Genomic DNA, 55,969 nt, shown 5'->3' with positions numbered 1-55,969 from the left:
TCCAAGATGCCATCCGCGAATGGACCCGTGCGCTACGGGACATCATAGGCAATCTTGATCCCTCACTTGATGTCTAGGGAAGGATGTGCGAGCCGCGCAAGCCCGGACGCGACACCTATTTAAGAAATTACAGCAAATCGATTGTCGCCTCGAAATTTACGGTATTGATTCCGAGTGCGCCATCGAACAACGAGACGGCAGTGGCGCTGTCGGCTGGTGGGCGCTGCAAAAGAATCTTGATAGGACCGCTATCAACTTGCCCGTACATCTCAAACGCTGGAAAAGTTCCGGTCGTTCCTTTTACGAACATCTTCTGCTTTAATGGGTCAAATTTAACATAGAAGGAGAAATCAATATCAGGTGCCAATGACAATTTTGGCAATCCAAGAAAGTCAAAATTGTAAAATGGATTGGATGAGGCGGCCTTTACAAAGAAAGTCCTGTACCAGCCATCTTTCTTTATGCCTCCGACCGTCACTTCAGAAGCTGGTGCCGTCTTTCCTTTCTCCACAAGCTCTCCCGTGCTGCAATTAACCTTTCGGCTTTCACCGATTCGAACGTTGTCGCGACTTTGGTACTTATCAATTGAAATTTCCCGAATGCTTGTTTTAACGGCCAGCTCGACAGTGACGCGAGCTGAGGCGAGTGGGGAATTATCGAAGGAACGATTGTCAGTCTCGAAGCATCTCGTCGCGAGAGCTTCTTGGAAATAGTCCGCGACGGCTTTTGAATACGCCGGCTCGCCGCCGACGCTAGGTATTATGACTGGAAGAGAAGGGGCATCTATCACGTAGCTGCCCTTGGCAGTCTTTTTTATATAGTTGGGCAGCGTTGGGTGGCTGCTAGGGATAAACGCCTTTACCCAAATGTGGACGATTCTATCTTTCGCCTCTGATGGCACTGAAATGGCCAGCAAAGCTAAAGAAATGGTGATCGCGTGGAGTTTCATATCCAGGCCACTAGCTAACAGTCAACCGCCGCTGTCGCTGCCGCCGTCATCACTACCCCCCGTATCGCCGCCCGCGTCACCGCCTCCTGCATCGCTGCCGCCAGGATCACCGCTTCCAGCGTCACTTCCGGCCCCGTTGTCAATTATGACTTCGGTTGTGTCGGGGTTCGCCTGTTCAACGGTATCCGGTACGTTGCCAAAGGTGGTTCCAGTCTGTCCCGGCGCATCCGGTCCGGGGAGTAGCACAGTCGAGTGGTCCCCCACATATGCTTCGTTCTCGGTCGTACCTGACGGCGCAGGAGAGGTTGGCCCGATATCTTCGGGCGCGGCTCCTTCCTGGGCAAAGCAGATTGTACACGTTGAAGCAAAAAAGGCGGCAATCAGTAGAGTCCGCATGTACGTCTCCTATCTAATAGCTGACGTAAGGAAAGGTAACATAGATGTGTTGGAGCGTCCATTGCAACTCACGGCTAAGTGATAACCAGGCTGGATCACAACTACCTTGGGCAGCAGCCAGGCCAAAAGGCAGGTAGGAGCATCAAAGAGATCATCTGCGGGAGAAGCCGAAATCTGACAATACACCTGTAGTCGAGTTCAAAACCCGCTCTCGCCCTACCCAGTGAGTCGACTTGCTTAAATTCGACGAGAGCTGCACTCTGTTGCTATGCCGACTCATGGGAACCGCGACCGCGCCCCACCTACCAATAGGCCCTCTTTCGTGCAACGGTAGCGGCTGGAGCGGCTTCGACGGGTCGTGGGTGTTAGGACACCGGGGAGGCCCGAACGTCTCTCCAACCGCTTATTGTCAGGCACAACGAACGTTGACATCAGACAAGGGCCATTTTTTTTGCGGATCAATCTTCTCCGCGTCTATTACGGAGTAGGATGCGCCGCTTTGGGTTTCCGAGCGCATAGCGAGCTCCTCATACAGGTAGCGAGCGAACATCGAGCCAGCGCCGAGCACGACCCATAGCGGCACACCAACAGCCCCACCAAGTGCAGCAATCCCGGCGCTTTGACCACCGAAAACTGCGACGCCAACGGCGGCAGCACTGAGGCCCAATCGCTGGGCGGCAGTGCGGTTGTCCCAGCCGAGACTTTTGGTCTGTGATGCGACGATTTTCACAATTGGCCAGATGAACTTGCTTGAGATCGTCGCAGCGATGGCATTCTTTGCCTTTTGGTGGACAGGCAGGTTTGAGTTGCGAATATCGAGAAGCTTCAGCGCCCAAACCTGGAGCGCGTCACTCTGGGCCGGCGTAGCCTGTTGGGCGATGCGAACCGCAAGTTGACGATAATTCTTCTCATTCATTTGGCGGCTCCCTCAATCTACCCTTGGGTCGTATCAGAGCCGACACGGCAATGACAGGTGTCCGGAAGGGTATGCCTTTAGCGGACCGCCTTTTGAGCCGGTACGATAATAACGTTTGACCACCTTAATCGTACCGGTCAATATAACACCAATCATATCGAACCGGGGTCGCATGTTCGTACGCGCATATCTTCGAGCCTCTACCAGAGAACAGGACGCGAACCGTGCCAAGGGCGAACTCATCGTGTTTGCCAAGGAACGTGGTCTACAAATCGCAACTACCTATGTGGAAAATGAAAGTGGCGCTTCGCTCGCGCGCCCCGAACTATTCCGGTTGCTATCGGATTGCCAGCCAGGAGACATTTTGCTCATCGAGCAAGTGGATCGGCTGAGCAGACTGAACGGAACAGATTGGAACAAACTGAAGGATGAGATCAGAGATCGGCGCATAAAAGTAGTCGCCCTCGATCTCCCGACATCTTGGGGCATGGTATCTGAAAATGGCGACGAGTTCACATCCCGGATGGCGGACGCAATCAACAACATGATGCTCGATATGATCGCGGCGATCGCCCGAAAGGATTATGACGACAGACGCCGTAGGCAGAAGCAAGGCATTGCAAACGCTAAGGATGAGGGCAAATACCGAGGCCGTCCCGAAGACAAGATACGCAACAAGGCGATTCAAAGTATGCTCACGAGTGGGCAAAGCTGGAGCACCATCATTTCGGCAACGGGATGCTCACGCTCAACACTCGCGAGATTGGCCAAGCGAGCACCGAAAACCACGGGGTTCATGGCGGGATCCGTGAATTCAGCTTCGGCTGTGCCAGACAAGGACATAACCGACGACGCGTGATTCGAGCGACCTGCGCCCGAACTTTGAGAACCTGCTGGACAATCGGAATTAGTCCCCGACGATAGCGCGTTGCCACGCCGTTCCGAGTTCCCTTTGCGAGCAGTTAATCCGCTCGCCAGTTGTCCGCTTGGCGTCCAAGATCTCAAGCACCTTCTGTTCCATGGCGTGCGCGGTAATTGCATCCGGCCATTTCTGCTGGAACTCGATCTTCCAGAAAGGAATGCCGATCTCGTACGGGATGTGTCTATTGATCTCGCCTAGCCGCCCGGACACGGACAACGCGTGCCCGATCTTCCATATGCTCGTGCTGCCGAAACGCATGGCGTAGGTCCAGCTCGTCTCCATAGCCGACTTCTCGACCTCATAAGTCGAGTTCGAGGGCGTCGGCCCTGTCGTAGGTTTCAGCGCATCGTTGACGCGACGCATTCGGTCGAATTGTTGGTTCGGTGGTGGTTCGAAGGGAGACGACGGCAGCGCTAAGATCGCGGCGATGTCAGCGGGATCGGTGAGCTCCTCTACGCCCGGAGTGGCAAGCATGGTGAGACGCTGCTTCAACAAGTCATTAGCAAGCGGCTGCGGGTTGAAAACCCATCCGCGTACGATCGGCACACCATGCGGGAACTTGAAATTGCCTTGAGCATCAAAGTCCCGCAGATCGAGCTGGTCTTTTGTGAAGTAGTCTAAAGTGCGCAGCCGCAGGCGGCCAAACTCAGCCATGCTTAGGATGCGGCCCTGAAGCTCCAGGGAAGTGCGCTCCGTCTTAGTGCCTACAAAAACCAGGCGATCACCCGGATCCGAGATCGCTAGCAATCGAGACATGTGACCTTGGCTGCCAAAGGTCGCCATGGGAATGCTCCCAACTACGGGATTGCCCCACACACGTGTCGCAAAAAGCCTCATGAACTCCCTCTCTCATGTCGGTCGCCCTTCTGCCGACGGCAGAATTTTGCAACGGGTTGCAACGTCTCTCAGCGGCAGCATCCTGGCCCGTGGCTAGGACGAGGCCAACAAGGGCTCTCGTAGTTCTTTGTCTGTCAGTCGCCCTGACCTAACCAAGCTCTGAAAACCGGTACCTTTTATAATGTGCAACGCTGGCCAGTTGTATTGCGGCTCATGATTCCCCACAAAAAGCCGCGACGGGTGCAGGCATTTTGGTGGCTTATCGATAGTCGCGACGAAGAAGCACTGACATCGCTGATGGCGGCCTGTTTCCAGAGCCTTTAATTGTCTTTGCTATATCGAATCCTTCCCGCCTAAATTGATCCAGTTTTGCCTTAGCGTCCTCGATTGCGCTCAGATTCATGTTGAATCGTAAAGCCGTTCCAGGAAACGAGGTTTGATAATTGTACTTAGTCGCGCGGGATAGGTGGATTGCCATCGATTTGCTGGCCAATACGAAGTTGCCTCCTGCATTTCGGGCAAGCCGGTTTGTCATGTAGAGGCCATAACCAGAGTTGGTCCAAGTACCGCGATCACTGGCAATATGGGTTTTTCCCGAAACGCTAGGCATTAAGCTCCATTCGATGGCCTGCTTGTCGGTGTTGAAGCGAAAATTTGGGTTGGTCCCTAAGCCTCGGCGAATGCCTATGCCGAAATCAGCTATCGCAAATTCAACTCTGTTGCTGGCTGGCCAAAATTGGGTGCAGTAGTAGACCTGCTCACATTCGCTATGCTCGAAAACGTTGCGCATCAATTCTCTAATTGAATAGGCAAGCGCGTCGAACATAGGATCGCCAGCCACAAGGCCGCGCGTGACAACGCCGGCAATCCTTTCAGCCTTGCGCTGAATCAGATCCCCTAATTCAACGTACCGGTCTCCGGGCTCTCGATAGAGCGCTGCACGATCCAAGCAGGTAATTGGGATGTAATTGTCGCTTCCCCACGCTTCACCAAGATCTCGTCCATAATCGACACCAAATAGCCGGAAGAATCCCATGTGGGCGGCGTAAGCTTGGGTGTGATGGTGACGGAGGTCGATTTTTAGATCTGGATTTCGCTCGCGTACCGACCGAAGTTTTGCACCGATGAAGAGCATGGCGAACGGAGGAAAGAATGATTCTTCTTCGAATGCTATTCTGATCTGATCTCGGTCTGCATAGTGATCAATCAGCCGTGCTATACTCAGGATTTTTTCGACATCCATCGTCCTCGGTATTTTGATGTGTTCCCAAGTCACAGAATTTTCCCCATCCCCAACTGTTCCGTCAACAGTTTCAGACGATTGCCGCACCGGAAACAGCCTGGCGATGATTTATCCCCGACTGTTTCCTCAGTTGGAGACATTGCCTCCAGTTACGGAAGACCGCAACAGCGTGTTGTGCGGGCGAAGGCGATAGCACTGACCGCGACCCTCATCGGGTCCTCGGTGCACAGGTGGTTAGAAGGTTGGCATGGGGCGGCCGGAACCGGGGACTCCTTCTTTCGCTCGAAGAAGGAAGAGCCAAGAAGAAGCTGGAAACAGGGCACCGGCCGACCGCGTTAGCGGGCGTTGCCGGTAGCTCTAAAATCTTCTTCTGAAATAGTCTCCTGTATCTTCTCCTTTAATGGGGTGTGGTTTTCGCCCCGGGGGGAGTGTTGTTTTCGCCCCGGGGGGAGTGTGATTGCCGCCCCCCGGGGAGTGTGCTTTTCGCCCCGGGGTGTGAGGTTTGCCTAGATCGCCTGTTGCGGCTGCGCCGGTTCGGCTGTTGGCACGTTGCCGCGCTGTTGCCCGGGGAGTGCTGATCGCGGGTCGACCCCAGACATGCGAGCGTCAAATTCGTAGGCTTCAATGACGCGTGTAGGCATCGACTCGGGGTTGCCGCCGAAGAGGGTATAGAGGCTGAGGCTGATCAAGAGACCTTCAGACATATCCGTCCGGTCCACGTTGATGAAGCCCTTGCTCTCCAGAGAGACGATTGCCCGGCGAATATGGCGTTGATCAATTCCAAGCCCGTGGGTTCGGGTTTCTTCTGGTCCCGTGTCCCAATCTCCATGCTCTAGGAACCGGCGTGTAAATACGCGCTCATAAACCCCGCACCATAGAGTTTGGTCTAGGACGAACATCAGCACGTCGAACTCTCGACTTGGTATACACCACATCCATCGCCGCACCACATGCCGCCAAGCGAACAATTGAACAAGGACGTGATTAAGCTCACTCGCGACGACTACGTTCGATGACATAATTTCATTCCTTATTGGTGTCGGCAGTACGGGGGTCAAGGATCAGAACCACGGTGCCGGCTAAAAACCCGCCCCCGCTCAAAGTGGATAGGTCAGCGGCCTCAATCTAGCATCCCCAACCGACGGGCTCCAGTGTCCAACAAGTATAGCCTGTAGAAAAATCTTGCAACATGTTGCAAATCTCCGCTTCTGTACGCTGTTGACAATGACTTCGTATGTTGGTCCAATTATAATTGGACCAACATCGTGCTGTTGTTGCTTTTGCGCAAACCTATTGTACGCTCCAGCCGTGATCAAAAGACAGGAGCTTTCAATGGGCTTGATTGTGTTGGCCGGCAGCCTATGGGTCGCCGGGGGTGGTCTCTTCCTTCAGGGCATTTTTGCCAATCGCAACGCCGCAGGTTCACGCGCTGTGCTGGACGATCTTGTGCGGCTCCGGCCGGCCGCATTGGTTGCGGCGGCGCTATTCTTGGCGGTCTGGCCCGCCGTCTGGATTGCCGCTCATCTCGGAAGCCGTTGAATTTCCCGCCGTTCGGGGAGTTGAAGCCTGTTGCAACCAATTATGTAATGAAATCAGTCAATGCTGCATTATTCGACCATAACCGACGATAAAGGTTCCACGCTTGGCAGGCTCAAAGCCGCCCGTGCGACGGTGGCGAAGCTTGTGGTCGAAGACGCGATCTATGCCCCGATATTCGCCCGACTCGAAGCTGAGATTGCGGCCGAAGAGGAGAGGGGAGACCCTATCGCCCGCGCACGGGCAATTGTCGCCGCTCAAAGGGCTATGGCTTGAAGTAGGTCACGCTTGTGCGCCAGCGTTGCGCCTTCGCCGTAACGCTCCCGGCCAAGCGCGTGGCCAAACAAATCGCGCCGGACGCGCTCATCAATCCCAGCCGCAAGCATGCGATCTTCAAAGGTGTGGCGCAAGCTGTAGAGCGTATGCTCCGCTGTCTCCAGCAAGCCATTCTCCCGTAGGAAGCTGTTGACGGTGGCGCTCAGACCGGCGCTTGACGCTTGATAGCGCGGGAAGCCTGCCGCGCACTGCTTGAACGCCTCCAAGCTGACCCCAACAAGCGGAATGAAGCGTTCGGAGACCTTGTTCTTAAGCTGCCGGCCTTCCGGCTCAATCGAGATGTGCGGCACGTCCACGTCAAGCCGGATATGATGTGGCAAGAGCCCAGCGGCTTCGCCGGGGCGATATCCGGTGTTGATCATGCCAAGCAGGATGCACCGCGCTTCTGTGTTCAAGCTGTCGAGCGCACCGGGAGCGAGCAGCTTGGTCTTGATCCATTCGACGGAGAAAGGCGGGCGCGTCCGCTCTTTGTCGGCCTTGAAGGAAAGGCCGTCGAGCGGCAGGACAAGCCCAAGCCGCTTCATCTTCACTACGGTGCGGAGGATGTTGCCGATGTGCTGTAGGTCTTTGTTTGCAGTGTCGGGCTGCGCATCGCCGGCCATGATCCGGTCCATCCACGTTTCGCGGAAGTCCAGCATGTCGTCCGGGGTTATGTCGGCAAGCTCCTTGTCGCCAATCTCTTCAATCAAGTTGGCGATGGCGCGTTTGCGCGGATGTTCCCAGCGGCGAAGCTGATCCTCGCTCTTGCCGATGGTGTCCTGCTTGGCGAGCGTCCAGAACAATTCGAGCGCGCGGCTGATCTTGATCCCCGGTTCGCGAGCGCCGCCAAGGACCGCACGTGCTTCGATCTGGGCAGCGTCGCCAGTCAGCTTGGTGACGGCTTCGACGCGTTCAAGCAGTTCGTCGCGGGGCAGCTTTGCGACCCGATCAGCGGACAGGTATCGATGTCCGCGCACTTGGGCCAACTCACGCGCGGCCTGAAACTGGCGCTCGGCGTCGTCGGTCGCACCGGCAAGCATCGCTTCCCAGCCCTCAATCATTTGCGCCCATGCGGTCGGCGCTTTCTGTTGGGCAACGGTCTCTGAGTCGGTGTGGAGGCTGATCCAAACCTGCTTTCGGGGTTCGATCCTTTCATACCGCTTGGGGACGCGGCGAACGAGTTGGAAGGTGCGGTTGCGACGAATGAGCTTCATGCGGTCACCATGCTCGGCTGCGTCGTGTATGGCAAGTTGTTTAGCGAAATGATTAGCAAATATCCGCATACGGATTTGCCTTCCGGCTTGTTTGGCGGGAATTAATCAGCAATTTCAAGTGCTTGGGAAGTTTGTGAGCGTGCTACGGACATAGCAATTGGCTCCCCGGGCCGGATTCGAACCAGCGACCAACCGGTTAACAGAGGTTTGCCTTAGCACCTGTACGCATCGACTTGCGACATGTTGATACAACCGAAACCGTTGCAATGCAAGGCATCCGCTGGTGCATGATGTTGCCGCGTGTCGCATGACGTATCGACAAAGCGCATGTATTGGCGTACATAACCCCGTACATAACCGAAACCGGTTGGTCGGGGTGCAGCACATGCCAAAGGTCGAACTCACTGATAGGTTTTGCCAGACAGCAAAGCCGACAAGGGGTCTGCAGGCGGAGTTTTTTGACACCGTGGTAAAGGGGCTTTCGCTGCTGGCATCTGCCGGCGGCGCGAAGACCTTCTATCTCAACTACACGCGGCCGACCGACGGCAAGCGAGCCCGAATGAAGATCGGGCGGTATGGCGAAGGCGATCCAAAACTGACGCTCGGCAAGGCGCGGGAGAAGGCCAGGGAGGGGCGCGGCGGCATCGGCGAGGGCCAAGACCCGCTCGTCGAGAAACGCGCGCTGGCGGCATCTCAGACCGTCGCCGATCTGATAGACAATTACGTCTCCCGCCACGCCTCGACCAAGCGCTCCGGCGACGAGATTGCCCGACGCCTTCGCAAGAATGTTTCCGATGTCATCGGCGACATCAAGCTGGCCGACCTCCACCGCCGCGACCTGACCCGCTGCATCGATGCCGTGAAGGACAGGGGCGCGCATGTCGAGGCCAATCGCATATTCGAGGACATGCGAGCCATGGTGCGGTGGGCACGCGGGCGAGGCGACCTCGACGAGAACCTTGTGGAAGGCATGAGGCGCCCGACAGAGACGGCCGAGCGTGACCGCGTGCTCTCGGCGGGCGAAATCAAAACCATGTGGGCAGCGATCCCCGATGCCGACATGCGGGAATCAACGCGGCGCATTCTTCGCCTCTGCCTAGTCACAGCACAGCGCGTGGGCGAGGTCGCAGGAATAGTCCGCAGCGAACTCGACCTTGAACGGAGCCTGTGGACAATCCCGGCCGCTCGCGCAAAGAACAAGCGCGAGCATGCCGTGCCGTTGTCCGACATGGCCGTGGCAATCATCCGCGAACAGATCGCAGCGGTCGACGCGCTGGACGAGCGCAAAGACCGGACGCCGACTCCTTTCATTTTCCCAGGACCTGGAAGCCGTGCCTCGGTCACCGGCGCTTCGATCCCGAAGGCTGTGAAGCGCGAGGAAGTGGTCAAGCGCGGCGTGGCAACCATCATGGGCATTGCTCCCTGGACGCCGCACGATCTCCGCAGATCGGCCGCAACTCACATGGAGGAGATAGGCATTTCGCCTTTCATCATAGGGCACGTGCTCAACCACGTCTCTGCGACGAAGGCCAGCATCACCAGCCGCGTCTATGCCCGATATGACTACGCGAAGGAGAAGCGCGAGGCGCTAGACCTTTGGGCGGCCAGGCTCGTCGGCATCCTTGCGCAGCAGCAGACTGCGAAGGTAATCGGCATGCATGGCGTACGGCGATGAAGATTGCTCAGGTGCCGGAATTTCATTTCTCGCCACCCGAACGTGTGGCACTCGCCGCCGCAGTGCCAGACGCAACTTGGCTCGATGCTCTCCCCAGTGATTGGGCGCGACTAGTCTCATTTCCTGACGCGGATCAGTTTCTGTCGGACAAGGAAGGCTACGTATCGAGGATGGTCGAATGGGCGGCGATGGAGGCGCTGAAGGAGAACAATTATAGGACCGCAACGCCTTCCGCCGAGTTGACCGTCGTTGCCGAGATCGCGAACCTGGCCCGGAAGCTGCAGCGCCTTCTTGCGTCACCAAATAGCTACCGTCGCAATTTTGCGACCGCCTTTTTCGGTATCGAGCTGCTCGGCATCCGTCATGTATCGGGCGATGCTATTTACAAGCACGATGCCCTGGAGGAGTTGCTTGGTGAGATCATCGAAGATGAGGAGCTCGTCCGCAACTGGATGAAGTCGTATCACCGCGCCGATCATCTGCGGAGGCCCAAGCAAAGAGCGCTCTCCGCTTTCGTTTCGCAACTCATGTGCTTCTGGCATATGTGGACCGGGAAACCGGCCGGCAAGGGGACAGAAGGCGGGCCGGCCGCGCGCTTCGTCCGCGATGCGACAAATCCCTTGCTGAGTTTCGCGGATAAAGAATTGGGGGAAACCCTGCGGGGCAGCGGTTTGCTTGACGAATTTGCGGCGGCTCAACTGATCAAAAGCCTTGCCTGACATGGCCTAGCGGCTGGCAAGGGGAGAATGCAGCACTAAATATTTCGGCATTCTCGCCTACACCGCACGCCGCGATTGCTTGAACTTCCTCGCATCATTTAGATGTGAGGAACGGCAAAATGATTGACCTTGTGGACGAACAGACCGCGTGCCGGATCATCGGCGGCGAGAGCAACCCGATCCACCGATCGACACTCTGGCGCGGCATCAACTCGGGCCGCTATCCGCGACCGCTCAAGATGAACCAGTCGACGAACCGCTGGCGCCGCGACGAGCTGATCGCCGTGATCGAACGGGCAGTCGCCGAGCGCGACGAGCAGGCCGCCTGATGCGCGCGCTGCCCTACGTCATTGCCGGGGCCGCCGTCCTGTTCGTGGCCGCAATCCTTCTAGGGCTGATCCCATGACTGGCGGTGCGGTTCCCATTGGCGGCACGACCGGCCTTTGCCATCAATCAAGCGCGGCAATCGACGTTGCAGCGGCCTGGTATCGCGCCAATGCTGCGACATGCGAACATCCGATCATCCCGGCGCTACGCCGCCGGTTTGGTCTAACGCCGTTGCAGGCGATCGCTGTATTGCGTGATACGCGGTCGGGGGAACGCAAATAATGCCGCGCGTTTCCCAGACGGCAAATCAGTCGCTCTTGGCGCTACCTCATCATCCGCTGGCGGAACTGTTCCCGCTTCTGCCGGAAAATGAAATGCGCGAGATGGCCGACGACATCGTCACCTATGGCCAGCGCGAGCCGATCGTGCTGCTGAACGGCATGGTGCTGGATGGCCGCAACCGGCTTGCGGCCTGTCGTTTCGCCGATATCGAGCCTCGCTTCGTCGACTATGACGGCGACGATCCGCTCGGCTTCGTGCTGTCGCTAAACCTGCACCGCCGCCACCTCACCGAAAGCCAGCGCGCCATGGTGGCGGCGCAGATCGTCGACTGGGAAGTCGGAATGAACCAGCATGCTGGGGGTGCAAATATGCCCGCCCGGAAAGCAGCAGATCGCCTCTCGATTTCCGAGCGAGCAGTGAAGGCAGCAAGGCGCATCCGCGACCACGGCGCTCCCGAGCTGGTCGAGGCGATCCGTGATGGCCGTGTCACCGTGCATGCCGGCGAAGCGCTGTCCGACCTGGCGCTCGAGGCGCAGCGCGAGGTGCTGGCGCACGAAGAAAAGCAGATTGTCGCGCGGGCGAAAGAGATCCGCGCCGCGCGGCAGAAGGTGCGCCATGCGGTTCGCCTGACCAACATGGAGCTGATCGCCGAGCGCGGCCGCGAGAGCGCGCCGCAGGCGCTGGCGCGCATCTATCCGGTCTACTACGGCGATCCCTGCTGGCAGTATGCCGTGCGCTCGGAAGTGACGGGGCGCGAGAAGAGCGCGGAAAACCACTATCCGACGATGCCGACCGACGAAATCTGCGCGTTGCTGGCCGGGCTGATCGGCGGCGACCATCCGGCGGTTTGCTTCCTGTGGGCAACGAACCCGATGCTGCTCGACGGGTTGCGGGTGCTTGAGGCTTGCGGCTTCACCTATGTGCATCACTGGATCTGGGACAAGGAGGTCGCCGGCACCGGCTACTGGGGCCGCGACCGGCACGAGATCCTGCTCATCGGCCGCCGCGGCGACATCGCAGCACCATTGCCCGGCACCCAGCCGGAGACGGTCTATCGCGAGCGCAAGGGTAAGCATTCGGCCAAGCCCGACTGGTTCGCGCATCAGATCGAGAAGCTGTTCCCCGGCCTCGCCAAGCTGGAACTATTCGCGCGCGCTGCGCGGCCTGGCTGGGATGTGTGGGGGTTCGAATCGGCGGGCGCCGTGAAGACGCGCAAGGCGCGGCGAGCATGAGCATCGACGTCATGACCAAGGTCATCCAGCGCGCGCCGGTGGCCGGCAGCAAGTTCACCTGCATGCTCGTCATGGCGAACTGGTGCAACGACGACGGTGATAGCCTCTATCCCTCGATCGACCTGCTCGCTGAAGCCATGCGGGTCAGTCGGTCCCAGGCCAAACGCATCCTGCGCTCTCTCATGCCGGTTGCACCTGCGGATGAGGCTACGGGCAATTGGTGGTTTCGGGTTGTGGGAAATGACAAGGGCGGCGCCCCCGGCATGACCAGGCGCTACGAAATGAACGTCGCTCGATTGGACACATTTCCCAAGTTGCCAGAATTCAAAAAGGCCGACGAGCGCCGACAGAAGAAGGGCGAGACGGGGCGCGCCCATGCGCCCCGTACTACCCGGCAGACGGGGCGCACCCATGCACCCCGTAGCGCCCATGAGACGGGGCGCACCCATGCGCCCCCACGGGGCGCACCCATGCGCCCCGACTCTTCAGAAGACTCATCAATAGAAAGAGAGCGCCCGATGGATGACTTTGAGAAAGCACTCAAGCGCTGGCCTGTCGTCGACAGTCCCAAGGCAGCGCGGAAGGCATGGGACGCACTGCCGATGAGGGATCGTATCGATGCGGCAAACGAGATCGATAGGTTCATCGCGGTCAATCGATCGGCGGGCAGGAACCTGATCTGCAGCTTGGCCAAGTATCTCGCCGAGCGAATGTGGCAGGCGCTGCCAGAGCGGCCGCCGCCGATCGGACCAGCGATGGCAAAGCCATCGCGGCCAGCAGCAGCAGCACCGCCGTCGCGCTTCCAGCTCAGCCGCCCAGACCTGTACCCAGAACTGTTCGGTGGTGGGGCCAAGCAACAATGAGGGCCGGGGGGTCTAAATCTCTGGGTCGAATGGGGGCTCCAACCGCTTCGGGCTCATTCAGAGGTTTTTTCTTTGGTGGGCGGATTTTGGAGTATGGCCAAGGAGCCTGAGATGGTTATCGATAAGTCACTGAAACGGTTGATGAAAAGGCAGTCGCAGCTTACGCGACCAGGATCCAACGACCATTTAATTACAACGGTCGAGCGCCGCCTGATTACCGTCACCTGCGCTGTCTGCGGCAAAGACTTCGAGGCGGTTCAGGTTGGGCGGCGGACGCCATCGACAAGATGCGACGGGGCATGCCGAAAGGAGGGCCGGCGACGCTACTCGAATGCCTACAACGCAGCTACCAAGCAGGAGCTTGCCGATTTGAGGGCACGAGCAGAGGCGGGCGAGTTCGAGGAGGCCCTGGGAGTATATTCTCGCCCGCGCGGGCCAAAGGTCGAGGGTTCTCCATACCCTAAAGCACCTCGATTTGACGGAAAGGCCTGAGATGCGCCTCAAGGGCTACTCGTCGATCGATGATATCGCCGACTGGCTCGAGCAACTCGCTCGCCAGTCCGGCGACAAGCGGTTTGAGCGCGCGCTGCGCGAGTTGCGTCGGCCGGCCGCCGCGGGCCAGCGATCGCCGGCGACGGAGAAGGCGATCAGAGGGCGCGATGACGCGATCAGAGAGGCAGCCAGCTTCTACCTCGGCTCCCGTTGGAGCCGATGCAAGCAACTGCACGAAATGCTTCTCCAGTACGAGACGACGACCTGGCGGCTGTTCGATCACCGGCTCGAGCAGATGCCCGAGGCCTACGCAAACACACCGAAAGCCGGTGCCTTCGCTGCGCTTCGATCAGGCCAACGGGTGCCTGGTCGGCGGCGTCTACAGGCGATTTTGAAGGGTGCGTAACCATCCCAATTTTGGAAATGAGCTAGGGGGTATTCGTTTCCAAGAATCATCCCCATCCTCGGGGCTCACCAAAGGAGCTGTCGATGCCGCGTGATATCCCAACCTTGCAGAGTGTGTCGCCAGAATATGCGCGCATCGCGTCGCGGCTCGCCGAGCTCTTCGATCGCGAGCACGAGCTCAACCGCCGCAAGTCCGAAATCGCAACAGCGATGTCGAATTGGGGAGCCACCGCAGACGGCGAGCACCGAAATCGGGTTGGCGACATCATCGCTGGAAAGCCCTTCGAGCCGCGTGCGTCGGTAAGCGAGCAGTTTGGCGCACAGATCGCCGACATCGAGGAAGAGCGGCGCCTCAACAAGGAAGCCATTCACCAGCTGCAGGTTCAACGGGCGGAGGAGTATACGCGAGCTTCCGGCCTGGTCTGTGCAAGCCTCGCCGACGAGCACCGCGAACTTGCGAAGACGTTTTACAGCCAGTTAGCCACGGCCGCGCAGACACGTGTCGACATCGGCCTTCTTCGGCTTGAAATCGAGCGCTCCGGCGCCTCGGCATTGTCGCTCAGCGACGTCGGCGACGATCTGCTCGACGGTTCGCTCGATCGCACTGGCGTGATTGCCCAAGAACTGCGGCGTGGCACGAGGCTGGGCTATCTGAAGGCCGAAACTGTTCCTGAGGAGCTACGCTGATGAGCGATGACGAAGGGGAAATGCATTATTTGGGCGGCGGCTTCATCACGATGTGGGACGGCAAGTCCCGCGGAAGACCGCAATATGCGATGGATGAGATGAAGCGCCGACCTCCAGCGGAGCCGCGCCCAGGACTTCGCATCACCTTGGGCGGCTACGCGAGCGTCTTCAACAAAGTACACCTCGACCATGAAGGCAAACAGATCGAGGTGTTTTCTCCGGGCTGCTTTGCTCGCGGCCTCCATGACGGACGCGCGATTCGGTTTCTCGTTCGCCATCACGAAATCAAATGCCTTGCGACAACCGCCGACAGTCTCGAATTGCTCGCCGACGACGTTGGCCTCGCCTTCCGATGTGCGCTCTCCGCGGGCGATCCCGCCGATGAAGCGATTGCGTTGGCACGCACGAATGCTGCCGGAATGTCTGTTGGTTACCGTGTCGTCCAGGACGAGGTGCGGACCATCGACGGCCACAAGGTCAGGTTCCTGCGCGATGTCAGCCTTGATGAAATTACCATCTGTCCGCCCGGGAAGGGCTGCGTGAGAGAAGCGTACTGCGTTGTCATTAACGACAATTCGCGCACGCTACGGCAGATGTGCGAGTCGAAGACGCTCGCCGATGAATGGAGTTCGGTGGCCTTTCGCCGGGCCCTTGGAAGTTTCGCCGATCAGCTCACAGGCCTGGCCACGAAATGATCGCCCTCAAATTTGTCCGGACCCTTTGGATGCGGGTCGTGCCGGACAAAAGCTCGCGCCGGCGTTTTCGGGATTTCCCGCCGGCGCGGGCGTCCAAGCGGCCCCTCTCGGCGACAATCATGCCAGGCGGGATCTCGTTGCTCTCGCGGCGACCGGAGGGCCGCTAATGTCCGCCATTTACAGCCTCGCCTTTCAGGATCGGATTGTGATCCTGTCCGATGGTGCGGTGTACGATGCCGATGGCGTCGTCTGCGAACTCGCCTCGAAGGTCTGGGTAGCCGGCCACGCGCCGTTTGCCGTAACCGGAAATGGCAACTGGGATCTCCAGCAGTGTCACGCTGAAGCGATCGTCCATCTGGCCTCCGTCGACACCGCGATCGACTATCTCGAAATTCAGCTGTCGATCGCCAAGCGTCGGCGTCTCGACGCGACAGCGCTGGCCAACGGTGCCGGGATCTTGGTCGCGGGCTACTCCCAAACGAAAGGCTTCCGCCAAGTCTACGCGCCATTTCACAACCTCGACCCTCGGTTTGAGCCGCTTGAGCTCGTCGAGGTCGAAGAATTCTCCGCCACGCCAATGATATCTGACGCCGGCGCCGCGGCGTTCGAACGGATCCTGGCGGATCTCGAGTCGATGGGGGCGGAGTTCTTTTCCGATCGGGGAGCTGATCTATTCGAGGTCCTTCGGCAGGAGCGCACAAGTCAGCCGGGTGCAGCCGGATATCAGCACCTCGTCGGTGGGCATGTTGATCTCACGATGGTCTACATGGAGGGCGTCGCCACGAAACGGTTGCGGCAGTGGCCTGATACTATCGGCCAGAAAATCCGCCCAAAACAGGCGGCACCGCAATGACAGCCCGCGGGCAGCTCGCCGCCGCGCACGCCGGCATGACCCAGTCCGAAGTGCAGGGCGCCGCCTGATGGTCTGGTTCGCGACACCCGGCAACACCACCGGCAACACGATCCATTTTGGTCCGACCACGCAGGAGCAGACCAAGCAGCCCGATCCTGTTGCCGCCGCGGCGCCGTTCTCGTTCTCGTCCGTGCTGGGGCGGCAAATCCCGATCGTCATCGGGACTGGAAAGGTTGACGGCATCCCGGTTGTCGGCGGAGCTTCAACCGTCACCACGGTCACCGGCTACACCCAGGTCAAGCTGCATACGCTACAGGGTCTAAGCGACGTCGGCGGCACGGCTTGGCTCAACGATGATCCATTCTCCCGCGTTGCCCTTGTCCCGATCCAGGGGTCTTCGCAAGTGGCTGCCTTGGGCTATCTCTTGGCCTACGATCCCTTTGGTGATGGCTATACCCTGATCCGCGTCGAGGTAAACGATGAGGTGATCTATGATGCCGAGCAAGGCATCGGTTCCTCGGAGAAGTTCCGGTTCTACGGCGGCAACCACACCGCCATCGATCCCATCACGTCGAAGGTGATCGGCGCCAATGCGGGAGCCTGGCAGAATTTCGCCATGCTATATCTCGACGGGTTCGCGGCGACGAGTCCGCCGACGGTCAAGTGCGTGATTTCCAACGCGGCGACCGAAACCCCGGAAGGCGGGCCGATCGTCTGGACAGGGACACATCCCAGCGGTGTTGTTGATGCCTTCCCTCACGGGTCCGCCTATGACCCGGCAGAGGGAGTGATTTACCAGCTTCTCGAGCCGACCGACATTCCGGGGCTCGCCGGGGTCTGGCTTGCCGTTCTGGACATCAATACGAGGCTGGAGCTCTATCGGGTGCCGCTGGAGGGCTCGGCACCGTATACGGCGGGACCGGATGTCGTTGAATACCAGTTGAGCGTTCCCATCGCTATGAACGGCAGCGGTCTGGTCTTCGTCCACCTCGCAACGCTCGTTACACCGAAGCTGACAGCGGTCTATGACGCCGCGACCGGTCATCTCGTCGCCTCCTATGTCGACACCAAAAACATGGTCTGGCTCACCGGTCAGCAGATCGGCCAGAAATGGGTGTTCTTCGGCGAAAGCTTTGACGACGCGCCGAACTGCATGGCGGCTGTTTTCGATCCTGCCACAGGCTCACTCGATGTTTCCAACATCCTGGGCTCTGGGCCGAACACCTATGTTGCCGTCAAAGGCAGGGTGACGTCTGGATTCACGTCGTTCTTTTCCGCCAACGCAAGCTTTACAGGAGACGTGGAAATCCATGAACTGATGTTCGATGGCGATGCCTGGTCGGCGGTCCTCGTCGCCAGCCTGACGGGCCTCAGAACCCTTTCCGTCAACGTGCTCTGGTTCGATCCAGCGACGGGCTATCTCATTGTGCAGGTGTCGCTGACGGGGCCGATCGACCAGTTCCTCTACCTCAACCCAGACACCGGCGCGGTGATCGATACGTTCGATGCCGGCGATGGCTACTTCAACGTCGGTGCCCTGATTCCAGTTCTGCACGATCGCCTCATCAGTCGCCCTGGTTATGTGCTGATGCTTAGGCAAACGACCTTCCCGCATTTCGACATCTACCAACTCGACATCGGTAACAAGTCGGTCTCGACCTACGCGTCAAACCTGACGGCGGAAGACGCGACCAGAATGTCCTACGTGATCGCCGACCAGAACATCGCGAGCTACATCACCGCCCTTGGCGAATATGTCTGGACCGTGCATCGGCAGCCGAACACGTTGCCGGGGTCGATCACGCTTCAAACCATGGTCACCAAGGTCATGTTCCTTGCCGGGTACCCGCCCGAGGAGCTGACCTTCGACGGCTTCACCGGGCTTTCCGGATATGGCTTCGTCATCGCCAGCGACACCAACGTCCGTACTGCCCTGCAATCGATCGCCGATATCTATACGTTTGCCTTCGCCGACACCGGCAATGGTTTCTATTTCAAGAAGCCCGGCCGGGATGCAGGCTTTGCGCTGGATGATGCCGTCACTACGGCTGATCTGGTGTTCGGCGATAGCGAGGCGGTTAAGAGCGAGGACGACGCCACGATCCGTTCAGTGGCTAGGGTCGAACTAGAATACATCTCGAAGGATCAGGGTTACACGTCGCGGCCGGCTTCTTTCGCCATGCCGGCCATCAACAATTCGATCCGCACGGAACGCTATACCTCACCGCTGGTGCTGACCGATCTCGACGCGCAGACCTTCGTCACTCAGAAATTCTTCGATCTCCAGGCGAAGCGCCGCAACCATTCGTTTTCGGTCACAGGGAAACCGGTCTATCTCCCCGGCGATGTGATCTCGGTTCCGTCAGGCGCCATCACATACACCGTCCAGATCGACAGTGTCGCGATGGACCGCAATCTTACAGCCGACATCGTCTCGCTGGAATTCCAGACCAGGGTTGCAACCACGATTACCCCAGTGACATCGATTGGATCGATAATCACGCAGATCAGCCTGGCGACGCAATACATCCATCTCGATGTCCCGCTATTCCGTTACGCCGATGATCTCGGTGGCACCGGGCTTCGACAATACGGCGTCGTCGCCGGCAGGGGACAGGCCCATTGGGCTGGTGGTGTTCTCTACAGGGGCGATGTCGCTTCGCAGCTTTCTGCTCTGCTTACCCAGGCTCCGCATGGCGGCGTCATCGGCATCTGCACGACGATGCTGAATGCGCCGGTCGACCCCTTTGCCTTGGATGATGCATCGACGGTCACGTTCCGACTCACCGCTGGCGATGCTTCATTGCTGGTCAACAAGACCGAGGATCAGGTCGTCGCCGGCCAGAACTATGCCTATATCGGCACGGAAAGCCGATGGGAGGGCGTCGGCTACAAGACGGTCACTGACAACGGGAACGGCTCCTTCACGCTCTCCGGCCTCGCTGTGCGAGGCCACAGGGGCACGGAGGTGTTCGCGGATCAACACCAGGTCGGCGATATCTTCCTGATGATCAGCGCGGATTGGCTGAAGGCGGTCGCGCATCCTCTCGCCGATCTGGACAAGACGAAATATTACAAGGCCATCGGCATCGGGCAGAACCCATCAACTGGTGTGGTGCGTCCGCATGTGATCCGGGGGGCTGCGGAAACACCCTATGCCTGCGTCAATCTTGATGCCGTGATGGGGTCTCCGGACGGCATCGATCTGTCATGGGATTACCGGTCGAGACTGGCAACCGGGCTCAATCCGGCCAACTTCGGCGAAGCAACGCTCGCGTTTGAAATCGATATCCTCGATGTCGATGGAACGACCATCCTTCGGGCGGCAATCCCGGTCACGACCAACTCGTACCACTACGCCGATGCCGACATCCTTTCCGACTTCGGCAGCTATCCCGACATCCTCTACTTCCGCGTCTACATGATGAGCGCGGTCGTTGGGCGTGGCTACAGAGCCCAAGCCGGCATCCCGCTGAATTACGAGCCCACCTTCGATTCCGACGTGTGGACGTTCGATAGCACGATCATCAGTTTCGACCAGGAGTAGGTTTATGGGCCAGCAAATTATCAATCTCGGCACGACCGCCAACGATGGAACCGGCACGAAAGCCAGGGCCGGCGGCGATATGATCAACGACAATTTCACCGAGCTCTATTCGCAGTTCGGCATCACGCCGCCCAATCCGCAGACAGGCACGACTTACACCCTCCAGCTTTCGGACATGGGCAAGTTGCTGACCTTCGACAACGCGTCCAGCATCACGGTGACATTGCCCCAGAATAGCGATGTAGCTTTCCCGGCCGGCTTCACATTCGCGGTTGTCGGCATTGGCGTCGGCGCTGTCACGATCACCGCGGATGGTGCAGCGACTATCAACGGGGACGTTGGCGTGACCTTGGATGGCCGATGGGTTGGCGCTACCTTCATTCAGACCGACACGATGGATTCGTGGGCCGCTTTCGGTAGGTTCGCATGATTACGGCGGGCTTCATGTCTTCGCAGGTGAGCGCTGGGCCGCCTCCCGAAGTTCCGGATGGCGCGGTTGCGTTCCTCGATTTCGTCAACGGCTTCTATTACGCGGACGGCGCCGAACAGAGCGTTAGCGACCTGCTTGGGGGTGGTTTCGATCCATCGTACATTTCTGGCAACGGGATGCGGATCACGACATCCAACCTGCCTCTTGCGGCTGGTGTGCTTTTCGACGAATTCGAAGCCGGACTGACCGCCGGCATGACCATCGTCTTCGAGTTCTCGCAGACCACAAACAGCGCGTTCTCGACATCACATTTCCTCATCTCGTTCGAAGATCGGACTGGGGCGCCCGACTGGTCACTGGAGGTCGAGCGGGTCAACCTCAATCGCAACACACCGAACGATGACTTCTATATCGCCGACTATGATGCGCTGGATTTCAGCGATCAGGTGGCAGAGGCTCTGTCGTCAGGCACCAATCGCCTCGCGGTGACGCTCGGGCGCGACCTTGGCGGCGGCATGTGGGGCTATGCCGTTTCCATCAACGGTTCGACGGCGCTGACCGCCGACCTTTCGTATTCCGCCGCAGATGGCTTTGCCACCAACGGTCTTGCCGTGGTTCGCATCGGTGGCCGCTTCGACGCCTGGCCAGATGGCTATATCCGTTCCATCACGCTGTATCCCGCCAAACTGCCGGCCGATCTGCCTGGGTTGAGCGCATGAGGCTCGCCGCCGCCCGGTTCCCTTGCGACGTCCACGAGGTCGCTGAGCGGTGCGGCATCCGCATTCTGAAGCCCGCGCTTCACGGCGCGATGGGCGGCCGGCCGAAGGTGTGTTTCTGCCCGAAGACTTCTCAAACGGATCGGCCAGGCGCACGGCGCCGATCATTTGCGCCTGGTGCTTCGTCTGATCTGCGAAAGTGAAGGCAACGCCGCCGAGCTGCAGGGCGACGTCATCACCCCGGTTTCGTCGGTCGTGCTGTCCGGATTGGTCGAGATCCGCGCCGACCTCTTCGACGCGATCGACCTCGGCCAGATCCGGACCTGGGCGCAGTTCGTCAAACCAGGTTGCAGCACCCAGCAGGCGATGGCGAGCGCTTTGCTTCTGATTTTCGCCGGGCCTGACATCGTGCTGCCGGCGCCGGCGGAGCCCGATCGCGCCGAGGAACGCCGGCGGGAGATCAATGCGCAAGGGGCGGGAGAACGCCATGCAACGGCGGATCAGGGCGGCCGGCGTCTCAGCTTTTCGAAGCCGTCGCTACCGCCGGAGATTGCTCCGCCTTTCGCGACATGCTCCCGATTGTAATTCCTCTCAACCATTCCGATTGTTCTCCATTCGATTCGCCATGCTCGCGCGGATAGCGGGGGCGAGCAAGCCATCGCCCCGAAGGGCGGCGCTTGACGATTGTGGCAAATCAGCGGAATCTGTCCGTGGGCGTGATAACCCGGACCAGTGGCGACCGAAAATCGTTGGCGCGATCTTAAGTCGTATCTCCCGACTATCGGGAGGACGCGCAGCTTGGCGGCTGCCGCGAACGGCCATTCATAGGCCGGGGGCGGTGGTGCTGTCCAGACCTCGCGGTTAAAAGCCACCGGCTCGTCCCACTGGCGAGTTATCACCCCCCGGCTTTGGCGCCGATCGCCATGCGGGCCGTGATAAGCCCAAACCCAGTGAGAAACCCATGCACGTCAAGGATCTGTTAAGGCACTTCACAAAGCCCGAAGCTGCCGGCGGCTTCAATCCCCGCTTTCCTCGTTTTCCCGACTCGCCCAACGCCGCATCGGCGTCAATCCTGTCGTCGCGGGCTGTCGAATTGGAGGAAAGCATCATGAACCAGCATATGTCGCGTCGCACTGTCTTTGCATCGGCCGTCTCGGCTACAGCACTTGCCTTTGGTATGACGTCCTGCAACACGGCGGCGGCCGGCGAGCGTGTCTCCGACGAGCTGGCGATGCTCATCGACAATCACCGGGAGGCCTACAGGTCGCTTGACGCGGCGGCTGCCAGGCAGAGCGCCGAGCAAACTGCCGAGGCGGATCGGCTTTTCAGCAAGGCCAGTGACATCGAAGACACCGCCATGCTGAGGGTGTGCGGTCATCGCAGCGGGTCGATGGTCGACATCATGGAGAAAGGTCGATATCTCAGCGATCATGCAGCCATGAATGGATTGGAAGATGATCAGCTCGACGCGCTGCTCAGTTCAATGGCGGCGCCGCTGCGCCTGACCCCTTCGATGTCAGGCACGTCTCTCGCGGCTCTGAGCTCGGATGATCCGGCGCTTGCCGCCATCGCGGCCTTTCAAGCAGCCAGTCGAAAATGGAGGCGCCTTGTCGATCGCCTCGACGAGGGTGAAGGCAGTGCTTTTGATCGATTTGGCCATCACCGCCCCAGCGCTTCCGTCTCATGGCGAGGACATTCGACCCTCGGCCTCCAAGACATCGAAGAATTTCGCGTTGATTTGTTGACCCACGGATTCGACCCGATGTTGGTCGAGCAGGAATACGCTGACGCCAAGGGCCGATATCGCGCTGCCGTCCAGGCCGGCAAGGATTGGGATAATAAGGCTGGCCTGACCGATCTTCGCGACCGCACCAGAGCGGCGCGGCGCGATCTGCAAACCTCGGAACGGCGCATGGCAAAGACACGACCGACGACAGTGGAGGGCGCCAGCCGATTGATGGACTGTGTTGTTCGCGACATGGTGCACGGCGATGCCGAGTGGCACCATCCGGCGCTCAAAACGGCGGCCGCAAGCATGCGCAATTTTTCACAGGGGAGGAGATCCCTGTGAGCCTCCTACATCCGTCGATTTCACTGTGGCTCAAGGCTACGCCCGACGTTCAGAGGCATGTGCTCGAGGAGGCGGAGAAACCTCGTGGCAGAAAACCGGTCGGCGCGCCAACAACCAAAAAGCAGGTACGGGCGGCGCAGCCCAACCTGATGGACCTGGCAAGCGGCATTGATCGCGATGCCGCCTCGATCGCCGCCGCACGGTGTGACAAGGGGGTGCCGTCATGAGCCGCGTCCACATTACGAAGGGCCAGGCTGAGGCCTTCGTCACCATGTGCCTTCAGCCAGTGGCGGATGATCTGACCGATACGGCCTACAATTCGGATATGCGCCTTTGCCGTGCCGACCAATGGTTCGCGGCGGAAGCCGAGATGAAATATTTGGAGGCAAAACTGACACTCCAGCACCGCCGGATGACCTATTTACGATGTGCACAAAGACCATGACCGGTCGTCGTCCAACGAAGTATGCGCCAGGAGGAAAAGGCGGCACGCTTGGCATCTAGCATGTGTCAAGCTGCTCCTGACACCCGCGCCAAGCCAACGGGACCTGGCCTGGAAACGAAAAGTGGTGGCAAAGGCGGCGCACAACCTCCCTGCGAACCAAGCGGACCTTGAAGCGGCTATCGCCGCCGACGAACGCTGGCTGGCCATGCATCCGACGCGGCGAAGCGTTTCACGGGGCACACGCGCTGTAACAGGTTGACCCAATTCGATAAAATCGACAGTCGGCCCGGCCCCTCGGTCGGGCCGGCTTGTTTCACGGGAAAAGCACTGAAACAGCCAGCATTTTCATTTATCCCGCGAGAGCCAGGCCAACCGCGATCCCGAAGCCGATTGCGACGCCGGCCATGAGGTTTCCGGCCACGCGAAGGGCTAAGGCTGCCGCAACGGCACGCCAATTCCATCTAGGCCGAGCTCGCTGCAGGCTGATCAGATCGTCGAATGCGTGGTCCATGGATGTCTCTCCTTCGCATGTAGATCGGTGCCTAGCGAAGTCGAGTTGCGTACATATGCCGTACATAACCGAAAAATCATCGGTTTGCAGGCTACGCTAAGTGCTTGGAAAAGTTGGCTCCCCGGGCCGGATTCGAACCAGCGACCAACCGGTTAACAGCCGGTTGCTCTACCACTGAGCTACCGGGGAACAGAGGCTCTCATGTGAGTGGCGCAGCCTATAGCAAACCCTTTTCCGCTTTGCAAAGAAGCATTTCGCATTTTTCCGAGGCTTTTTCGCTCAGGCGTTTCTCGCAATCGTTCGCGGATGCCCTCATATTAGCCGTCTTGCTGGTGATATGGAACCGAAAGCGCGGTTGCGGCTTTGGTTCAACGATGCTCCTGAACGGTCAAACGGGTCAATCTTTCGAGACGATGACAGCACAAGACAACCAGATGCCGGCGCGGAAAATCTCGGTTTTCGGGCGCGAGTTCAAAATGCCGCGCTCGCGCGGGCTCAGAATCGCCATCGGCATCCTGCTGACCATTGGCGGCATTCTCGGTTTCCTGCCGATCCTCGGTTTCTGGATGGTTCCGCTCGGATTGCTGGTGCTGTCCTATGAATTCGCCATGGTCCGCCGCCACCGGCGCCGCTTCGTTGTCTGGTGGCAACGACGCCGCCGACCGGATTGAGGCCGACAGCGCAGTCTCAGCGGCCGGCGTGCTCTTCCAGCGCTTCGCGGATCTGCTTGAGAATCGCCGCGGCTGAAGCGAGCTTCGCCTGGTCATGCGGCAACAGGCTGCTCGCGCTCCCAATGCACAGACGGTCGATGGCGTAGCGCAAAAGCTCTTCGCACTGCGGCAGCGACAGGCCGGACGCCGCATTCTTGTCTTCTGTCGTATCTTTTGCTGCCACTGTCGGACGCATGGCTTGTCTCCCGCCGTGCTCAACGTATGGGCCGTTGATAAGTTTCTTCCGGCGGCGAGCCATGCTTAACGACCAGCTAACGTATCGTCGTGAGGCCTGGGCCTGGCAGTTGACGGGATGCTGCCCGAACCGGCGCGGAGGAAACCGCTCGGAATGCACGGTGGCCGCTTGACGGCATTTTCGCCGCAACCTATTGGAACCGGGTGGAACGCCGGGAGCAATGAGGCCTCGTGGCGGAGTGGTTACGCAGAGGACTGCAAATCCTTGCACCCCGGTTCGATTCCGGGCGAGGCCTCCAATGCCCGGGTCCCTGCGCACCAGCGCCGGGGCCTGAAGTTCCGATCGTAATGAACCGCGGTTCTGGCGCGGCAAGCGGATTGGTTGGAACATGAGCGCTGATTTCTCCGAGCTTCGCGTCAAGATGGTCGATGGCCAGGTTCGCACCACCGATGTGACCAGCGCGCCATTGCTCGACGCAATGCTTGTCGTGCCAAGAGAAATCTTTGTCGGCGCCGACCAGCGCGATCTCGCCTATATCGACGAGGACATCCGCATTGCCGCCGGCGCGGACGGCGCGCGCTACCTCATGGAAGCATCACCGCTGGCCAAGCTTATGCAACTGGCCGAGATCAGCCCGGCCGATTCGGCGCTCGATGTCGGCTGCGGCACCGGCTATGCCTCGGCCATCCTGTCTCGGCTGGCGAAGTCCGTGGTGGCGCTCGAAAGCGATTCGGCGCTGGCCGAAACGGCCAGATCGACGCTTTCGTCGTTGGGCTGCGGCAATGTGACCGTTGTCCAGGGGACGTTGTCGCAAGGACATGCCGCCCAGGCGCCTTATGACGTCATCTTTATCGGCGGCAGCGTCGCGGACGTGCCGGCGCCGCTGCTCGACCAGCTTGCCGAAGGCGGCCGACTCGTCGCCGTCGAAGGGCAAGGCAATTCCGGCGTGGCCCGACTTTTTTTTAAGGCCGGGGGGGTTGTAACCGGAAGACGCGCGTTTAATGCGGCAATTAAGCCACTACCGGGGTTTGAACGTATTCGTGCCTTCGAATTCTGAATGATTTTGCCTTGCAGGAGAGGCTTTGTCATGGTCGCTTGCATTTGAAATCGTTGCTGATCCGCAAACTGGGGGCACTTTGAGGCTGAGCAGCAGGGAACATTGAACACGCGGCGCCGGCTGCTCAAAAGGAGAAGCTGGCGTGGCGTGGTTCCTATGGAAAACGAATGAGGGATACATGGTCCTGCCTATACGCAAGAGTCTTTTCGCCGCCGTCCTCGTTTCCGCGACCGCGCTTTCTCCCTTCTCGGCCTCGGCGGAATCCATCCTTGGTGCGCTTGCAAAGGCCTATCAATACAATTCTTCGCTGAATTCGGCCCGCGCCGGCGTCCGCGTCACCGATGAGAGCGTCGCCATCGCCAAGTCGGGATGGCGCCCGACCATCAACGGGTCGGCGAACATTGACTATTCCAGCAGCCATCTCAACGGCACCAACTCAAGCGAGCGGCTGACCACCGGCAATTTTGGCGTCCAGATCAATCAGACGCTGTTCGACGGTTTTCAAACCAAGAACAATGTCGCCGCCGCCGAAGCGCAGGTCCGCGCGTCTGTCGAAAGCCTGCGCAACACCGAAGAGAACACCCTGTTCAGCGCGGCCCAGGCGTACATGAACGTGATTCGCGACCGCCAGATCGCCGTGCTGACCGAACAGAACCTGCAATTCCTGACCGAGACGGCGCGCGCGGCGCGTTCGCGTTTTGAGGTTGGTGAAGGCACGCGTACCGACGTCGCGCAGGCCGACGCTTCGCGGGCCGCCGCCGTGGCATCGCTGAGCGCCGCCCGGGCGCAAGCGCTGGCCAGTGCCGCAAGCTATCGCCAGATCGTCGGCGACGAACCGGGCAAGCTCAAAGCCGCTTCGCCAGTGGCAAAGCTGTTGCCGTCGAGCCTCGCCGCTGCCGTCGGGGCGGCCGCGAACGAGCACCCGGCCATCCTTGCCACCCAGCATCTGGTCGACGCTGCGGCGTTTTCGGTGAAGTCGGCCGAAGGCGCGCTGCTGCCGCAGCTGTCTGCCAATGCGGGCGTTTCAAGCGCTTACCGCAACACTGTGCCGGGCGTCTTCGCGTCGCAGGACGGCACCACCAATTCGGCCAGCATCGGCGCCACGCTGAGCATCCCGATCTATTCCGGCGGCCGCACCTCGGCGATCGTGCGCCAGGACAAGGAATCGCTCAGCCAGGCCCGCATCGAGGTCGATGTCAGCCGCGACCAGGTGCGCCAGGCCGTCACCGCCGCCTGGACCGAGTACACCGCCGCGCAGCAGCAGCTGACAGCCAACAGGCAAGTGATCGAGGCCGCGAAGCTTGCACTGAGCGGCGTCATCGAAGAACGCAATGTCGGCCAGCGCACCACGCTTGATGTCCTCAACGCACAGGCGACGGTCATCACCGCCGAGATCAACCAGGCCGGCTTTGAACATGATGTGGTCGTGGCGAGCTATGCCATCCTGCAGGCGACCGGCCGCCTGTCCGTCGACCGCCTTGGCTTGCAGGTGACGAAATACAGACCTGAAGAGCACTACAACGCGGTCAAGGACAAATGGATCGGCTTGCGCACGCCGGACGGCCGCTGAGAGGTTCGGCTCGGACTTTTCGGCCCTCTGCTTGAGCGTGCTCTTTGGCTTCGCTGCCCGTCGGTTCGGGATCTGGTCTAATCTGTTGAAATCGCACAAGTCCCCAGATTGGGGATTCTCGTGCGGCGATCCGTCGGTTACGCTGTCGTCATGATTCGATCCGGCCTTGCCGGAGCGGAAATCAGCAACGGGTCACAAGGGCGGCGGATGTGACGATGGCAACGGCAAGCAGCGCACAGCGCGAACCTTCCATGGAAGAGATACTGGCTTCCATCAGGAGGATCATCGAGGACAGCGACGGCGGCCGCAAGCAGCCGGGCGACGCCGATGAGCTGCGCCAGGATCTGGAGCCTGCGTCGAGCGCCGATCCAGTTGCCGATGTCGACGCATTCCGTGCCGACCTGCATGCCGCCCCGGAGATCAAGAAGCCGGTGACGCTGGCGGAAGTCCAGGCACAATTGCCAAAGGCCGAGCCGGTGATTGCGCGGACGGAAACGCCTGTGCGCCCCGAGCCCGCCCCGGCAAAGCCATCGATGACACTTGCAGAGGTTAGCGCCCGGGTCGCCGCCGAGCCGACCCCGCCGGCCACGGCCGACGCGCCGGCAGCGCGTCCTATCGCGGCAACCGATACCCCCGTTGCCGACTGGCGGCGCGAGATCGCCGCGGTTGGTGAGCAGGCGAGGGCGGTGCTTGACAGGAGCGAGGCACGCAAGCCGGTTGCCCAGCCGCCGGTGGAGACTCCAAGGGACGAACCGACTGCGAAAGCAGCCGTCGAGCCGTCTCGTCCAGGCGCAGGCGTTGTGCAACCGGCGGCGGCCAGCGATGCGCCGCGCGTGGCCATCGTTTCCGAGCACACGGGCCGGCAGGTTGCCGCCGCCTTTGGTGAGCTTTCCGATGCGTTTGCCAGCCGCAGCAAGAAGACATTCGACGAGATGGCCGAAGAAATGCTGCGGCCGATGCTGCAGGATTGGCTGGATAACAATCTGCCGACACTGGTCGAAAGGCTGGTGCGCGAGGAGATCGAACGCGTGGCGCGCGGGGCGCAGTAGTCTCCAACACCGATCACCCTTGAAACGCCGCCCTTAGAGCGGTTCAGTGTTCGATAGAAACGCTGAACCGCTCTAACCATTTGTTTTTACGCAATTCCCTGAGGGAAAGCACTACGCGCTTTTCCCGGGAAAAACCGCTATACACTTTTCCTGGAATTGCTCTGGAGGCGGCGTTTCTGTTGGCAGGATCAGTTCGCGCTGGTCGCGAAGCAAATGAGGTTGCCGTCGGGATCCCTGACGATGAACGTGCGGGCGCCCCACGGTTCGGTTCGCAATGTCTGGTGGAAGGGAGCCTCGGCTGCCTGAAACTCCAGGAACAGCGGCTTGATGTTGTCGAGAACGATCGTCGCCGCCAGCAGGTCATCGGCCGGATTGGCGGCGAACGGAGGCTTGTCGATATGGCGCAGGTTGAGCCGCGCACCATCGCGGATGATTTGTGCGTAGAAGGGCGGCTCGCCATAGGTGAAGCGCGTCTCGAAGCCGAGCTTTTGCCGGTAGAAATCACAGGCCGCTTCGATATCGGAGACAAAGAGCTGTGGTTCGGCAAAGGCCAGGAACGGTCTTGCGGCATCTGTTGCTGTGCGGTCGGTCACAGTTTGAAGGCCTTTCTTCAGCGCCAGCCAGCTCTCGAAACCTGACTTCCTGGCGACCAGTTCCTGGGCATCGGCAAGTTTGAAGCCGTGATCGAGGATCTGGCTGTCGGTCAGATGGCGGAAGCGCGGCAATATCGATCCAATCGCATCGGCGACGGGATAGTACCGCTCGCGATGCCATTTGAGATAGAGCTTGGCCTGTTTCTTGTGGTGTTCGAGGGTCGGCATGGGCGCATTGCGGGGTTGAGGTGGCGTAGGCGGGCAATGCCCCTCCGGCCGGAAGCCGATGCGCCCTACAGCAGCGTTGGCAGGGTATTTCGGGCGACACCTGCCGGTCAAGGCGCGAGCGCTGCGCCTTTTCCCGGGGAACAGGCGCCTGCTATTCTGATCGATGAATCGCAAATGCGTCTTCCTTGACCTGATCCAGGCCGTGTCTATTTGACGTTGAGGGTCCGAGGCAGCCCCTGCGGTTGACTTGGCCAAAACCTTCCGATTTACACCGGACCAGCAAAACTCCCGACAGCGCGGACCATTTTCCCATGCTTGAAAAGACCTACGACGCAAAAACCGTCGAGCCGAAGATCGCCAAAGTCTGGGAAGAGGCCGACGCGTTTCGCGCCGGTGCCGGGGCCGAGGAGGGCGCGGAAGCCTTCACCATCGTCATCCCGCCGCCGAACGTGACCGGCTCGCTGCATATGGGCCACGCGCTCAACAACACGCTGCAGGACATATTGGTGCGCTTCGAGCGCATGCGCGGCAAGAACGTGCTGTGGCAGCCAGGCATGGACCATGCCGGCATCGCCACGCAAATGGTGGTCGAGCGCCAGTTGATGGAAAAGCAGATCCACCGCCGCGACCTGACGCGTGAGCAGTTCATCGAGAAAGTGTGGGAGTGGAAGGCCGAATCGGGTGGGGCGATCTTCAACCAGCTGAAGCGGCTCGGCGCCTCGGCTGACTGGTCGCGCGAACGCTTCACCATGGACGAGGGTCTGTCCAAGGCCGTGCTCGAAGTGTTCGTCACGCTCTACAAGGAAGGGCTGATCTACAAGGACAAGCGCCTTGTGAACTGGGATCCCAAGCTCCTCACTGCGATCTCCGATCTCGAGGTCGAGCAACAGGAGGTCAACGGCAATCTCTGGCACTTCCGCTATCCCATCGAGGGCCAGGTCTTCGATCCGGAGAATCCAAAAACCTTCATCACCGTGGCGACGACACGCCCCGAGACGATGCTGGGCGACACCGCTGTCGCCGTGCACCCCGACGACGAGCGTTTCCGGCATCTGGTCGGCAAGAACATCGTCCTGCCGATCGTCGGCCGCAAGATCCCGGTGGTGGCGGACGAGTATTCTGATCCGGAAAAAGGCTCGGGCGCGGTCAAGATCACGCCGGCGCATGACTTCAACGACTTCGAGGTCGGCAAGCGCCACAAGCTGCCGGCAATCAACATCCTCACTGTCGAGGCGGCAGTAAGCCTCAAGGACAATGAGGATTTCCTTGCCGGTCTCGAGGTGACGCCGGAGCGGCAGGCGGTCTGGGACGAACTCGACGGCCTCGACCGCTTCATTGCGCGCAAGAAGATCGTCGAGCTGATGGAACAAGGCGGCTTCCTCGAAAAGGTCGAGCCGCATCGCCACGCGGTGCCGCATGGCGACCGCGGCGGCGTGCCGATCGAGCCGTTCCTGACCGAGCAGTGGTATGCGAACGCAGCTGAGCTCGCCAAGCCGGCGATCGCCTCGGTGCGCGAAGGCCGCACGAATTTCGTGCCGAAGAACTGGGAGAAGACCTATTTCGACTGGATGGAAAACATCCAACCCTGGTGTATCTCGCGCCAGCTGTGGTGGGGTCACCAGATTCCGGCCTGGTATGGGCCGGACGGGCGCGTCTTCGTCGAGAAGACCGAGGAAGAGGCACTGAGTGCTGCGATCGAATATTATCTGGCGCTGGAAGGGCCGTGGAAGGCCTGGGTCGAGGACAAGCTCGAGAATTTCAAGCCGGGCGAGATCCTGATCCGCGACGAGGACGTGCTCGACACCTGGTTCTCGTCGGCGCTGTGGCCGTTCTCGACGTTGGGCTGGCCGGATGAGACGCCCGAGCTGAAGACCTACTACCAGACCGACGTGCTGGTCACCGGCTTCGACATCATCTTCTTCTGGGTCGCCCGGATGATGATGATGGGCCTGCATTTCATGGACGAGGAGCCTTTCCACACCGTCTATGTCCATGCGCTGGTGCGCGACAAGAACGGGCAGAAGATGTCGAAGTCGAAAGGCAACGTCATCGATCCGCTCGACCTCATCGACGAATACGGCGCCGATGCATTGCGTTTCACGCTGACGGTGATGGCAGCGCAAGGCCGCGACGTGAAGCTCGATCCGGCGCGCATCGCCGGCTATCGCAATTTCGGCACCAAGCTGTGGAACGCGACGCGCTTCGCCGAGATGAACGAAGTCGCGCGCAATGACGATTTCTGGCTGAACGATGCCAAGCTTGCGGTCAACCGCTGGATCCTCACCGAACTGACGCGGGCCGCGCGTGAGATCACGGACGGCATCACCTCATACCGCTTCAACGAGGCGGCGGGAGCCGCTTATCGCTTCGTCTGGAACCTGTTCTGCGATTGGTATCTGGAATTGCTGAAGCCGGTGTTCATGGGCACGGACGAGGCGGCCAAGGCCGAAAGCCGCGCCTGCGTCGCCTTCGTGCTCGACGAGATCTACAAGCTGCTGCATCCGATGATGCCGTTCATGACCGAGGAGCTGTGGGCGCAGACCGCTGGCGAAGGCAAGGAGCGGCCGTCGCTGCTGTGCCATGCGGCGTGGCCTTCGCCGGACTTCGAGGACGCCGACGCTGCCGCCGACATCAACTGGCTGGTCGACCTCGTCTCCGGCATCCGCTCGGTGCGCTCCGAGATGAACGTGCCGCCGGCTGCAATCGCGCCGCTCGTCGTGGTCGGCGCCAACGAGGTGACACGCGAACGGCTCGTTCGCGAGGATTCGGCGATCAAGCGGCTGGCGCGGGTCGGCGACATCTCTCTGGCCGATGTCGCGCCAAAAGGCTCGGCGCAGATCGTGCTCAATGAGGCGACCATCTGTCTGCCGCTTGGCAGCCTGATCGACCTCGCCGCCGAGGCGGCACGGCTGCAGAAGGAACTGGCCAAGGTGACCGAGGAAATCGCGCGCCTGCACAAGAAGCTGTCGAACGAAAGATTCGTCGCCAGCGCGCCGGCCGAGATCGTCGATGCCGAGCGTGAAAAGCTCACCGAATATCGCGACGCGCAAGACAAGCTTTCGGTGGCGTTGACCATGGTTCGCGACGCGGGTTGAGGGGCAGATTCGTGGTGCTTCGACCCGTCTCGAAATCGGAGCTTTTTGCCTCGAAAATAGGCATTCCGTTGCGTTAATGTTGACGTAAACGGAAAGTTTTGGCCCCATTGTTGCCATAATGTAACAATGGGGCCCTGGAACCCCAAAACCTACTATTTTTGAACCTTTTGGGCCGTTTTTTCTCCCGTTTTGAGGGCGGCACACGCACCAGATGCTGTTTTTCGGCCTAACGGGACCAGCTTGCATTATGTCAAAAATGCGCTTGGCGAACATGTACATGTACGCCCGATGAATTCGTTATTGCACCGTTAACCTGAATTGGTTCTAGCTTGCCGCACTCGAATTCGGGGAGGACATTCATGACTATTTTGCGACTGAAAGCACTGCTGGGGGCGGGGTGCTTTTCGCTGGCTTTGATCGGGACGGCGACAAACTCGGCGCATGCCGGCGGCATCGAGCGCGGCGGCTACGACATCGATCTTCTGTTCGATCCGGCTCCGTTCGCCACCGAAGCGGAATCGACCTATGTGATGCCGCAACGCAAACTCAAGAATGGTGTGGATACCGACCCGAGCGATGGCAATCTGACCTTCCTGGGCAGTTCGACGAAAGACAGCGAGAGCTACTGGGTGCCGCGCATCGGCGTCAAGGCTGAGGTGGTCAAGGGGATCGACTGTATGTTCGACTATTCCCAACCTTGGGGCGCGCACACAAATCCGGGTCTGTGGGCCGGTGCCGAGTCCAATATGGAAACCGACATCAAGAGCAACAACTACGCCGGCACGTGTTCCTACAAGATGGATGCCGGCAAAGGCCAGATTCGCTTCATCGGCGGCGTCTACTACCAGGAAGTCTATGGCTTCAAGGAAGACCTGGTGTCGCCGCTGGTGCCGGACTTCCAGGGCACCGGTCGTGTTGATCTCAAAGGTACCGGCTGGGGCTGGCGCGCCGGCCTCGCCTATGAAATCCCTGAGATCGCGCTGCGCGCCAGCCTGGTCTACAATTCGCGGGTCAAGCTCGACAACATCTCAGGCACACTGGACCTGACGCATGTTGGCAGTGTCGTGCTGCCGATCTATGGCTCGACGCAGTACATGCCGGACACTGTAGAATTGAAATTGCAGTCGGGCATCGCGCCCGGCTGGCTCGCCTTTGGTTCGCTGAAGTGGGTCAATTGGAGCCTGCTGCAAAGTGTTCCGATTTGCGTCGTAGGTACTCCCGCCGCGGCATGCGTTACGGGTGATGCTCTGCATTCAGGCCAGATCACCTCGCTGGACCTGATGTACCGTGATGGTTGGACCGTCACCGGCGGCATCGGCCACAAGTTCAACGATGCGTGGAGTGCGGCCGGCCAGCTTTCCTGGGATCGTGGCACTTCGCATGGCTATGGCTCGCAGACTGATACCTGGACAGTGGGCGGCGGCGTCGCCTACACGCCCAAGCCCAACATCGAGGTGCGTCTGGCTGGCGCGATCGGCGTGATGACCAGCGGTCATTCGGGAACGGTGGCTGGCGAGAACGGTTTTGTGGCCGGCGAGGAAGTCAGCTATGACTTCGGCAACGATCTGGTCACGGCGATTTCGGGTGGTCTCAAGATTAAGTTCTAAGTCTCTGGAAAATCGAATGAAAAGGCCGGGCATTGCCCGGCCTTTCTTGTTTGTGCCGATGTTGTCGCCGGCTCCGTCATCCAAGCTGCGTTGCATATAAGCCGCACCGCTTTCGCCTCGTGCGATTGTGACGTTTTGGCAACACTTTCTGAACAACCCCTGCGCTACAAATCCCGCCAAGGAAATTGCCCATTTCCCGCCATAAACCCGGCGCAACTCGATCTTGTCTCGGGACACGCGCCAAAAGGCTCGGCGATGGGGCAGGCCGCACCGCCCGCGGCAAGGAAGAGTATGGACGCCAAAGTTATTTCCAAGGCCAAGCTCCCGAGCCGCCATGTGACCGTCGGTCCGGCGCGTGCGCCGCACCGTTCCTATCTCTATGCGATGGGGTTGTCGGCGGCCGAGATCGCGCAGCCGCTGGTCGGCGTTGCGTCCTGCTGGAACGAGGCCGCGCCCTGCAACATCTCGCTGATGCGCCAGGCGCAAGTGGTCAAGAAGGGCGTCGCGGCCGCCAGCGGCACGCCGCGCGAATTCTGCACCATCACCGTCACCGACGGCATCGCCATGGGCCACCAGGGCATGAAGTCGTCGCTGGTGTCGCGCGAGGTCATCGCCGATTCGGTCGAGCTCACCATGCGCGGCCATTGCTACGATGCACTGGTCGGGCTTGCCGGCTGCGACAAGTCGCTGCCCGGCATGATGATGGCCATGGTGCGTCTCAACGTGCCGTCGATCTTCATCTATGGCGGCTCGATCCTGCCCGGCAGCTATCGCGGCCGCCAGATCACCGTGCAGGATGTGTTCGAGGCGGTCGGCCAGCATTCGGTCGGCACGATCGGTGATGCCGAGCTGCTTGAAATCGAGCAGGCAGCCTGTCCGTCGGCCGGCTCCTGCGGCGCCCAGTTCACCGCCAACACCATGGCCACCGTTGCCGAGGCGATCGGCCTGGCGCTGCCCTATTCCTGCGGTGCGCCGGCACCTTACGAGATGCGCGACCGTTTCAATTTCGCCTCGGGCGAAAAGATCATGGAACTGATCGCCAAGAACATCCGGCCGCGCGACATCGTCACGCTGAAGGCGCTGGAAAATGCGGCGACCGTGGTTTCGGCCACCGGCGGCTCGACCAACGCCGCGCTGCACCTGCCGGCGATCGCCCACGAGGCCGGCATCAAGTTCGACCTGTTCGACGTGGCAAAAATCTTCGAGAAGACGCCTTATATCGCCGACCTCAAGCCGGGCGGAAAGTATGTCGCCAAGGACATGTTCGAGGCCGGCGGCATTCCGCTCTTGATGAAGACGCTGCTCGACCACGGCTATCTGCATGGCGACTGCCTGACCGTAACCGGCCGTACTTTGGCCGAAAATATGGAGCACGTTGCCTGGAATGAACATCAGGACGTGGTCCATCCCGCCGACAGACCCATTACCAAAACCGGTGGTGTCGTGGGGTTGAAGGGAAACCTTGCCCCCGAAGGCGCGATCGTGAAGGTCGCTGGCATGTCGGAACTCAAATTCTCGGGTCCGGCGCGCTGCTTCGATTCGGAAGAGGAATGTTTCGAGGCAGTGACGCAGCGCAATTACAGGGAAGGCGAGGTTCTCGTCATCCGCTACGAGGGGCCGCGCGGCGGCCCGGGCATGCGCGAAATGCTGTCGACGACGGCAGCCCTCTACGGCCAGGGCATGGGCGGCAAGGTGGCGCTGATCACCGACGGGCGCTTCTCGGGCGCGACGCGCGGTTTCTGCATTGGCCATGTCGGGCCCGAGGCAGCCGTGGGCGGTCCGATCGGGCTGCTCAGGGATGGCGACGTGATCTCGATCGACGCAGTGAACGGCACGATCGAGGTGGCGTTGTCCGATAGCGAACTGGCGGCGAGGGCCAAGACCTGGAAGGCGCGCACGACCGATTATCAGTCGGGCGCGATATGGAAATATGCACAGACGGTTGGGCCGGCGCGCGATGGCGCGGTCACCCATCCGGGCGGTGCGAAAGAAACACACTGCTATGCGGACATCTGAGTTGTTGAGGTCGTCTGTCTTTTCGGCACTGGTCGTGTTCGCCACTTTTGGCGCGACCTTTGGCGCCGTGGGCCAGGCTATGGCCTTCGACGACAAGGTGTTCGACGACAAGACCGGCGTGAAGCCGCAATCCAGCCCATGGGCGGTGTTCCAGTTCGGCTTCTCCGCCTACAAGAACGGCCACAAGGAACAGGCCGCCGAAGCCTATAAATACGCGGCCGAGAACGGCCAGATCGGCGCCACCTGGAAGCTTGCCCGCATGTATGCCGAGGGCGACGGCGTGGCGCGCGACGACTACGAGGCGTTCAAGTTCTTCTCGGAGATCGTCGACCAGGATGTCGAACCCGGCTCGCCCGAGGAAAGCTATGTCTCCGACGCGCTGGTGGCGCTTGGCGATTATCTGCGCAAGGGCATTCCCGGCAGCCCGGTCACCGAGAACGAGGTGGCGGCCCAGGAATATTACATGCGCGCCGCCGCCAACTACCGCAATCCGAACGCACAGTTCGAGATGGGTCAGATGTTCCTGAAGGGCGAGGGCGGCGTGAAGGCCAGCGTCAAGCAGGCCGGGCGCTGGTTCCAGCTTGCCGCCGAGAAGGGCCATGCCGGCGCCCAGGCGACGCTCGGCCATCTGTTGTTCCAGAGTGGCAAGATCGTTCGCGGCCTGGCGATGATGACCGCGGCGCTCGAACGCGCTTCGCCGGCCGATCAGCCGTGGATCCGCGGCATGCAGGAAGAGGCATTTGCCACCGCCGGCGAAGCCGACCGCCGCACCGCGATCTCGCTGGCGGATGACATCCTCACCAAGGGCGGCAACGCAGACCAGTAGTCTCGCGACCGCGCCGGCCTCACCAGAAGCGCTCGATTTTGATCAGTTCTCGGTCGGTTCCGTCGGCACCATGCTGGGGTCCGGCGTTGAGATCGGCGTCACATGCAGATGCGGCGCCATCGTGTTTTCAGGGCAGCTATCCCCGACCTTTGTCCACGATGTGTTGTTGAGCACCATGTCGCAGCGGGCAAGATGGCTCTGGTCGGCAATCGTCAGGCAGGCGACCTGACCAACCGGATACGATTTTCCATTGGCCAGGCATTCCTGATCGGCAAAGGCCGCTGCAGGAGCGGCCATGGCAAATGCCAAGCCGATCGGACAAAGAGCAATTCGGATGGTCATGGGAACCCCGGCCGCCATGATGATCCCTCATCATGCGCCGGAATGTGGCTATATGAGGTCAAGCGCAGGGATGACCGGCGTCAGGCTACAGAAAGGCCGCCTCTGTCAGGCAGGCTGCAGCGCGAGATCGATCGCCACCGGCACGTGATCGGACGGCTTTTCCCAGGCGCGCACATGCTTTTCGATCGAGGCGGAAGAGAACCGGTTGGCGGCTTCCGGCGACAGCAGCAGATGGTCGATGCGGATGCCGTTGTTCTTCTGCCAGGCGCCGGCCTGATAGTCCCAGAACGTGTAGGTGTCGGACGCGTCGGTGACCGCGCGCACCGCCTCGGTGAAACCAAGATTGAGCAACCGGCGGAAGGCCTGTCGCGTCTGCGGCTGGAACAGCGCGTCGCCCAGCCAGTTCTCCGGAAACCTGGCGTCGATCGGCTCGGGAATGACGTTGTAGTCGCCGGCCAGAACCAGCGCCTCTTCCAGCCTCAACCGCTCCTGCGCCCAGCGCTCCAGCCGCGCCATCCAGGACAGTTTGTAGGGGAACTTCTTCTCGTCATCGATCGGATTGCCGTTCGGCAGATAGAGCGAGACGACGCGCAGCGCGCCCTTGTCGGTCGAGAAAACGCCCTCGATGAAACGCGCCTGCTCGTCGGCATCGTCGCCGGGCAGACCGCGATTGACCTCGTCGAAGCGCAGTTTCGACAGGATGGCGACGCCGTTGAAACCCTTCTGCCCATGGGTTTCGACTTTGTAGCCAAGCGCCTCGATCTCGGCACGCGGGAACTGCTCGTCGACCGTCTTGATCTCCTGCAGGCAGACGATGTCGGGCGCGCTCTCCGTCAGCCAGTGGGTGAGGTTGCCGATGCGGGCGCGCACGCCGTTGATGTTCCAGGTGACGATTTTCATGGCAGTCTCGATGCTGTTCAGTGGGGCTCTTGCGGCGGGTGGCGTTCGACCAAGCCGATCGTATTGCCAGCCGGGTCCTTTAGGAAGGCCATCCATTCGCATTCCCCCGCCGGACCGAACTGGCCTTCGGTGTCACGATGGACGAGCGTCGGTGGCGCGGTGAAGGGGACGCCTGCGGCTTTTGCTTCGGCGTGGAAATCGTCGAGGCCTGATATGTCGAGATAGACGGTTCCGGCCGGTATGCCGTCGGTGAACAGCAAGCGCACGTCGCCGGCCATGATGAAGGCGATGCCCGGCGGATCGAAGCGCGCATGCAGGTTCATGCCGAGCACGTCGCGCCAGAAGGCCAGCGTGGTATCGAGGTCACGTCCGGCCGACAGCGCGATCTGACGGACCGCGCCGATTGCAGACATTTCTATATGGAAAAGCTCGTGCCGCAGCCGCAGGAGGCGACGGCGTTCGGGTTCCGGATCTGGAACGACTGGCCCATCAGGTCGTCGACGAAATCGATCACCGAACCGCCCATATAGACCAGCGACAGATCGTCGATGAGCACCGTGGCGCCATCCTTCTCGATGGCGACGTCGTCGTCGTTGCGCGTGTCGACCAGGTCGAACTTGTAGGAAAAGCCGGAACAACCGCCGCCTTCGACCGAAACGCGCAGCGCCGTCTTGCCGGCTTGCCCAGAGACAATCTTGGCGATCCGCTTGGCGGCGGCCTCGGTCATATCGACTTTCATGGCAGTCTTGGCATCCGCGCCCATGGGCGTCACCTTGCTTTCGGTTTCACATGATAGGTATGAAGCGCGAGCGGCCAAGTCAACCAGGCCCAAGCCAACTAGACGAAGTCAACTGCGGCATCGATCATGAGCAACGAGTTGGGCGACATCGGATTCGGCTATCGGCCGCGCGCGGCCTATGCCTGCGATCCGGCAAAGTCGCGCGGGCGGCTTTTCGACGAAGTGGAAAGCCCGACGCGCACGCCGTTCCAGCGCGACCGCGACCGTATCATCCATTCGACGGCGTTCCGGCGGCTGAAACACAAGACGCAGGTCTTCATCGCCCATGAAGGCGACCACTATCGCACCCGTCTGACCCATTCGATCGAAGTGGCGCAGATCGCGCGCGCGCTGGCGCGAGCGCTGCGCGGCGACGAGGATCTCGCCGAAGCGGTGGCGCTGGTGCATGATTTCGGCCACACGCCCTTCGGCCACACCGGCGAGGATGCGCTGAACGAGAAGATGGCCGCCTGGGGCGGCTTCGACCACAACGCGCAATCGCTGCGCATCGTGACAAGGCTGGAGGCGCGCTATGCCGAATTCGACGGGCTCAACCTGACCTGGGAAACGCTGGAAGGCCTGGTCAAGCACAATGGACCGCTGATCGACAGCAATGGCCAGGGTTTGAAAGGGCCGGTGCCGCAGGCGATCCGCGATTATTCTGAGCTGCACGACCTCGAGCTGGACCGGTTTGCCGGCATCGAGGCGCAATGCGCGGCGATCGCCGACGATATCGCCTACAACACGCATGATATCGACGATGGCTTGAGGGCAGGGGTGCTGACGCTGGAGATGCTGGAGACGGTCTCGCTGCCGGGAACGATCCTGAAGGGCGTGCGCGCCCGCTACCCGGCGCTCGATGACGTGCGCACCGGCCACGAACTGATGCGGCGCCAGATCACCGCGATGGTCGAGGATGTCATTGTTTCCACCACGGCCAATCTGAAGCGGATCAGGCCGCAGAGCGCCGACGCGGTGAGGGCAGCCGGCGAGACGATGGTGACTTTTTCGACCGAAATGGCTGCCTTCGAGAAGGAACTGAAGGCCTTTCTCTACAAGCACCTCTACCGGCACGCTGAGGTGATGCGGGTGCGCACCGATGCCGAGCAGATCGTCAGGGATCTGTTCGACGTCTATTTCGCCGATCCGCGCGCCATGCCGGACGGCTGGCGCGAAGGGCTGGATCGGGCCGACGATCGCATCAAGGCGCGCAGCGTGACCGACTTCCTGGCCGGCATGACCGATACCTACGCGCTCAAGGAACATCGGCGTTTGTTTGACCGCACTCCGGATTTGAGCTAGGGCGGGCTCGATTTTGCCGGCCAACGAGCCGGATTCGCTACAAAGCCGCCAGAGTCAGTCCCCAGAGTCACACAAATGAACATCTTCGCCGATTTCACCGCGCGAATCACAAAAGCCGTCGAAGCGCTTGATCTGAAAGACAATGACGGCGTTTCGCCGGACCTGTCGCGCATTGCCGTCGAACCGCCGCGCGACGCCAGCCATGGCGACCTGGCGACCAATGCGGCGATGGTGCTGGCCAAGCCGACCGGCCAGAATCCGCGCGTGCTGGCCGAAAGACTGGCGCAGGCGCTGCGAGAGGACAAGGACGTTGCCGCCGCCGAGGTTGCTGGTCCCGGCTTCGTCAATCTCAGGCTCAAGGATGGCTTCTGGCAAGCGCATCTGACCGCGCTGCTCGGCGAAGGCCGCAACTATGGCCGCTCGACGGTTGGCGGTGGCAGGAAAACCAATGTCGAATATGTCTCGGCCAATCCGACGGGTCCGATGCATGTCGGCCATTGCCGGGGCGCCGTGGTTGGCGACGCGCTTGCCAACCTGATGGCCTTCGCCGGCTACGACGTGACCAAGGAATACGTCATCAACGACGCCGGCTCGCAGATCGACGTGCTCGGCCGTTCGGTCGTGCTGCGTTACCGCGAGGCGCTTGGCGATGACATCGGCGAGATTCCGGCCGGGCTTTACCCCGGCGATTACCTGGTTCCTGTCGGCCAGGCGCTGGCCAAGGAGTTTGGCCGCTCGCTGCTGCAGATGCCTGAAGACGAGGCGCTGGCCATCGTCAAGGACCGCACCATCGATGCGATGATGGCGATGATCCGCGAGGATCTGGCGATGCTCAACGTGCATCACGACGTGTTCTTCTCGGAAGGCACGCTGCACGCCGACAACGCAAAGAAGATCCGCTCGGCGATCAGCGACCTGACGCTGAAGGGCCATATCTACAAGGGCAAGCTGCCGCCGCCCAAGGGCGAGAAGCCCGACGATTGGGAGGATCGCGAGCAGACGCTGTTCCGCTCGACCGCCGTCGGCGACGACATGGACCGGGCGCTGGTGAAGTCCGATGGTTCGTTCACCTATTTCGCTGCCGACGTCGCCTATCTCAAGGACAAGATCGATCGCGGCTTCGTCGATCTGATCTACGTGCTCGGCGCCGATCATGGCGGTTATGTCAAGCGGCTGGAAGCGCTGGCGCGGGCGATTGCCGGCGACAAGGTGAAACTCACCGTGCTGCTTTGCCAGTTGGTGAAGCTGTTTCGCGAGGGTGAACCGGTGCGCATGTCGAAGCGGTCGGGTGATTTCGTGACGCTGCGCGAAGTGGTGGAGGAGGTCGGCCGCGACGCGATCCGCTTCATGATGCTCTATCGCAAGAACGATGCGCCGCTCGATTTCGACTTCGCCAAGGTGACCGAGCAGTCCAAGGACAACCCGGTGTTTTATGTGCAGTATGCCTCGGCACGCTGCCATTCGGTGTTCAGGCAAGCGAGCGAGCAGCTGGGCGAGGCCAATTTCGACCGCAACAGCCTGGCGTCCGCCGTGGCTTTGCTGACCGACGAGGGTGAGATCGGCCTGATCCGCAAGCTTGCCGAATACCCGCGTCTGATCGAGTCGGCGGCACTTGCGCTCGAGCCCCACAGGCTGGCATTTTACCTCTATGATCTGGCTTCCAGTTTCCACGGACACTGGAATCGTGGCACTGATAATCCGGACTTACGTTTTGTTAAGGTTAACGACCGACAATTGACGCATGCCAGACTAGGGCTGGTGCAGGCTGTTTCGGACGTTCTGACGTCCGGCCTGACGTTGATCGGAGCCGCCGCGCCCACCGAAATGCGTTAGGTTTGACTAAAAAACCTGTCACCTTTTGCCCACATTGCGCTGGTAAGGGCCAACCCTACGCGACGTCCATGGCGTCCGAATGAGTGCGAGTTCGGGAACAATAATGGCAGACAGAACCCAGCTGAGAGCAGCCGACAACAACGACATCGCTGAAGATGATCCGTTCGCGGAACTGACCAGGATCATGGGATTCGACCCGCGCCAGCCGGTCAAGCCGCAAGCGCCCGCCCAGCCGAAGGCCCCCGTCGCCGATCAGCCGGCGCAGGAGGACGATTTCGAGATCGATCTCGAGAAGGAGCTGATGGGTGAGTTCGGCGCTGATGACAGCGACGCCGCCCCGGTCGCCGAGACTCATGAGCCGACGTTCGAAACGGCTGAGGCCGGCGCGATCGACGACGATCTTGCGGCATCTCTCGACGACGATTTCCATCTGGACATGGCGGATGTCGACGACCACGCAACCGTCGCCGGCCATGGGGATGTCGCCGGCCATGCGGATTTTGGCGCTGCCGAAACCGCGCCAGCCGTCGTGCCGGCTTTCGATTCTGATTTCGACAATGCCGTCGCAAGTTCGCTCGAAGACGTTTCGCCCTTCAAGGACGATCAGCCGATGGAGGACGAGCTTGCCGCGTCGCTCGATCAGGACTTCCGAATTGACGACGAAGCCGACGAGGTCCAGCACACTGCGGCCGTTGCCGACGCGCCTGCTGCTGTCGAGCAGGCCTCCGATCCTGAATTAGACGATGCGGTTGCGATCTCGCTCGAAGACGAGCTGATGCTCGACGACCATTCTGCGGCCGAACAGTCCTACGAGCAGTCCTACACGGCTGCGGAACCGGTCGAGTACCCCATGCCGGCTCAAGCGACTGCGCGTGACGCCCGGGCAATCTCCGATGAGGATTTTGGCTCCGACGAGGATTTTGGCTCCGACAAGGATTTTGGGGGCCATTTCGACGACGCCATGGCTGATGTCGACATGGATTTTGCCAGTCGCGGGGATTTTGACAGTCGCGCGGATGAGCCGGTCGCATTCGATGAGCCGGAAGCGCATGACGAGCTTGCCGATACCGCGAACGCGAAGGGCGAGATTTCCAGCCCTGAAGGCGCGTCGGACGTTGGATTCGACCTGAACCTGGACGACGCGTTTGCCGAGACGGCCGAAGAGCCGGTCGCTGAGGTCGCCGCCGCTCCGGTCCAGCCGGTGGCGCCAGCCGCGGTTGCGGCCGAGCCGGTGCTCGCGCCGGTCGCGGATGAACGAAGCCTGGAAGACGAGTTGAATGCGCTGCTGGGTGCCATGACCGCACGCCCGGTGCCGGTGGCCAGGGAACCTGTCACGGCTCAGCCGGCTTTCGCCGCTCAGCCGCCTGTCGCCGCAGCTGCGGAGACCATTGAGGAGCCGGCCGATCTTGCCGGCGACCTCGAATGGGATCTCGACGAACACGCGCCTGACGAGCAGCACCGCCTTGACGCTGCCCAGGCCGCCGATGTGGATCTCGACGATCTGCAGCTCGATGACCTTCAGGACCAGGATCCGGGCTCGGATGTCTCCGCGGAGAGCGATGTCGATTTCGACAATGATGCGTTCGACGCAGCTTTGGCCAACAGCCTGGATTCGCGCGACGCGGCCGCTTCCCGGCACGATCAGGACAATTCTCTCGATTGGCTGGCGCAACGTTCCGAGGCGACGGAGCCGACCCGTTCGTGGAGCCGCGTGACACCGGTTCCGCAGCCGGCGTTTAGTGCTCAGCCGACCGCTTCGATAACGCCCCAGGCCGCAGCGCCGGCAGTCACTGCTGCGCCGTCCTACCGTTCGAGCGAGCCGGTCGAGACCGTCGCCCATGCAGCTCCTGTATCGGTGCCGCAACCGCGACAGTCCCCGCGCTATGAAGACATGCCCGACGTCGAGACAGTCGATGTACCCGAGCGTGTCGTGGCGCTGGCGGACGATCTCGATATTCCGGAACTGCACTTCGAGGAAGACGAGCCGGCGACGCCTGGCTATGACGATCTCGACGCCGAGTTCTCGAGCCTTCTCACCGAAATGAACGCGGTGGAGGTCGCCCCCGCTCCCGCAAGCAGCGCCTCTTACAGCGATGAATCCTACAATGCTGGGTTCAATCGGGGCTATGAGGAGCCCAAGCCGGGTTATGACGAGATCAAGCCGGGCTATGACGGGATCAAGCCGGCCTATCAGCCGGAAGCGCGGACCTATGCGGCGCGGCCAATGGAAGTGCCTGCCCGCGCTACTGCGTCGGCCGGCTATGCCGATGCCGCCAGCTTCGACCTCGGCAATTTGCCCGGCAGCCAGCCGGTTTCGCAGGCGGACGATTTCACCGTCGACGAACTCGACTACGATCCTGAACTGGACGAGGCGATGGCTGTTCCGGGTCTCGGCGAGCGGGACGCCGCGAGGCCCTCGCGCCGGCGCGGCCTATTCATTGCCGCGATTGTCGGCGCGGTGGCGGTCGCTGGCGGCCTTGGTGCCTTTGCGCTGTCTTTCGGCGGCAAGGGTGGCAGCGAAGCACCGGTGATCGTCAAGGCCGACAACGCACCGATCAAGGTCAAGCCGGAAAATCCGGGCGGCACGGTGGTGCCGAACCAGGACAACAAGGTTTACGACGCTGTGGTCAAGGGGACGAAGCCCGCCGAGCCGGTCCAGGAAAAACTAGTCACCAACGTCGAAGAGCCGGTGGATGTGCAGGCGAAGGATCCCGCCCGCGCCATCGATCTTTCGCCTGACCAAAATGCTGCGGCAGCTGGAACGGATGACGGCAACGCCGCGCCGGCCGCCAGCGCTGCACCGGCCGACAATGCAGCGCCGGCACCGAAATCCGAGGATCGCATCGCGCAGGTGCTGCAGGATGCCGACAAGGGCACCAACGCCGATGTCGTCGCCGTTGCGCCGCGCAAGGTGAGGACCATGGTGGTCAAGTCAGACGGTTCGCTGGTGCCACGTGAGGATCCGGCGCCCGCGGCACCACAGGTGGCGGCCGTTGAGCCGGCCGACCCGGCGCCGCAGCAGGTTGCCCCGTCGGCCCAGGCCGATGCGGACCAGACCGGCACCGTGGCGCCCGCCACCGCCCAGGCAGATGACGAGCCGGCCCTCAAGCCGGCAGCCAAACCGGCAGCAGCGCCAAAGGCCGAGGCCAAGGCCCAATCTTCCAGCACGCAGTCGGCCAACACGCCGGCCAAGGTTCCGGTCGCGCCGCAGCGCCCGTCCGACCAACCGGTTGATGTCGTCGGCGAGGTCAAGCCCGACCAGGTTGCATCCATCGATCCGGCATCGACCGCGACCGGCGGTGGTTCGTGGTCGATGCAGATCGCTTCGCAGCCGACTGTCGAAAGCGCCCAGTCCAGCTATCAGGATCTGCAGCGCCGCTACGGCAGCGTGCTTTCCGGCCGCACCGCCAACATCGTCAAGGCGGAGATTGCCGGCAAGGGCACGTTCTACCGTGTGCGCGTGCCGGCAAAGTCGCGCAACGACGCGATCAACCTGTGCACCAGCTACAAGGCTGCCGGCGGCAACTGCTTCGTCTCGCGCTAGCAGCCGAGTCAACCAATCAAGCCGGCGCGGTCTCAGACCGCGCCGGCCTTTTCATGTGGAAGAGATGTGTCTTCAAGCGCATGCAGCCAGGGATGATTCCCTTTGATCGCGCGAAGCCCTAAACTCCCGGCATGACCGAATCAAAATCCATGATCCTCGGCTGTGCCGGGAAATCGCTCACTCGCGACGAAATCAATTTCTATCGCAACGAATGCCCGTGGGCCTTCATCCTGTTTGCCCGCAACATTGGCGAGACCGAGCAGATCCGCGATCTGGTCGCCGAGATGCGCGACTGTATCGGGCGTCCGGACGCGCTGGTGTTCATCGACCAGGAAGGCGGCCGGGTGCAGCGCCTGCGGCCGCCGCTGGCGCCGAACTATCCGGCCGGCGGCGCGCTCGGCGCGCTGTGGCGCGACGACCATGATGCCGGCGCCCGCGCGGCCTGGCTGATGGCGCGGCTGCATGCCTTCGACCTGCTGCGCTACGGCATCACGGCGGATTGCCTGCCGGTGCTCGACGTTCCGATCGAAGGCGCCAGCGACGTCATCGGCGCGCGCGCCTACGGCAAGGAGCCGCGAGCCGTGATTGAACTCGGCCGCGCCGCCGCCGAGGGGCTGATGTCAGGTGGTGTGCTGCCTGTGATGAAGCACATTCCGGGTCATGGCAGGGCCTTTGCCGACACGCATTTCGAATTGCCGACGGTGGACGCATCGCTCAGCGATCTGCAGCGGCATGATTTCGCCCCGTTCCGGGAGCTCAACCATCTGCCGATGGCGATGACGGCGCATGTCGTCTACAGCGCCATCGACCCGAAGAACCCGGCGACGACCTCCGGCAAAGTCATCGACGAGATCATCCGTCGTGAAATCGGCTTCGACGGGTTGCTGATGAGCGACGACACCTCGATGAAGGCACTTTCTGGGGATTTCCCGACAAAGGCGGCCTCGATCCTTGCGGCGGGCTGCGATCTGGTCCTTCACTGCAACGGCGTTTTCGAGGAGATGGCCGGCATCGCATCGCGGACCACGGGGCTTGAGGGCAAGTCGCTGGAGCGCGCAAAACGGGCGCTGACCTATATCAGGAAACACGACGCGGCCGAAGAAACCGAGATACGCGCAGAATTCGCCACCTATTTCGATGCGGTGGCCTGACAAAGGAAGCGAGAGAAAGTGGCGGAAACATTGGAAAGCAAGGCCGCGAAGGCCGCACCGATGGACCGTCTGTGGGCCGAGAACGACGATTCCCGCGTCACCGGCGATCCGTCGCTGGTCGTCGATGTGGCCGGCTTCGAAGGTCCGCTCGATCTTCTGCTGCATCTTGCCCGCACCCAGAAGGTCGATCTGGCGCGGATTTCGATCCTGGCGCTGGTCGAGCAATATCTGACCTTTGTCGAGACGGCGAGGGCGCTCAGGCTCGAGCTTGCCGCCGACTATCTGGTGATGGCGGCGTGGCTGGCCTTCCTCAAGTCGAAGCTGCTCATTCCCAAGCAGCCGGGCGACGAGGGCGAAAGCGGCGAGGAATTGGCGGCGGTGCTGCAGTTCCGGCTGAAGCGGCTGGAGGCGATGCGCGACGCCTCGGCGCGTCTGGTCAACCGCAACCGGCTCGGCCGCGACGTGTTCGCGCGCGGCATGCCGGAAATGGTCATCGTCGAAAAGCGCAATGCCTATTCGGCATCGCTCTACGATCTGTTGACCGCCTACGCCCAGCAGCGGCAGAAGCAGGCGATCAACAATGTGACGATCGCCAGGCGCGGTGTCTGGTCGCTCAAGGACGCGCGCGACATCCTGACCCGCCTTGTTGGATCGCTGCGCGACTGGGCGACGCTGGAAAGTTTTCTGATCGAGTACATGACCAGCCCCGAGGAGCGGCGCACGGCGATCGCCAGCTCCTTCGCGGCCACGCTGGAACTGGTACGCGAAGGCAGCATGGACATGCGGCAGGACGAAGTGTTCGCGCCGATCTATCTGCGCGGCCGCGTGCAGGCAATCAAGGCAGTCGAGGTGGCATCATGAGCGAACGCGCCAACGCTTCGGTTCTCCCGTTCAAGGTCGATGATGAATCGGAAGGGGAGTTGTTTTCCCAGGAACCGGCCGAGCAGGTCCAGAACCCGGCCGAGCGGCTGCATATGGCGGAAGCCGTGCGCATGGCCGAAGCGATTGTGTTCGCCAGCACTGAGCCGGTCAGCGAAAAGCAGCTTGCGGCGCGCCTGCCCGACGGCATCAACATCGCCTTGGCGATGGCCGACCTGCAGCAGATCTATGCGCGGCGCGGTGTCAATCTGGTGCGCGTCGGTGATGCCTGGGCGTTCCGCACCGCCGGCGACCTGGCTTTCCTGATGAGCCGCGACACGGTGCAGCAGCGCAAGCTGTCGCGGGCGGCGCTCGAAGTGCTGGCGATCATCGCCTACCACCAGCCGGTGACGCGCGCCGAGATCGAGGACATCCGGGGCGTCGAAACCTCGAAAGGCACGCTTGACACGCTGCTGGAAACGGAATGGGTGCGCATGCGCGGCCGACGCAAAACGCCGGGACGCCCTGTTACCTATGGCACGACCGAGACCTTCCTCGACCATTTCGCGCTGGAGGAAATCCGCGACCTTCCCGGCATGGAGGAACTGAAGGGGGCAGGCCTGCTTTCGGGCCGCATGCCTTCGAATTTCTCCATTCCGCAGCCGCCGGCCGATCCCGATGCGCTGACCGACGACGAGGATGCGCTGACCGATATCGATCTCGAGGAACTCGGCCTGCTGACGCCGCGCGTCACGGAAGATTGACTGGCAATCGCTGCCAATCTGTCGAGGATGCGCGGATTCGTAGCGGGCCGTCACGCCGAAAATGCGTGACATCCGCCACCCTTTCATAAACTCTGTCGCAGTTGTGTTTGAATCCCAACGCGAAAACGCATAGATCATCGCCAGGGAAAACATTCGAGAGAGATTTGCTATGGGTTCATTTTCGATTTGGCACTGGATGATCGTGCTCGTGATCGTGCTGCTGGTGTTCGGCCGCGGCAAGATTCCGGAGCTGATGGGTGACATGGCCAAGGGCATCAAGAGCTTCAAGAAGGGCATGGCGGACGACGACGTTGCCGAAGACAAGCGCACCGTCGAACACCGCGCCGACGAGACCGTTTCGGCCGCGAAGGAAAAAGCCAGCAAGAGCTGAGCCAAAAAGTTCTAGTCGGAACAGATAGCCATGTTTGAAGTCGGCTGGACCGAAATGCTGGTCATCGCGATCGTCATGATCGTGGTCGTCGGACCCAAGGATTTGCCCAATATGCTGCGGACCTTCGGCCGCACGACGGCGAAGCTGCGCGCCATGGCGGCCGATTTCCAGAAGCAGTTCAACGAAGCTCTGAAGGAAGCCGAGCTCGACGACGTCAAGAAGTCGGTCGACGAGCTCAGGGGCCTCAGTCCGATGGCCGAGATCAGGAAGCAGCTCAATCCGTTCGAGCAGGCGGCAGCCGATGTGCGCTCAGGCGTCGACGCGGCGATGAAGCCGAAGCCGGCCGATGATCCTGCAACGCCTGCCGCTTCGACGTTGCAGCCAGCCGAACCGTTGAAGAACGGCGCTACGACCATGCCTGGCGTCAACGGGCCGGAAGCGGCACCAGCAGCGCCGATTTTCCCGGCAATGACCGATGAATCAGTGGTTACGGCATCGGTGCCGGCAGAACCGGTTGTGACGGCGAAGGTGTCGGCGGCGAAGAAAGTGGCCAAGGCTGCGCCGGCAGAGGCGACACCAGTTGCAAAAGCGCCTGCCAAGGCGTCGGCAAATGGCGCAAAGGCTTCCGCGTCGGCGAAAGCGGCGACCGCCAACGCAACGTCGAAGGCGTCGCCAAAGGCGGTGACGGCGGCAAAGCCTGAAACACCCAAAGCCAAGAAGCCCGCTGCAGCCAAGACGATCGCGACCAAGACCGTGGCGAAAGCCGAACCGAAGCCTGCACCGGCGAAGAAGCCGGCGGCCAAAAAGACGGCGGGAGCCGCCAAGTGAGCGTTTCGGACAAGGAAAAGGACGAGATCGAGAAATCGTCGGCGCCGCTGATGGAGCATCTGATCGAGCTGCGCCGGCGGCTGATCTGGTCGATCGGCGGCTTCTTCGTCGCCTTCCTGGTCTGCTTCTTCTTCGCCAAGAAGCTGTTCAATCTGCTGGTGGTCCCGTTCAAATGGGCGACGAAATGGGCCGGCCTTGATCCACACAAGGTCGAGTTGATCTACACTGCGCCGCAGGAATTCTTCTTCACCCAGGTCAAGCTGGCCATGTTCGGCGGCATGGTCATCGCCTTTCCGCTGATCGCCACGCAGATCTACAAGTTCATCGCGCCCGGCCTCTACAAGAACGAGCGCAACGCCTTCCTGCCTTTCCTGATCGCATCGCCGGTCCTGTTCCTGATGGGCGCATCGCTGGTCTATTTCTTCTTCACGCCGATGGTGATGTGGTTCTTCCTCGCCATGCAGCAGGCCGGCACCGACGATCAGGTGCAGATTTCGCTGCTGCCGAAAGTGTCGGAATATCTCAGCCTGATCATGACGCTGATCTTCTCGTTCGGCCTGGTGTTCCAGCTGCCGGTGGTGACCAGCCTGATGACGCGGGTCGGCATGCTGTCGTCCAAGGCGCTGGCCGAGAAGCGCAAATGGGCGATCGTCATTGCCTTCGTCGTCGCGGCGGTTCTGACGCCACCCGATCCGATGAGCCAGATCGGTTTGGCCATTCCGACCATCCTTCTCTACGAGGTCTCCATCTGGGCTGCCAAGCTGATCGAGCGCGATCAGGAAAAGCAGCGGGTGGCGCGTGAGAAGCAGGACGCGGCGAACGAGGTCGCTGAGAAGAAGCCGGCGGACGCATCCTCCATATAGACCGTGGGGCCGCGTGCCGGCAGGCCCGGAATCGATTGCTTTCTGAGGGCAGCCATGCTATCGATTTGGCTATGGTGCTGATTTGCGCCAGCGACCCGCCGCAGAGGCGGTTTTTTTATTTCAGGCTCTCCGCATCCCGTCGACAGCACGTTAAAGCGAGATCGCAGGCTCGGCTTTCCCGTGCCCATCTTGCATCGATCAAGGATGCGGTTTACGCCGTCTCGCCTAGCTGAGGACGGATAAACCATGCTTGATATCAAATGGATTCGCGACAACCCGAAGGCCCTTGTCGAGGCGCTGGTGAAGCGCTCGTGGTCGGCCGGCGAGGCGCAGTCCACGGTTGATGGGCTGATCGCCTCGGACGAGGCGCGGCGCGAACACGTCACCGAACTGCAGACCAAGCAGGAGCGCCGCAATGCCGCCTCGAAGGAGATCGGCAACGCGATGCGCTCGGGCGATGCAGCGCTCGCCGAAAAGCTGAAAGCCGAAGTCGGCGAGATAAAAACCTTTATCCAGAATGGCGAGGCGCGCGAACGCGAGCTCGACAAGGCGCTGAACGACGCACTCGCGGTGCTGCCTAACGTGCCGTTCGACGATGTGCCGGTCGGCAAGGACGAGCACGACAATGTCGTCAAGCACATCGTCGGCAAGCTGCCGACGCGTCCGAACTGGGTGAAGGAGCATTTCGAGATCGGCGAAGCGCTCGGCATGATGGATTTCGAGCGCGCGGCGAAGCTGTCAGGCTCGCGCTTCACCGTGCTGAAGAGCGGTCTGGCACGGATGGAACGCGCGCTCGGCCAGTTCATGCTCGACCTGCACACGACCGAGCATGGCTATGAGGAAGTCATCCCGCCGCTGATGGTCAAGGACGACGTTCTTTTCGGCACCAACCAGTTGCCGAAGTTCGAGGAAGATCTGTTTTTCACGCCGCACGGGGAGGGCAGGCTTGGCCTGATCCCCACCGCCGAAGTCCCGCTCACCAACCTGGTGCGCGAAGAAATCACCGCGCATGAAAAACTGCCGCTTCGCTATACCGCGCTGACGCCGTGCTTCCGGTCGGAGGCAGGCTCGGCCGGGCGCGACACGCGCGGCATGCTGCGCCAGCACCAATTCTACAAGGTCGAGCTGGTCTCGATCACCGACCAGGAATCGTCGCTCGCCGAGCACGAGCGGATGACGCAATGCGCCGAGGAAGTGCTGAAGCGGCTTGAGCTGCCGTTCCGCACCATGACGCTGTGCACCGGCGACATGGGCTTCGGCGCGCGCAAGACCTACGACATCGAAGTCTGGCTGCCCGGCCAGAACGCCTATCGCGAGATCTCGTCCTGTTCGGTGTGCGGCGATTTCCAGGCGCGCCGCATGGACGCCCGCTACAAGGACAAGGACGGCAAGGGCAACCGTTTCGTCCATACGCTCAACGGTTCGGGCACCGCCGTCGGCCGCGCGCTCATAGCTGTCATCGAAAACTACCAGAATGAGGATGGCAGCGTAACCATTCCTGAAGTGCTGCGGCCTTACATGGGCGGCCGGGAAAAGATCGAATCGAAATAATGCGTATCCTCCTGACCAATGACGACGGCATTCATGCCGAGGGCCTGGCGTCGCTCGAACGCGTCGCGCGCACGCTGTCCGACGATGTCTGGGTGGTGGCGCCGGAGCAGGACCAGTCCGGTTATGCGCATTCGCTGTCGATCTCCGAGCCGCTACGGTTGCGCAAGATCGGCGAGAAGCATTTTGCCGTGCGCGGCACGCCGACCGATTGCGTCATCATGGGCGTCAAGAAGATCCTGCCGGGCGCCCCCGACCTGATCCTGTCAGGCATCAATTCCGGCGCCAACATTGCCGACGACGTCACCTATTCCGGCACCGTCGCCGGAGCCATGGAAGGCGCGCTGCTCGGCATCCGCTCGATCGCGCTCAGCCAGGGCTACAGCTATGTCGGCGAGGATCGTGTCGTCCCTTACGAGACGACCGAGGTGCTGGCGCCGGCATTGCTGAAGAAGCTTGTCGCCACGCCGCTGCCGGACGGCGTGCTGCTCAACGTCAATTTTCCGAACTGCCTTCCCGAAGAAGTCGCCGGCACAGTGGTGACCTCGCAAGGCAAGCTCGTGCACAGTCTGTGGGTCGACGAGCGCCGCGACGGGCGCGGCCTGCCTTACTACTGGTTGCGCTTCGGCCGCGAGCCGGTCGAAGGCAAGCAAGGCACCGACCTCCATGCCTTGCGCAACAGGCTGGTGTCGGTGACGCCGTTGCAACTCGACCTCACCGCGCATGAAATCCGTGACCAACTGAGCAAGGCGCTTGCATGAACCAGGGCCTCCCAATCGATGACCGCGAAGGTTTCGCCGCCTTTCTGCTGCGTTTGCGCGGCAGGGGGACGGTGCCGAAGGCGCTGATCGCGGCTTTTGAGGCGACACCGCGGCGCGGTTTCCTTGGCGCCCAGTTCCATTCGATCGCCTGGTCGGACCGCATGCTGCCGATCGAATGCGGCGAGGCGATCGAAGGTGCTGATCTTCAAGCTGCGGTGATCGCAGCCCTCACCATCGAGCAGGGCAACCGCGTGCTCGAGATCGGTACCGGCTCGGGCTACACGGCGGCGGTGATGTCGCGGCTGGCGGCGCGGGTGGTCACCGCCGACCGCTACAAGACGCTTGTCGAGCAGGCCAGGCAGCGCTTCGAGGCGCTCGCCATCGGCAATGTCATCGTTCGCCAGGCGGATGGTTCCGCCGGGCTGCCAAACGAAGCGCCGTTCGATCGCATCGTCGCCTGGGCTGCCTTCGACAGCCTGCCGCGCTTCCTGCTCGACCAGCTGTCGAGCGGCGGCATCGTCATCGCTCCGATCGGACCCGAAGAGGGCGAGCAGGTGCTGGCCAAGCTGACCAAGGTCGGCAGCCGGTTCGAGCGTGAGGACATCGGCCTTGTGCGCCTGCAGCCGATCCTGCGCAGCGTCGCCGCCGTCATTTAAGTTCGTCCTCTAATATTTTAAGAAAAATTGCATCGGATTCCATGAGGTTAACCGACGAGTAACATTAACGCGCTTTAATCATACCTAGTTTGTACCGGGTATGTGCGGGTCAGTGCGATGCAACTCAGTGTTTTGAAGACAAACGGCCGCAATCTGATGCGTGGTTGCGCCGTCCTCATGGTCGCAGGTGCTGTGGCGGGGTGCAGCTCCCAGGCTTCACGCTTCAACAGTGTCGATGACGTCTTTACCTCGTCGACCAACAATCAGCGCGCCATCATCAACAAGCAAGAGCAGGACGCCGTGCAGCCCTATCCGGGCGATGTCGCGGCCGCTCCGGTCGACGGCAGCCATATGCAGTCGGTCAGCCGCTCCAGTCTCGAGCCGGTCTCGACGAGGCCGCTGCCTCCGCCCGTTGCCCAGGCACAGCCGGCTCCCGCACTGGCGCCTGCTTCAAAGCCGGTACGCACCGCATTGGCCCCGGCGCCGCATGTCGACCGGACCACGACCGGCACCGTCGCTCCGGCGGCATCGCCGTTCAAGGTCGCGCAGCCCGACGCACCGCGCGTGGCCGCGGCGGGCACTCCGCATGCAACCGAGATCGTCGTCAGGGATGGCGAAACGATTTCCGGACTGGCGCAGCACTACAAGGTGCCGGCTGACGTGATCATGAAGGTCAATGGGCTGAGCGCGACCAAGGGGCTGAAGACGGGCCAGAAGCTGGTCATCCCGGCCTATGCCTATTCGAGCAAGGCCGAGCCAAAAGTCGCCGATGCCAAGCCGGCGAAAGACGGCAAGCACGACCTGCCGGCCGCTGCGCCGGACAAGGTCGCCGTGCTGCCGCAGCAGCCGAAGCTCAAAGAGGGCAAGTCCGCCGCTCAGGTTGATGCTTCGGCCGCCGCAAGCCAGCCCAAGGAGCCCAAGACCAAACCTCAGGTGGCCGCGGCCAAGGCGACCGGCGCTGCCGGCACCTATACGGTCCAGTCAGGCGACACGCTTTCGTCGATTGCCAGGAAGACAGGCGTCGGCACCGTTGCGCTGAAGCAGGCCAATGGCATGCAGAACGGCTTGCTCAAGATCGGCCAGACCTTGAAGGTGCCGGCCGGCGGAACCGCGACCGTGGCCAGCGCCAAGCCGGCGAAGATCGATCCGGTGACCACGGCCACCACGCAGCCCGCGGCAAAGACGACGCCGTCGGAAACGCTGGCGTCCTACACGCCGCCAAAGAAAGATTCGAAGGTCATCCAGCAGGCCGAGGACGACGACGCGGTTGCACCGGATGCAACCGGCATCGGCAAGATGCGCTGGCCGGTGCGCGGCCGCGTGATCTCCGGTTTCGGGTCCGGCAAGGACGGCGTCGACATCGCCGTGCCGACGGGCACGCCGGTCAAGGCTGCCGAGAACGGCGTCGTCATCTATGCCGGCGACGGCCTCAAGGAATTCGGCAATACGGTGCTGGTGCGCCACGAGAACGGCCTGGTCACCGTCTACGGCCATGCCAGCTCGATCGAGGTTCAGCGCGGCCAGAAGGTCAAGCGCGGCCAGGAAATCGCACTGTCGGGCATGAGCGGCACGACGGACTCGCCGAAGCTGCACTTCGAGGTGCGCAAGAACTCCGCCCCGGTCGATCCGTCGGGCTATCTCGAATAGAAGAAAAAAGCGATTTTGCGGGCCGCCTGACCTCCAGTCCGGCCCGCCGGCTTAGCCCGCCCCGCAAGGAGCCCGCTTTTTCAGTCTCAGGAATCTTAGTCTCTGTTTCAACGCCTGTCGTTGTCGCGAACCGGCCACTCTTGGGCGACACGCATCAGGCACAAAAACCCCATCAGGCTGGGTGACCGAGTTCGACCCGTTGTAGACATTTGCTCAACCTGCGCTCATATCGACACGATGGAAAAGTCTGCGGCGCCTTGGCCTTTGCTACAAATCGCGATCGAGCCAAAGTCGAAAGCCGATCGGGAGAAGCTGCTTATCGCCTTGTCTAAACTAGCGGACGAGGATCCTTGGTTCCACGTTAAGTCGGACGAGGAATCGGGCCAGACGATCATCGCGTTCATGAGCGAACTTCACCTCGACATCATCCTCGACCGCATGCGTCGCGAGTTCAAGGTCGAGGCCAATGTCGGTGCGCCGCAGGTGGCCTATCGCGAGACGATCACCCGCAGGCACGAGCAGGACTACACGCACAAGAAGCAGACCGGCGGTACCGGTCAGTTCGCCCGCGTCAAGAT

The 55,969-nt window shown here is 61.2% G+C and carries 53 protein-coding genes, 2 tRNA genes and 2 pseudogenes (1 of these 57 cut by a window edge); 43 read left to right on the top strand and 14 right to left on the bottom strand.

Annotated elements, in window-relative coordinates:
- Nucleotides 1–74, top strand: a pseudogene (locus ACFFNA_RS32670) (SOS response-associated peptidase) (its annotated part extends 10 nt beyond the left edge of the window); the annotation flags it as partial.
- A gap of 53 nt (nt 75–127) precedes the next feature.
- Here ACFFNA_RS32670 and ACFFNA_RS32665 read toward each other — a convergent pair.
- The 3 genes from ACFFNA_RS32665 to ACFFNA_RS32655 form a co-directional block, all read right to left on the bottom strand.
- Nucleotides 128–949 (bottom strand): DUF3238 domain-containing protein, encoded by an 822-nt coding sequence (locus ACFFNA_RS32665; protein WP_378923893.1) that lies wholly within the window; start codon nt 947–949, stop codon nt 128–130.
- A 14-nt stretch (nt 950–963) separates the two neighbouring features.
- A complete protein-coding gene (locus ACFFNA_RS32660) occupies nt 964–1,092 on the bottom strand; it encodes a hypothetical protein (RefSeq protein ID WP_378923892.1) in 129 nt (42 codons plus the stop codon).
- A 662-nt stretch (nt 1,093–1,754) separates the two neighbouring features.
- Nucleotides 1,755–2,261 (bottom strand): hypothetical protein, encoded by a 507-nt coding sequence (locus ACFFNA_RS32655; protein ID WP_378923891.1) that lies wholly within the window; start codon nt 2,259–2,261, stop codon nt 1,755–1,757.
- Between the two features lie 172 nt (nt 2,262–2,433).
- Here ACFFNA_RS32655 and ACFFNA_RS32650 point away from each other — a divergent pair, with 172 nt between their 5' ends.
- Nucleotides 2,434–3,120: a recombinase family protein gene (locus ACFFNA_RS32650; protein ID WP_378923890.1), complete on the top strand. Its 687-nt coding sequence runs from the start codon at nt 2,434–2,436 to the stop codon at nt 3,118–3,120.
- Between the two features lie 48 nt (nt 3,121–3,168).
- On the opposite strand, the gene ACFFNA_RS32645 is transcribed toward ACFFNA_RS32650, so the two are convergent.
- The 3 genes from ACFFNA_RS32645 to ACFFNA_RS32635 form a co-directional block, all read right to left on the bottom strand.
- The gene (locus ACFFNA_RS32645; RefSeq protein WP_378923889.1) at nt 3,169–3,966 is read right to left on the bottom strand and encodes a hypothetical protein; all 798 of its coding nucleotides are present in this window, start codon (nt 3,964–3,966) and stop codon (nt 3,169–3,171) included.
- 313 nt (nt 3,967–4,279) lie between these two features.
- A complete protein-coding gene (locus tag ACFFNA_RS32640; RefSeq protein ID WP_378923888.1) occupies nt 4,280–5,263 on the bottom strand; it encodes a hypothetical protein in 984 nt (327 codons plus the stop codon).
- 506 nt (nt 5,264–5,769) lie between these two features.
- Nucleotides 5,770–6,282 carry a hypothetical protein gene (locus ACFFNA_RS32635; RefSeq protein WP_378923887.1) on the bottom strand — a complete coding sequence of 171 codons (513 nt, stop codon included), beginning with the start codon at nt 6,280–6,282 and terminating at the stop codon, nt 5,770–5,772.
- Between the two features lie 313 nt (nt 6,283–6,595).
- On the opposite strand from ACFFNA_RS32635, the gene ACFFNA_RS32630 reads away from it, so the two are divergent.
- Both ACFFNA_RS32630 and ACFFNA_RS32625 read left to right on the top strand, forming a co-directional pair.
- On the top strand, nt 6,596–6,802 hold the full coding sequence (locus tag ACFFNA_RS32630; RefSeq protein WP_378923886.1) for a hypothetical protein: 207 nt from the start codon (nt 6,596–6,598) through the stop codon (nt 6,800–6,802).
- A 60-nt stretch (nt 6,803–6,862) separates the two neighbouring features.
- Nucleotides 6,863–7,075, top strand: coding sequence for a hypothetical protein (locus ACFFNA_RS32625; RefSeq protein ID WP_378923885.1), 213 nt, complete (start codon nt 6,863–6,865; stop codon nt 7,073–7,075).
- Here ACFFNA_RS32625 and ACFFNA_RS32620 read toward each other — a convergent pair.
- On the bottom strand, nt 7,057–8,328 hold the full coding sequence (locus tag ACFFNA_RS32620) for a DUF6538 domain-containing protein (RefSeq protein WP_378923884.1): 1,272 nt from the start codon (nt 8,326–8,328) through the stop codon (nt 7,057–7,059). The genes ACFFNA_RS32625 and ACFFNA_RS32620 overlap by 19 nt on opposite strands.
- A gap of 385 nt (nt 8,329–8,713) precedes the next feature.
- Between ACFFNA_RS32620 and ACFFNA_RS32615 the strand changes: the two genes are divergently transcribed.
- The 16 genes from ACFFNA_RS32615 (at nt 8,714) to ACFFNA_RS32540 (ending at nt 23,767) form a co-directional block, all read left to right on the top strand.
- Nucleotides 8,714–10,003: a tyrosine-type recombinase/integrase gene (locus ACFFNA_RS32615; RefSeq protein ID WP_378923883.1), complete on the top strand. Its 1,290-nt coding sequence runs from the start codon at nt 8,714–8,716 to the stop codon at nt 10,001–10,003.
- Nucleotides 10,000–10,722 carry a hypothetical protein gene (locus tag ACFFNA_RS32610; RefSeq protein ID WP_378923882.1) on the top strand — a complete coding sequence of 241 codons (723 nt, stop codon included), beginning with the start codon at nt 10,000–10,002 and terminating at the stop codon, nt 10,720–10,722. The genes ACFFNA_RS32615 and ACFFNA_RS32610 overlap by 4 nt, the downstream gene beginning before the upstream one ends.
- Nucleotides 10,723–10,841: 119 nt before the next feature.
- On the top strand, nt 10,842–11,051 hold the full coding sequence (locus ACFFNA_RS32605; RefSeq protein WP_378923881.1) for a helix-turn-helix transcriptional regulator: 210 nt from the start codon (nt 10,842–10,844) through the stop codon (nt 11,049–11,051).
- Nucleotides 11,052–11,330: 279 nt separating this feature from the next.
- Entirely contained in the window at nt 11,331–12,563 is a 1,233-nt protein-coding gene (locus ACFFNA_RS32600) for an MT-A70 family methyltransferase (protein WP_378923880.1), read from the top strand.
- Nucleotides 12,560–13,426, top strand: a complete 867-nt coding sequence (locus tag ACFFNA_RS32595) for an LvrA C-terminal domain-related protein (RefSeq protein WP_378923879.1) — start codon at nt 12,560–12,562, stop codon at nt 13,424–13,426. Before ACFFNA_RS32600 ends, ACFFNA_RS32595 begins: the two co-directional genes overlap by 4 nt.
- Nucleotides 13,427–13,919: 493 nt before the next feature.
- The gene (locus ACFFNA_RS32590; protein ID WP_378923878.1) at nt 13,920–14,324 is read left to right on the top strand and encodes a hypothetical protein; all 405 of its coding nucleotides are present in this window, start codon (nt 13,920–13,922) and stop codon (nt 14,322–14,324) included.
- 83 nt (nt 14,325–14,407) lie between these two features.
- Complete coding sequence (locus tag ACFFNA_RS32585) at nt 14,408–15,010, top strand: hypothetical protein (RefSeq protein WP_378923877.1); 603 nt, start codon at nt 14,408–14,410, stop codon at nt 15,008–15,010.
- Nucleotides 15,010–15,705 (top strand): HK97 family phage prohead protease, encoded by a 696-nt coding sequence (locus ACFFNA_RS32580; protein ID WP_378923876.1) that lies wholly within the window; start codon nt 15,010–15,012, stop codon nt 15,703–15,705. Before ACFFNA_RS32585 ends, ACFFNA_RS32580 begins: the two co-directional genes overlap by 1 nt.
- Before the next feature lie 166 nt (nt 15,706–15,871).
- Nucleotides 15,872–16,558 (top strand): hypothetical protein, encoded by a 687-nt coding sequence (locus tag ACFFNA_RS32575; protein WP_378923875.1) that lies wholly within the window; start codon nt 15,872–15,874, stop codon nt 16,556–16,558.
- Nucleotides 16,559–16,625: 67 nt separating this feature from the next.
- Nucleotides 16,626–20,105, top strand: a complete 3,480-nt coding sequence (locus ACFFNA_RS32570; protein ID WP_378923874.1) for a phage tail protein — start codon at nt 16,626–16,628, stop codon at nt 20,103–20,105.
- A 4-nt stretch (nt 20,106–20,109) separates the two neighbouring features.
- Nucleotides 20,110–20,535, top strand: a complete 426-nt coding sequence (locus tag ACFFNA_RS32565) for a hypothetical protein (protein ID WP_378923873.1) — start codon at nt 20,110–20,112, stop codon at nt 20,533–20,535.
- Nucleotides 20,536–20,549: 14 nt separating this feature from the next.
- The gene (locus ACFFNA_RS32560) at nt 20,550–21,254 is read left to right on the top strand and encodes a hypothetical protein (protein ID WP_378923872.1); all 705 of its coding nucleotides are present in this window, start codon (nt 20,550–20,552) and stop codon (nt 21,252–21,254) included.
- 165 nt (nt 21,255–21,419) lie between these two features.
- On the top strand, nt 21,420–21,836 hold the full coding sequence (locus tag ACFFNA_RS32555; protein ID WP_378923871.1) for a hypothetical protein: 417 nt from the start codon (nt 21,420–21,422) through the stop codon (nt 21,834–21,836).
- A gap of 646 nt (nt 21,837–22,482) precedes the next feature.
- Nucleotides 22,483–23,322, top strand: coding sequence for a hypothetical protein (locus ACFFNA_RS32550; RefSeq protein WP_378923870.1), 840 nt, complete (start codon nt 22,483–22,485; stop codon nt 23,320–23,322).
- Nucleotides 23,319–23,549, top strand: a complete 231-nt coding sequence (locus tag ACFFNA_RS32545) for a hypothetical protein (RefSeq protein WP_378923869.1) — start codon at nt 23,319–23,321, stop codon at nt 23,547–23,549. Before ACFFNA_RS32550 ends, ACFFNA_RS32545 begins: the two co-directional genes overlap by 4 nt.
- Complete coding sequence (locus ACFFNA_RS32540) at nt 23,546–23,767, top strand: hypothetical protein (protein WP_378923868.1); 222 nt, start codon at nt 23,546–23,548, stop codon at nt 23,765–23,767. Before ACFFNA_RS32545 ends, ACFFNA_RS32540 begins: the two co-directional genes overlap by 4 nt.
- A 625-nt stretch (nt 23,768–24,392) precedes the next feature.
- Here ACFFNA_RS32540 and ACFFNA_RS32535 read toward each other — a convergent pair.
- A tRNA-Asn gene (locus ACFFNA_RS32535) sits at nt 24,393–24,467 on the bottom strand.
- A 224-nt stretch (nt 24,468–24,691) separates the two neighbouring features.
- Between ACFFNA_RS32535 and ACFFNA_RS32530 the strand changes: the two genes are divergently transcribed.
- Nucleotides 24,692–24,949 carry a hypothetical protein gene (locus tag ACFFNA_RS32530; protein WP_111547644.1) on the top strand — a complete coding sequence of 86 codons (258 nt, stop codon included), beginning with the start codon at nt 24,692–24,694 and terminating at the stop codon, nt 24,947–24,949.
- A 16-nt stretch (nt 24,950–24,965) separates the two neighbouring features.
- Here ACFFNA_RS32530 and ACFFNA_RS32525 read toward each other — a convergent pair whose 3' ends face one another.
- On the bottom strand, nt 24,966–25,184 hold the full coding sequence (locus ACFFNA_RS32525; RefSeq protein ID WP_378923867.1) for a hypothetical protein: 219 nt from the start codon (nt 25,182–25,184) through the stop codon (nt 24,966–24,968).
- 224 nt (nt 25,185–25,408) lie between these two features.
- On the opposite strand from ACFFNA_RS32525, the gene ACFFNA_RS32520 reads away from it, so the two are divergent.
- From ACFFNA_RS32520 to ACFFNA_RS32505, 4 genes are all read left to right on the top strand, one after another.
- Nucleotides 25,409–25,482 (top strand) — tRNA-Cys (locus ACFFNA_RS32520).
- A gap of 90 nt (nt 25,483–25,572) precedes the next feature.
- Nucleotides 25,573–26,241 carry a protein-L-isoaspartate O-methyltransferase family protein gene (locus ACFFNA_RS32515; RefSeq protein ID WP_111547393.1) on the top strand — a complete coding sequence of 223 codons (669 nt, stop codon included), beginning with the start codon at nt 25,573–25,575 and terminating at the stop codon, nt 26,239–26,241.
- 178 nt (nt 26,242–26,419) lie between these two features.
- Nucleotides 26,420–27,811 carry a TolC family outer membrane protein gene (locus ACFFNA_RS32510; RefSeq protein ID WP_208647153.1) on the top strand — a complete coding sequence of 464 codons (1,392 nt, stop codon included), beginning with the start codon at nt 26,420–26,422 and terminating at the stop codon, nt 27,809–27,811.
- 215 nt (nt 27,812–28,026) lie between these two features.
- Nucleotides 28,027–28,860 carry a PopZ family protein gene (locus tag ACFFNA_RS32505; RefSeq protein ID WP_378923866.1) on the top strand — a complete coding sequence of 278 codons (834 nt, stop codon included), beginning with the start codon at nt 28,027–28,029 and terminating at the stop codon, nt 28,858–28,860.
- A gap of 188 nt (nt 28,861–29,048) precedes the next feature.
- On the opposite strand, the gene ACFFNA_RS32500 is transcribed toward ACFFNA_RS32505, so the two are convergent.
- Nucleotides 29,049–29,681 (bottom strand): bleomycin resistance protein, encoded by a 633-nt coding sequence (locus ACFFNA_RS32500; RefSeq protein ID WP_378923865.1) that lies wholly within the window; start codon nt 29,679–29,681, stop codon nt 29,049–29,051.
- Between the two features lie 311 nt (nt 29,682–29,992).
- Between ACFFNA_RS32500 and ACFFNA_RS32495 the strand changes: the two genes are divergently transcribed.
- The 4 genes from ACFFNA_RS32495 to ACFFNA_RS32480 all read left to right on the top strand — a co-directional run bounded on the left by ACFFNA_RS32495 (nt 29,993) and on the right by ACFFNA_RS32480 (nt 37,225).
- Nucleotides 29,993–32,776, top strand: coding sequence for a valine--tRNA ligase (locus ACFFNA_RS32495; protein WP_378923864.1), 2,784 nt, complete (start codon nt 29,993–29,995; stop codon nt 32,774–32,776).
- Between the two features lie 359 nt (nt 32,777–33,135).
- Complete coding sequence (locus ACFFNA_RS32490) at nt 33,136–34,383, top strand: outer membrane protein transport protein (RefSeq protein WP_378923863.1); 1,248 nt, start codon at nt 33,136–33,138, stop codon at nt 34,381–34,383.
- 291 nt (nt 34,384–34,674) lie between these two features.
- Nucleotides 34,675–36,399: a dihydroxy-acid dehydratase gene (gene ilvD, locus ACFFNA_RS32485; protein WP_111547388.1), complete on the top strand. Its 1,725-nt coding sequence runs from the start codon at nt 34,675–34,677 to the stop codon at nt 36,397–36,399.
- On the top strand, nt 36,386–37,225 hold the full coding sequence (locus ACFFNA_RS32480; RefSeq protein WP_111547387.1) for a tetratricopeptide repeat protein: 840 nt from the start codon (nt 36,386–36,388) through the stop codon (nt 37,223–37,225). The genes ilvD and ACFFNA_RS32480 overlap by 14 nt, the downstream gene beginning before the upstream one ends.
- A gap of 42 nt (nt 37,226–37,267) precedes the next feature.
- On the opposite strand, the gene ACFFNA_RS32475 is transcribed toward ACFFNA_RS32480, so the two are convergent.
- From ACFFNA_RS32475 to erpA, 4 genes are all read right to left on the bottom strand, one after another.
- Nucleotides 37,268–37,585, bottom strand: coding sequence for a hypothetical protein (locus tag ACFFNA_RS32475; protein WP_167458711.1), 318 nt, complete (start codon nt 37,583–37,585; stop codon nt 37,268–37,270).
- 87 nt (nt 37,586–37,672) lie between these two features.
- Nucleotides 37,673–38,467 (bottom strand): exodeoxyribonuclease III, encoded by a 795-nt coding sequence (gene xth, locus ACFFNA_RS32470; protein WP_378923862.1) that lies wholly within the window; start codon nt 38,465–38,467, stop codon nt 37,673–37,675.
- Nucleotides 38,468–38,484: 17 nt separating this feature from the next.
- On the bottom strand, nt 38,485–38,880 hold the full coding sequence (locus ACFFNA_RS32465; protein WP_111547385.1) for a VOC family protein: 396 nt from the start codon (nt 38,878–38,880) through the stop codon (nt 38,485–38,487).
- Nucleotides 38,881–38,882: 2 nt separating this feature from the next.
- Nucleotides 38,883–39,230, bottom strand: a complete 348-nt coding sequence (erpA, locus tag ACFFNA_RS32460) for an iron-sulfur cluster insertion protein ErpA (RefSeq protein WP_111547384.1) — start codon at nt 39,228–39,230, stop codon at nt 38,883–38,885.
- Between the two features lie 102 nt (nt 39,231–39,332).
- Between erpA and ACFFNA_RS32455 the strand changes: the two genes are divergently transcribed.
- The 14 genes and pseudogenes from ACFFNA_RS32455 to fusA form a co-directional block, all read left to right on the top strand.
- On the top strand, nt 39,333–40,547 hold the full coding sequence (locus ACFFNA_RS32455; protein WP_378923861.1) for a deoxyguanosinetriphosphate triphosphohydrolase: 1,215 nt from the start codon (nt 39,333–39,335) through the stop codon (nt 40,545–40,547).
- Nucleotides 40,548–40,622: 75 nt separating this feature from the next.
- A complete protein-coding gene (argS, locus tag ACFFNA_RS32450) occupies nt 40,623–42,380 on the top strand; it encodes an arginine--tRNA ligase (RefSeq protein WP_378923860.1) in 1,758 nt (585 codons plus the stop codon).
- 103 nt (nt 42,381–42,483) lie between these two features.
- Nucleotides 42,484–45,924 carry an SPOR domain-containing protein gene (locus ACFFNA_RS32445; RefSeq protein ID WP_378923859.1) on the top strand — a complete coding sequence of 1,147 codons (3,441 nt, stop codon included), beginning with the start codon at nt 42,484–42,486 and terminating at the stop codon, nt 45,922–45,924.
- 131 nt (nt 45,925–46,055) lie between these two features.
- On the top strand, nt 46,056–47,075 hold the full coding sequence (gene nagZ, locus ACFFNA_RS32440; protein WP_378923858.1) for a beta-N-acetylhexosaminidase: 1,020 nt from the start codon (nt 46,056–46,058) through the stop codon (nt 47,073–47,075).
- A 60-nt stretch (nt 47,076–47,135) separates the two neighbouring features.
- Entirely contained in the window at nt 47,136–47,936 is an 801-nt protein-coding gene (locus tag ACFFNA_RS32435; protein WP_378923894.1) for a segregation and condensation protein A, read from the top strand.
- Nucleotides 47,933–48,697, top strand: coding sequence for an SMC-Scp complex subunit ScpB (gene scpB, locus ACFFNA_RS32430; protein ID WP_111547379.1), 765 nt, complete (start codon nt 47,933–47,935; stop codon nt 48,695–48,697). The genes ACFFNA_RS32435 and scpB overlap by 4 nt, the downstream gene beginning before the upstream one ends.
- A gap of 169 nt (nt 48,698–48,866) precedes the next feature.
- The gene (locus tag ACFFNA_RS32425; protein ID WP_095087696.1) at nt 48,867–49,088 is read left to right on the top strand and encodes a twin-arginine translocase TatA/TatE family subunit; all 222 of its coding nucleotides are present in this window, start codon (nt 48,867–48,869) and stop codon (nt 49,086–49,088) included.
- Between the two features lie 30 nt (nt 49,089–49,118).
- Complete coding sequence (tatB, locus tag ACFFNA_RS32420; protein WP_378923857.1) at nt 49,119–49,916, top strand: Sec-independent protein translocase protein TatB; 798 nt, start codon at nt 49,119–49,121, stop codon at nt 49,914–49,916.
- Nucleotides 49,913–50,779, top strand: a complete 867-nt coding sequence (gene tatC, locus ACFFNA_RS32415) for a twin-arginine translocase subunit TatC (RefSeq protein ID WP_378923856.1) — start codon at nt 49,913–49,915, stop codon at nt 50,777–50,779. Before tatB ends, tatC begins: the two co-directional genes overlap by 4 nt.
- A gap of 246 nt (nt 50,780–51,025) precedes the next feature.
- Nucleotides 51,026–52,330 (top strand): serine--tRNA ligase, encoded by a 1,305-nt coding sequence (gene serS, locus ACFFNA_RS32410; protein ID WP_378923855.1) that lies wholly within the window; start codon nt 51,026–51,028, stop codon nt 52,328–52,330.
- Entirely contained in the window at nt 52,330–53,088 is a 759-nt protein-coding gene (gene surE / locus ACFFNA_RS32405) for a 5'/3'-nucleotidase SurE (protein WP_111547376.1), read from the top strand. Before serS ends, surE begins: the two co-directional genes overlap by 1 nt.
- On the top strand, nt 53,085–53,744 hold the full coding sequence (locus ACFFNA_RS32400; RefSeq protein WP_378923854.1) for a protein-L-isoaspartate(D-aspartate) O-methyltransferase: 660 nt from the start codon (nt 53,085–53,087) through the stop codon (nt 53,742–53,744). The genes surE and ACFFNA_RS32400 overlap by 4 nt, the downstream gene beginning before the upstream one ends.
- Before the next feature lie 117 nt (nt 53,745–53,861).
- Nucleotides 53,862–55,391 carry a peptidoglycan DD-metalloendopeptidase family protein gene (locus ACFFNA_RS32395; protein WP_378923853.1) on the top strand — a complete coding sequence of 510 codons (1,530 nt, stop codon included), beginning with the start codon at nt 53,862–53,864 and terminating at the stop codon, nt 55,389–55,391.
- Between the two features lie 261 nt (nt 55,392–55,652).
- Nucleotides 55,653–55,969: pseudogene (gene fusA, locus ACFFNA_RS32390) on the top strand (elongation factor G); the annotation flags it as partial.

The sequence above is a fragment of the Mesorhizobium kowhaii genome (genome assembly GCF_042431665.1).
Lineage (GTDB): Bacteria > Pseudomonadota > Alphaproteobacteria > Rhizobiales > Rhizobiaceae > Mesorhizobium > Mesorhizobium kowhaii.
This window is presented reverse-complemented; position numbering and strand designations above follow the sequence as displayed.

What these genes read in the sequence shown, in the direction of transcription:
- ACFFNA_RS32495 (WP_378923864.1), top strand. Translation starts at nt 29,993, where the DNA reads ATGCTTGAAAAGACCTACGACGCAAAAACCGTCGAGCCGAAGATCGCC.
- ACFFNA_RS32455 (WP_378923861.1), top strand. Translation starts at nt 39,333, where the DNA reads ATGAGCAACGAGTTGGGCGACATCGGATTCGGCTATCGGCCGCGCGCG.
- ACFFNA_RS32530 (WP_111547644.1), top strand. Translation starts at nt 24,692, where the DNA reads ATGACAGCACAAGACAACCAGATGCCGGCGCGGAAAATCTCGGTTTTC.
- ACFFNA_RS32570 (WP_378923874.1), top strand. Translation starts at nt 16,626, where the DNA reads ATGGTCTGGTTCGCGACACCCGGCAACACCACCGGCAACACGATCCAT.
- serS (WP_378923855.1), top strand. Translation starts at nt 51,026, where the DNA reads ATGCTTGATATCAAATGGATTCGCGACAACCCGAAGGCCCTTGTCGAG.
- ACFFNA_RS32525 (WP_378923867.1), bottom strand. Translation starts at nt 25,184, where the DNA reads ATGCGTCCGACAGTGGCAGCAAAAGATACGACAGAAGACAAGAATGCG.
- nagZ (WP_378923858.1), top strand. Translation starts at nt 46,056, where the DNA reads ATGACCGAATCAAAATCCATGATCCTCGGCTGTGCCGGGAAATCGCTC.
- scpB (WP_111547379.1), top strand. Translation starts at nt 47,933, where the DNA reads ATGAGCGAACGCGCCAACGCTTCGGTTCTCCCGTTCAAGGTCGATGAT.
- ACFFNA_RS32465 (WP_111547385.1), bottom strand. Translation starts at nt 38,880, where the DNA reads ATGTCTGCAATCGGCGCGGTCCGTCAGATCGCGCTGTCGGCCGGACGT.
- ACFFNA_RS32500 (WP_378923865.1), bottom strand. Translation starts at nt 29,681, where the DNA reads ATGCCGACCCTCGAACACCACAAGAAACAGGCCAAGCTCTATCTCAAA.
- ACFFNA_RS32400 (WP_378923854.1), top strand. Translation starts at nt 53,085, where the DNA reads ATGAACCAGGGCCTCCCAATCGATGACCGCGAAGGTTTCGCCGCCTTT.
- ACFFNA_RS32610 (WP_378923882.1), top strand. Translation starts at nt 10,000, where the DNA reads ATGAAGATTGCTCAGGTGCCGGAATTTCATTTCTCGCCACCCGAACGT.
- ACFFNA_RS32595 (WP_378923879.1), top strand. Translation starts at nt 12,560, where the DNA reads ATGAGCATCGACGTCATGACCAAGGTCATCCAGCGCGCGCCGGTGGCC.
- ACFFNA_RS32615 (WP_378923883.1), top strand. Translation starts at nt 8,714, where the DNA reads ATGCCAAAGGTCGAACTCACTGATAGGTTTTGCCAGACAGCAAAGCCG.
- ACFFNA_RS32620 (WP_378923884.1), bottom strand. Translation starts at nt 8,328, where the DNA reads ATGAAGCTCATTCGTCGCAACCGCACCTTCCAACTCGTTCGCCGCGTC.
- ACFFNA_RS32505 (WP_378923866.1), top strand. Translation starts at nt 28,027, where the DNA reads ATGGCAACGGCAAGCAGCGCACAGCGCGAACCTTCCATGGAAGAGATA.
- ACFFNA_RS32585 (WP_378923877.1), top strand. Translation starts at nt 14,408, where the DNA reads ATGCCGCGTGATATCCCAACCTTGCAGAGTGTGTCGCCAGAATATGCG.
- tatB (WP_378923857.1), top strand. Translation starts at nt 49,119, where the DNA reads ATGTTTGAAGTCGGCTGGACCGAAATGCTGGTCATCGCGATCGTCATG.
- ACFFNA_RS32540 (WP_378923868.1), top strand. Translation starts at nt 23,546, where the DNA reads ATGAGCCGCGTCCACATTACGAAGGGCCAGGCTGAGGCCTTCGTCACC.
- ACFFNA_RS32515 (WP_111547393.1), top strand. Translation starts at nt 25,573, where the DNA reads ATGAGCGCTGATTTCTCCGAGCTTCGCGTCAAGATGGTCGATGGCCAG.
- ACFFNA_RS32635 (WP_378923887.1), bottom strand. Translation starts at nt 6,282, where the DNA reads ATGTCATCGAACGTAGTCGTCGCGAGTGAGCTTAATCACGTCCTTGTT.
- argS (WP_378923860.1), top strand. Translation starts at nt 40,623, where the DNA reads ATGAACATCTTCGCCGATTTCACCGCGCGAATCACAAAAGCCGTCGAA.
- ACFFNA_RS32435 (WP_378923894.1), top strand. Translation starts at nt 47,136, where the DNA reads ATGGACCGTCTGTGGGCCGAGAACGACGATTCCCGCGTCACCGGCGAT.
- erpA (WP_111547384.1), bottom strand. Translation starts at nt 39,230, where the DNA reads ATGGGCGCGGATGCCAAGACTGCCATGAAAGTCGATATGACCGAGGCC.
- ACFFNA_RS32490 (WP_378923863.1), top strand. Translation starts at nt 33,136, where the DNA reads ATGACTATTTTGCGACTGAAAGCACTGCTGGGGGCGGGGTGCTTTTCG.
- ACFFNA_RS32580 (WP_378923876.1), top strand. Translation starts at nt 15,010, where the DNA reads ATGAGCGATGACGAAGGGGAAATGCATTATTTGGGCGGCGGCTTCATC.
- surE (WP_111547376.1), top strand. Translation starts at nt 52,330, where the DNA reads ATGCGTATCCTCCTGACCAATGACGACGGCATTCATGCCGAGGGCCTG.
- ACFFNA_RS32650 (WP_378923890.1), top strand. Translation starts at nt 2,434, where the DNA reads ATGTTCGTACGCGCATATCTTCGAGCCTCTACCAGAGAACAGGACGCG.
- ACFFNA_RS32425 (WP_095087696.1), top strand. Translation starts at nt 48,867, where the DNA reads ATGGGTTCATTTTCGATTTGGCACTGGATGATCGTGCTCGTGATCGTG.
- ACFFNA_RS32630 (WP_378923886.1), top strand. Translation starts at nt 6,596, where the DNA reads ATGGGCTTGATTGTGTTGGCCGGCAGCCTATGGGTCGCCGGGGGTGGT.
- ACFFNA_RS32645 (WP_378923889.1), bottom strand. Translation starts at nt 3,966, where the DNA reads ATGGCGACCTTTGGCAGCCAAGGTCACATGTCTCGATTGCTAGCGATC.
- ACFFNA_RS32510 (WP_208647153.1), top strand. Translation starts at nt 26,420, where the DNA reads ATGGTCCTGCCTATACGCAAGAGTCTTTTCGCCGCCGTCCTCGTTTCC.
- ACFFNA_RS32565 (WP_378923873.1), top strand. Translation starts at nt 20,110, where the DNA reads ATGGGCCAGCAAATTATCAATCTCGGCACGACCGCCAACGATGGAACC.
- ilvD (WP_111547388.1), top strand. Translation starts at nt 34,675, where the DNA reads ATGGACGCCAAAGTTATTTCCAAGGCCAAGCTCCCGAGCCGCCATGTG.
- ACFFNA_RS32475 (WP_167458711.1), bottom strand. Translation starts at nt 37,585, where the DNA reads ATGGCGGCCGGGGTTCCCATGACCATCCGAATTGCTCTTTGTCCGATC.
- ACFFNA_RS32655 (WP_378923891.1), bottom strand. Translation starts at nt 2,261, where the DNA reads ATGAATGAGAAGAATTATCGTCAACTTGCGGTTCGCATCGCCCAACAG.
- ACFFNA_RS32665 (WP_378923893.1), bottom strand. Translation starts at nt 949, where the DNA reads ATGAAACTCCACGCGATCACCATTTCTTTAGCTTTGCTGGCCATTTCA.
- ACFFNA_RS32395 (WP_378923853.1), top strand. Translation starts at nt 53,862, where the DNA reads ATGCAACTCAGTGTTTTGAAGACAAACGGCCGCAATCTGATGCGTGGT.
- ACFFNA_RS32640 (WP_378923888.1), bottom strand. Translation starts at nt 5,263, where the DNA reads ATGGATGTCGAAAAAATCCTGAGTATAGCACGGCTGATTGATCACTAT.
- ACFFNA_RS32575 (WP_378923875.1), top strand. Translation starts at nt 15,872, where the DNA reads ATGTCCGCCATTTACAGCCTCGCCTTTCAGGATCGGATTGTGATCCTG.
- ACFFNA_RS32560 (WP_378923872.1), top strand. Translation starts at nt 20,550, where the DNA reads ATGTCTTCGCAGGTGAGCGCTGGGCCGCCTCCCGAAGTTCCGGATGGC.
- ACFFNA_RS32590 (WP_378923878.1), top strand. Translation starts at nt 13,920, where the DNA reads ATGCGCCTCAAGGGCTACTCGTCGATCGATGATATCGCCGACTGGCTC.
- ACFFNA_RS32625 (WP_378923885.1), top strand. Translation starts at nt 6,863, where the DNA reads ATGCTGCATTATTCGACCATAACCGACGATAAAGGTTCCACGCTTGGC.
- ACFFNA_RS32600 (WP_378923880.1), top strand. Translation starts at nt 11,331, where the DNA reads ATGCCGCGCGTTTCCCAGACGGCAAATCAGTCGCTCTTGGCGCTACCT.
- xth (WP_378923862.1), bottom strand. Translation starts at nt 38,467, where the DNA reads ATGAAAATCGTCACCTGGAACATCAACGGCGTGCGCGCCCGCATCGGC.
- ACFFNA_RS32480 (WP_111547387.1), top strand. Translation starts at nt 36,386, where the DNA reads ATGCGGACATCTGAGTTGTTGAGGTCGTCTGTCTTTTCGGCACTGGTC.
- ACFFNA_RS32445 (WP_378923859.1), top strand. Translation starts at nt 42,484, where the DNA reads ATGGCAGACAGAACCCAGCTGAGAGCAGCCGACAACAACGACATCGCT.
- ACFFNA_RS32605 (WP_378923881.1), top strand. Translation starts at nt 10,842, where the DNA reads ATGATTGACCTTGTGGACGAACAGACCGCGTGCCGGATCATCGGCGGC.
- ACFFNA_RS32550 (WP_378923870.1), top strand. Translation starts at nt 22,483, where the DNA reads ATGCTCATCGACAATCACCGGGAGGCCTACAGGTCGCTTGACGCGGCG.